Source organism: Alicyclobacillus fodiniaquatilis (assembly GCF_042678105.1).
GTDB classification, from domain to species: Bacteria; Bacillota; Bacilli; order Alicyclobacillales; family Alicyclobacillaceae; genus Alicyclobacillus; species Alicyclobacillus fodiniaquatilis.
In genome coordinates this window covers 1-57,671 of sequence record NZ_JBHUCX010000035.1, presented here as the reverse complement: position 1 = coordinate 57,671, position 57,671 = coordinate 1, and the positions used below count along the sequence as shown (strand labels likewise).

Sequence of the window (57,671 nt, the reverse complement as noted above, 5' to 3'; positions counted from 1 at the left end):
TAGGCATCGAGGCATTTTAAGATTGAATTTCTAAGACAGGGAGGACCAGGTATGGCTGTCGTACAAAAATCAGGCGCGACTGCTTCCGGTGGTGCCAGTGGCAACAGCGGTAAATGGAGAACAGGACTCCAGCGCTTCGGCGGATTCCTTGCAGGCATGGTGATGCCGAATATTCCTGCGTTTATCGCATGGGGACTTATTACAGCATTTTTTATTCCGACAGGTTGGACACCGAATGCACATTTCGGGCAATTGGTCACACCATTTGTGAACTTTCTCATTCCGGTGTTGATCGGTTTGACAGGGGGTAGATTGGTTCATGGCGACAGGGGCGCGGTTGTCGGTGCCATCGCCACGGCTGGTGTAGCGGTCGGTTCTTCAGAACCGATGTTCATTGGCGCGATGATCATGGGGCCGCTGGGCGGTTATTGCGTGAAAGCGTTTGACAGGATGATCAAGGACAGAATCCCAGCGGGTTTTGAGATGCTCGTCAACACGTTTTCTGCTGGTATTATTGGCGGCGGGCTGGCCTTGTTGAGCTTTTGGATCGTCGAACCCGTCATGAGTCACGTATCACTTGCGTTGGGGGATGCTGCAACTTGGATCACGTCGATTCACATGTTGCCGCTGATCGCGATTTTCATTGAACCAGGGAAAGTGTTGTTTTTAAATAACGCCATTAACCATGGCATTTTGGATCCGCTCGGGCTTCAGCAAGCAAAGCAGGCCGGGAAGTCCATCTTCTTCTTGCTGGAAACAGATCCGGGCCCGGGTCTTGGCGTGTTGATTGCGTATTGGCTGTTCGGCAAAGGAACGGTCAAACAATCAGCGCCTGGCGCCATCTTGATTGAGTTTTTCGGTGGAATTCACGAAATCTACTTCCCGTACATCCTGATGAAGCCCATTTTGATTTTGGCGGTCATTGGCGGTGGTATCGCAGCGGATAGCACCTTCATGTTGCTGCATGCGGGCTTGGTTGCAACGGCTTCGCCGGGCAGCATCATCGCGGAAATGATGATGGCCCCACGTGGCGGGTACTTGCCGATTTTGGCTGGTATCTTTGTCGGCGCTGCTGTCTCCTTGATTATTGCGTCGCTGTTTTTGCGTGGCTCTAAAGGAGATATGGGTGAAGACGCGTTGGCAATGGCGCAAAGCGTCGTCAAAGACATGAAGGCGCAGAGCAAAGGCCAGGCCGTTGCACATGAAGTGACAGGAGCGCCGGTGTTGGCAGACAACTCATTGGCGGCTGTCCCGGATAGGGTCATCTTCGCCTGTGAAGCAGGGATGGGTTCCAGTGCGATGGGTGCGTCTTTGCTGCGTAAGCGATTGAAAGATGCAGGGTATAATATTCCAGTGGACCACCTGCCAGTCAATCAATTGCCGTCAGACGCCAAAGTGGTGTTCACGCAACATAGTTTGTCCGACAGGGCGCGTCAGGTGGCTACGGAAGCGAAAATTTACATTGTCGATAACTTCCTTGATAAGAGTACGTACGAGGCGTTTGTAAATGATCTAAAACAGATCGATTAAGACCGCCATGCGTGATGCGTCCCACACCAGCAGAATCATGAAGATGTCAGTCAATCAAGGCATCGCGGATGGCGCGCGGCACCAAGGTGCCGATTTAATTTACAGGGTAGCTGGGGACAATCGATGACAAGAGCATTAACATCGCGACAGAAATATATTTTGCACATGCTGGCAGACCATCAGGGGATGAGCATGGAAGAAATCGTGCGCAGACTCGCAGTGAGTCGACGCACGATTCAGCGTGATATCCATGTGCTACAGACTTACTTGACGCAATTTGACGTGTTGTTGAACCCGATTGCAGGCAACATTCATCTCCAGGGCGAACACCACGACATAGCGCGCGCGCTTGCACAGGCTGGAAATGTGCCGGTTCGACTTGCTTTGACGCCAAAGGGCAGGATGTTCTACGTCGCTTTGGAATTGCTTTTGACGCAGGGGCCGCTGAAGTTGAATTACCTTGGCAAGCGGCTGCAGGTGACCAGTGCGAGCGTCAGCCGCGATTTGGATCAGATCTCTGATTGGCTCCGCTCTCGCGGCCTGAAGCTGATTCGACGGCAGGGCTATGGTGTGGAAGTCACAGGCGACGACACTGCGCGGCTGGAGTCCGTCGCGGAACTGGTGCACGAACAACTGTCAATGTACGAATTGATGTCCGTTTTGCGAGGGCAAGCGGTCGAACAAACCGAACTGCCTTTGCGTTCCTGGCTTGCTAACTGGTTTGGCGCCGAACGCGTGCAAAAGCTGCGCGATGTGCTCACGCATCAGTTGGCAGACTTCAATCCGCCTTTGGACGAAGCTGCATTTTATGGATTTATGCTACATGTCATCATGACTTGTTTGCGTATAGAGGAGCACGTTCACTTGGAGCCTGTCACCGCAGACGGAACCACGCCTACGGAGGTGGAGCTTTGCGCCCGCATTCTGCAGGAGATGCTTCCGGGCATCCAGCATGTAGAGGGTGAGGCGCAATATTTGGCCAAACATCTGCGTGGCGCAAAGGTGCAAATGACGGAAGAGAGTCGCATTTTGCCACTGAACATCACGACGATGGATTTGGCCTTTCAACTGACACAAAGATTGAGTGAAATGCTGCAGTTGCCGTTGAGCGAAGATCGGGATTTGCTGGTCAGCTTGGCTCAGCACCTGGAACCGGCGATTTATCGCATGAAGGCGGGGTTGACCATCCGCAATCCGCTTCTAGAAGAAGTCAAGCGGCGGTATGAACCGTACTTCGTTGCCATGCGCGCGGTCAGCCGTCAAGTGCTAGGCGCCTATGAACTGGTTGTGCCGGATACGGAAATTGCGTATCTCACGATGCACTTGGGCGCGGCGTTGGAACGCTGGAAATCGGGCAATGTCTGGCGCGTGAAAATTGTCTGCCCAAATGGCATCAGTTCAGCCGAACTGCTGGCTAGCCGCATGCGCAACCAATTTCCGCAAGTTGAGGTGGTCAGCGTCGACGCGGTGAACACGCTGGATGATAGCGACTGTGATTTTATCGTCGCAACGGTTCCGCTGACTGCACCGCATGTGCCGAGCATCACCGTCTCCCCGTTTTTAAATGATGAAGACGTCGCTGGTGTGCAGGCCATTTTACAGGCATTGGCGCAAACGCATGTCCCACTTGCCAAACAACCAGTTCATGCAATTGGCGATACCGTCGAGAGGGAGGCGGACGACGCTGCCACGCTGACGGGGCGAATGGCTGCTGTCAGCGTGGGTGCGGCAAGTCTGGCAGACTTGATTGAACAGGCGGCTCAACGTGCGGTGGAGGCAGGGGATGCCACTGATGTGGCGGAGGTTGTCGAAGCGGTGACCGCGCGTGAACGGCTGGGCAGCATCGTATTGCCTGGCAAACGATTTGCTGTGTTGCACGCCAGAGCTGCGAGTTGCACACGCGCGCATATCGCGGTGTATCGGCTACTGCGCCCCATCGACATGCAAGGTGTGGGCCAGGCCAGTGAACGCGTGGACACGGTCCTCCTACTTTTGGCGCGCCGGGATGAATCGGCCGCCGTCGTGGAACGGCTGGGAAAACTCAGTTCTGCGCTCATCACGCAGCCGGATTTGCTTGAAATATTGCGATCCGCTGCCATAGACGATGTCCGTCAGGCAGTGTTGGCTGCCATCAATCAAACACAGGAGTGAGACAACAGATGAATACCCTTCAAGAATCCAATGTCATTTTGAACGTAGCGCGCGAAGACAAGACGGCAGCGATCCGCCGCGTGGGGCAAAAACTGGTCGACAATGGCTATGTCGCAGCGCCGTACATTGAGGGCATGCTGGCGCGCGAGGAATCCATGACCACATACATTGGCAATGGTGTCGCGATTCCACACAGCATGCCAGAGTACGTGCAGCACATCCAACATTCAGGCATCGTCATCGCCCAATATCCAGAGGGTGTTGATTTTGGCGGTGGGAATGTCGCTTATCTCGTCATCGGGATCGCGGGCAAAGGGGAAGAGCATATGGAGGTCCTCTCGCAAATCGCCATTGTCTGTCAGGAAGAGGAAAACGTCGATAAACTGGTGCATGCCTCCACGGCGCAGCAAGTGATGGAGGTCATTTCACAAGGAGCAGAGCTATGAAAAAAGCGGTCCATTTCGGCGCTGGAAATATAGGCCGTGGCTTCATTGGCGTACTGTTGCACCAGGCAGGCTATGAGGTCGTGTTTGCCGATGTCGTGGATGCCCTGGTCGATGAAATGAACGCGGCAAAATCATACAGGGTACACACTTTGGATGAAGTGGTGCAAACGGAACAAGTGGACAACATTCGGGCTGTCCGCCTGGATTCGCCAAACTGCATACAGGAAATGGTGGACGCGGACCTCATTACCACGGCGGTCGGGGTGGGCAATCTGCCCAATGTCGGTCAAATCATCGCCGAAGCTTTAAAGCTTCGGCGCGATGGGCAGCCACATCGAGCGTTGAACATCATGGCCTGCGAAAACGCCATTCGCGCAACTTCCACTTTGAAACAGGAAATCCTGCGCCATGTGGATGCAGATTTGGCCGACTGGGTGGAGCAAGAAGTGGGATTTGCCGATGTCGCGGTGGATCGGATTGCGCCCAACCGGGCAGGGTATGCGACCGAACCGTTGGATGCGGTCGTGGAGCGCTTTTTTGAATGGGACATCGAAGAACCTGCGCTGAAAGGCGCGCTTGTTATACCAGGCGCTACGTTTGTCGCGCAACTGGATCCGTATTTGGCGCGCAAGCTGTATATGCTCAACGGCGCGCACGCTACCGCTGCTTACGCTGGATATCAAAAGGGCTGCGAGACGGTGCTGGCGGCCATGCAGGACAGCGAGATCGCCGCGCTGGTGGCAGAGGTGCAACACGAGGCGATGATGGGGCTGTTGCATCGCTATCCACAGTTTGAACAGCCCGCACTGGAGGCGTATGCCGAGCGGGTGCGCGAACGGTTTTTGAACCCGCATATTCACGACGATGTCGCCCGCGTCGGGCGGGATCCACTGCGCAAATTGTCGGCGCAGGATCGACTTGTCGGTCCGCTGTTGCTGGCGAAAGCGGCTGGCGCAGCGACGGAAGGACTGGCTTCGGCCATCGCTTTGGGACTGGCCTACGACAATGCTGCAGATGCAGCGGCGGTGCAATTGCAGCAGGACATTGCTGAGCAGGGCGTCACAGCCACCATCACGCGTGTGACAGGTTTGACAGGGGAAACCATTGTGCAGGAGATCGCGCAGATGTACGAAAAGTACGCGTCCGCCTAATTGGTTATCCGGCAGTTACAGATAAAGAACGATTCGAAGGATGGGATGGATACCATGGAGAGACAAGTGACATTGGGAAACGCGTCAGGTTTGCACGCTCGGCCAGCTTCTGTGTTTGTCGCGGAGGCAGGTAAATTTGCATCCGACGTCTTGATTGAAGTGGAAGGCAAGCGAATCAACGCCAAGAGCATTCTTGGCTTGTTGTCCTTGGGTGTGAGCAAAGGCCAGACGTTGACCATCATCACCGAGGGCGCAGACGCAGAAGAAGCGTTATCTGCGTTGTGCCAACTGGTTGAATCAGGACTGGGTGAATAAGCACCACGAATGGAATGGTTGGTTAGTAAAGTTATGAGACCAAGGTCGCCGGGGAACCGGTGGCCTTGGTTTGGTTTTGAGGGCATTTGTTTAATGTGAAGATTCTCATAATAAACACCCCTTTATCGTTCGTTCAACTGTGAATCACTTTCATGTAAAATAGTGGTCGACTTATTATATGATGTATATGTATGTTGATAGAAGTAGGTACTTATTCTACTGCATTGGAGGTAAGGGTGATGAAATGTCCTGAATGTGGCAGTGAACATTGCCAACGTTACGAAGTTATCAATGCATATGGTACATCCATGACTCATTCAACAGGTGTTGGTGTGGGGATAGGCTCTAGTGGGGTTGGTCTAGGTGTTGGACGTACAAGAGGCGTCAACACAACAAAAATGGGTGCTTTGACTGATCCACCCAGGCAACTAGGTTATAGACGTAGCATCTTCTTTTTGATAGTTTGGTGTTTTATTGGGTTTGGCATGTTAAATGACAAACTCCTTACTGGAGGATTTTTTTTTCTTGCTTGCGCCATAGTACCAGCATTGACTATCCTTCGGCGAATGAACTATAACACCAAGCGGTGGCCGGTACTATACGAAGAGTGGAAACAAAAATGGTTCTGTAATCAATGTGGTCATTCGTTCGTAGATGAAAAATAGGAGTTTGGGTTACCGAGACAGATGACTCTAGGACATGGCGACGTTGCTCCGAGGGTTTCATAATATCGTCGCCTAAGTCCCTTGTAATGGTAGACTTATTGTCTGTACCCCTTGACCAATCTACTACCCCCATCTTCTCTCCGAAAATCGCGACAGACGCTGACCGATGAACGGCAGCGCCCGCAACTGGTTTGGGCGCAAGACCCGCATGCGCAGCGCGACAAACAAGTAGAGGATGCCGCCTGTCAGACACGAGACCATCAGTTGCAGCACATTCCATATCCATGTCGATGTGTGGAAAATGCGCATGCCCACATCGCCAAGCACGTAATTGACGATGCATAGTTCGATCAACAATGGAAGCGTTGCGAGGAAAAATGGCATGGCCAATCGGAAAATCGAGAACTTCACGCCACTGTATTTGCGAACCGCGCGAATATTGAGCGTAGAGGACAGCATGTATCCGATGATGGTTGCGATGGCAGCGCCGATCACGTTTTTGAGCAGCACAATCAGCACGATATTGAGGATGGCCTTGAGGGCAATTCCGTAGAACATATTCTGAACCGGCTTGTAGAATTGACCAAGTCCTTGCAAGATGTAGGTCGACATCAATTCCAGGCTGGAAAAGATGCACATAAACGAAATGGTCGCAATGATGGCAGCGCCGGTGTAATCGTTTGAGAGAATATACTCAATCGGACGAGCGAGCGCAAAAAAGGTGGCCGCTGCTGGAAAAGTCACAAAGAACATCATGCGTATCGGCGCAATGATGTTTGCCTGAATGGCTGATGTGTCGCGCAGCGCTTTTGCCGACGATATGGCTGGCATCACGGAGAACCCCACGGCCATGGCAAATGCAAGCGGCAACTGGACGAGGTTTTGCGCCTGTCGCGACAACACGCCAAAGCCAGCTTCAGCCTGGCGAAAGGTCTGCCCAGCGAAGTGTGTGAGCAAGTTCACGACCGTGATCGAATCGATGTTGCTGGAAATGGGAACCACTAATGAACCCAGGCAAACGGGCAGTGCGACGGTGTAGAGCATCTGCCACATGTGGCGATTGCCAAGGTGGCTCTGCCGTTCAGACGGTAGGATATGCTGGCGGCGCACAGGGACAATGGCGGCCCATAAAACGAGCACGCCTGCGAATGCGCCGATAAACGCCCCAAAAGTGGCGGCGGCAGCGCCTTCAGCCACGCCTCTGCCGATTTTTATCATCAAGAAAGCGCCGCCCACTGCGACCAGGACGCGAAATAACTGTTCGATGGCCTGTGAAATGGCGGGCCCTTTCACCTGTTGGAAGCCTTGTAAATAACCGCGCAGGACGCTTTCCAGCGGCACGAATAAGATTGCTGGGGCAAGCGCGCGGATGGACAGCGTCATTTGGCTGATTTCGTGCCGATTGGCGTGTATGGCCACCAGAGCAGCGTAATAGGGTGCGCCAAACCACACGAGCAGCGCCCCAAACACGGCAAAGGAGACAACCAGTCGCATGGTGAAGCGGTATAGTTCCTCGATTTCTCCGTATTGTTTTACGGCGGCGCGTTCTGATATGAGTTTGCTCAGCGCAACGGGAAATCCACTAGTCGCCAAAACCAATAAAATCGTATAGAGGTTGTAAGCGGTGGAATAGAAACCTTGACCGGTGTTGCCGAGTAATTGATTCAGTGGCACGAGCGAAATGATGCCCAAAAATTTGGTGATGCCAATACAGACGACCATGATTGAAGTGCTGCGGACTAACCCTGTTTTACTCATAACCCATCCTTGTCATATTGACCTTCGGTGTTTACCGCGATCCATCATACTACAGTTTTGTATTGATGAATGATCACTTGGCGTGGTTTGTCAGCATCTCATCACATGTTTGATGGAAACAAGGCTTTCTGATGTGTAACTTGCCTCGTAAGCATGTTGCATTAGCAACAACTTCATGATAGATTTCGATATAACACCTTTTGGTGTTATATATTCTGTTAGGAGGTTTCAAGTGGGATCATTACCTGAAATTCGTAAAACAGTGGTTTTCAATGCGCCAATCGAGAAAGTGTGGGCCGCCGTAGCAACGGCAGAAGGAATTGCTGCTTGGTGGATGCCGAACAATTTTGAGCCCGTGTTGGGCCACGAATTTCTCCTTTATACCGGAAACTATGGGGATTCCCCTTGTAAGGTTACAGAACTGGATCCGCCCAATCGGCTTGGTTTTGACTGGGGCAAGGATTGGCATCTCGCGTTTGAATTGCGGACGTTGGGCGACAAAACGGAGTTTACCTTGATTCATTCAGGCTGGGATGCGGATACGGTCACCGAGTTTGGCCAGCCGCATACGGTGATTCGCGGTGTGATGGAGAAGGGCTGGGGTGAACTCAAGTCGCTGCGCGCATATGTTGAGGGCAATGACTGATCCCGCTCCAAAGCACGATGTGTTTCAAGCGATTGCAGACCATACTCGGCGTCGCATGCTCAAGATGCTTGCGGATGAAGAAATGTCGATTGCCGCCATTGTCGGGTGTTTTCCGATTACACGTACGGCTGTGAACAAACATCTGCAGGTTCTGGCGGATGCGGGCCTAGTGACGAGCCATAAAATTGGCCGCGAAACGCGGTACAAGCTCCAGCCAGAACCATTGATTGTGCTAAAACAGTGGCTTTCCTTCTACGAGCGGTACTGGGATGACAAACTGTTGGCGCTACAGAAGTATGTAGAAGGCGACGATGTGTGACGAGAGAAGCAGATGGACGATTTGCATGAATGCTTGTGTTTATAATCGGAACGTCGTTGGCCGTTCAGTCATCCCCAGTCGAGCAAGACGCCAAGCACCGATGCTTTCGCTGTTTGGATCAGATCCCAAGCCGCTTTTGCCTGGTTGACAGGAAACCGATGCGTGACCAAAGGGGATGTGAGCAGCCATCCTGCTTCGATGGCAGAGCGCGTCTCATCCATCCGCTTTTTTGTCCAGCCTGACGGCGTGTGCAGGGTGATCTCCTGCTCACGCAGAGACTGGATATCGACTGTGCCTCGGTCGCCAAGGAAGCCGGCAGACACGAGATGGCTGTCTCGCACCATGAATCGCCGCAACTGACCAAACGTGTTCATGTCGCCGACCGTGTCCACGACCACATGAACACCTTCACACGTTGACAACGCTTCGTCGAGCGATACGCGGCGCGTATTTACACGAGCAATGCCACTTGGCAAATGGGCCAGACGCGCATCGTGCCGCCCAAGCACCACGACATCTGCACTTCTGTGGCGCAGGGTTTGAGCGGCCCATTGGCCTACCAGTCCGTCTCCAATCACCACCGCTGTATCTCGCGGACGAATCCAAGGCCGTGCACCACAGTTGTAACCGACCTGCGTCAAGACCATACCTGCGTAATCTTCTGCTCGCGCGTTGTCTGGCAATTTCCACACTTGATGGGCTGGCGTCACGGCTGGAGATACGTGACCTCCATGATCAAAGAACATATTCGCTACGCCGCTGACGCTGGCGAAGACCCTGTCACCGATAGATAGCCCGCGAACGTCGGCGCCGACGGATCGAACCACGCCAACCTTTTGATAGCCTGCCACCTGCGGAAACGGCCAGGGGTCCCCCGGTTGATACATTTGCTCTCCGCTGATGCGTTCGCCCCGCAGGAAGGACGACTCTGTTCCGATGCTGATCCAAGAGCATTCAATGTCGATCACGACATCACTTGCAGTAGGTTCAGGTATCTCCACTTCCCGCACCTGCACTTTGCCTCGATCCTCAAACACGACCGCTGTCCCTTTCAAAGCGAGCGCTCCTTTCAACGTGATCGTCCTCGTCAAGGTCGCCTGCACACCTGCGCAGACATGCGGCGGCCAACCCTGGATTATTCCGCTTGGCCAAAATCGCGTCCGGGATAGAAAAGCACCTTGAGTGCGTCCTGCCCAGTCAACGTTTCGACGACTTCGTGATAGCGGGTAAATGGAATCCGGTGTGTGTACAGGCATTCTGTGTTTAACCCTTTGTTTGCCACCAGGTCGACAATCAATTGGCAGTCCCGCTGTGTGAACGGTCGATAATTGTAAGTTTCAAGGCGCTTTCCTTTGCCCCACCACTGTTCGCGATACACGACTTCCCCGTGCATGACGCCAAACACGACCACATGTTCATTGGTGTGATCCAGCACGTTTTGCACGGAAGCCGCAAAACCGACGCAGTCGTAGCCGAGATCGAAGGTCTGCGCTCCCAATTCACGCGCATCCATCACTTCGCCGATGCCGATATGTCGCGCATAGTCCAAGCGTTTTTCACTGACATCCACGCCAACGACACGGGAAGCGCCCCAGCGCGTCGCCACTTGCATGGCCAACAGTCCGGCTGGTCCGAGCCCGGCAATCAACATGGACTTGCCGCGCAAATCCGCAAACTGTTGCATGCCGATGATGACGCATTTCAACAATTCGAACGATGAGGCTTGCTCAAATGTGATGGCATCCGGCAGTTTCATCAAATCGGTCGGCAGAAAGCGAACGTATTCGGCGTACGCGCCATCTCCCGCCACGTGTTCCAAAGCAACGACACGCTCCCCAATTTTGAAATGACGCACCTCGGCGCCGACAGCCACAATAGAGCCAGCGGCTTCATGCCCTGGAAAGCCAGGCGCCAACGGATATTCCGGCGTTTTTTCCAATTGAAACATATCGTGTCCAGTGAACATATTGATATCCCAACGAGGACAAGTCGCGACAGTCTCCACTTTGACCAGAATTTCATTCTGGCCGATGGCCGGGATCTCCATATCAATGACTTGATACTTCCCGGATTCGACAATTTGCAGCGCTTTCAATGTCAAAGGCCTCCCACGGATGGTGAGTCATAATCATTTGAATATTATAATCTATTTTCATACGCCAATGGACATCGTATTTACATTCAGCTATGTGTATGAGAGATCGTATGGGGGTGCTATGTATGGAGTTTGATAAAACGATAGCGATGATACCGAACAAAGACCATCGGCCCGTGACTGTACCTGATGTCATCATGGAATCAGCACAATCACAGGCCAAGTACATGCTCATGCATTGTGTTGGCCGTCGGGTCATGTGGGGCTGGGGCAACTGTTCATACGTCCGGTTACCAAAAGAATCCCCCAGCCAACCCACCGAGCGTAAGCCCAGTCAATGCCCCGAAGCCAAAATAGGCGGCAGGTGAATACACCAAGCTCGCTTCGGCATCTTGAATGTCAGTTTGCAGCGAAAGTTCCACTGAATGTTCTCCGTTGTCGTTGAACCCGACCATTGCTGTATAGGGACGCAAGTAAATCCCGGACGTTGTCACTGATTGCAAAACACCTGGGTATTTCCTTCCGTTCACATGATGGGCAACGACCGATTTACCCACCATTCGGCATGCAACTGGGTACAAAGGGTGGACCATTTACTTTTCCCTCCCTTGCCTGGATAATTGCTTGATATCATGCTTAATACACGGGCGTCGTGGTGCAACAGGTTTGTGTAGCGCCATATGCTGGGACAAGCAAGAAGAACAAAACGAAGATAATTAGAAACACAACAGCCCAACGCGTGTAACCACCGAACACACCATACATTGCGGTCATCTCCTTCGTAAATTTAGACGTGACCCTATACCGTACTTCAAGTGGCCCTGGATGGTATCGGCGAATGTCATTGGTATGGATGGACGGTGAATTCGCCAACGCATGTGACGCACGCTCGGGAACAGCAGATGCGGAGTGAGATCACTTTTGAGCAACGCACTGAAGTGGTGCTGGAAAAAGGAAGGGTGCGCATGTATGGAAGATTTGATTTTCCTGATGTTCTGATTCGTAATTTGGAAGCTAGATTCGGCCCATTGACTGACGTGAAGTTCTTGCGCGGCGTCGCTGGAACAGGTGCGTTTAGACTCGAATTTGGGGGCGAAGCAGCCATTGTCAAGTCATCGTCCAGTCCGCGGGAGCGTGTTTTTTACGAGCGACACGCGAGTCATCTCCTCGCCAACGGTGTCGACATTCCGGATGTTTATTGGTCCGGTCAGGATGCGCTCAATTTGAACTGGATAGCGCTGGAGGAAATACCACATGCCTTTCCGCGAGACGAGTGGGTAAACAATGTTCACCAACTCAATACATTGCGCAACCTTCATTCCTGCAGTTGGGGAACTCGCTTATCTGAGGCTGAGGATATTTGGTATCGGCCAAAATGGGATGATGAGATGACACAGCGTGCGCACACTTGGTTTAACGGCGCTGAGCAGCAGGACAAGCTACATCATATGTTGGCGAATGCAAAAGACCAAGCGCAAATTCTCTTTGCGCCGCACTGCTGTTTATCTGGGGACCCAAACCCGACAAACTGGCGGGTCCGGGATGATGGTTCACTGGTGCTGTTGGATTGGGAACGATTTTGTCTTGGTCATCCAGCGATTGATTTGGCGATCACGATGCCCACCATGCGTCAAGATCTCTCTCAGGAAACTGAACTGGCGACGAACTACCGGCGATTATGGCAGGATGTATATCAAGATGACGTGCTTCCAACAGAAGGGGAACTTGCTTTTCAAATTCATTTGGCGAAGATATGGACGGTTGTCGAATTCCTGGCGAATGCCGCCCATGAACCAGAGCAGTATCCCAAAGAAACCATCGCGTACATCGTGAGGGAACTTCCGGATATCCTCCGCCAACTGCCATAGCCACCCACATGTCGCTGATTGCCACCAGCATGCTTCTGCAATTTCAATGAACACGCATTAGCGTGTATCGGTGTCTGTGACAAGCGCTAGTACAAAGCCGTCATATCCCTTGCTGCCCACGGTTTGAATCGCCGTGGCAGTGACGCGTGTGTCGTGATCGAGCAATTCAAGAAATTGACGTACGCCTTGCACGCTGGGATCAGCGCTTTTTGCGTCGATCACAGCGCCATCCCGGATGACGTTATCAGCGACAATCAAAGTGCCTGGCCGAGCGAGTTTTAGCGCCCATTCAAAATAGTGAGGATTGTTTGGTTTGTCTGCGTCGATGAAAATCAGATCAAATGGCCCTTGGTCTTCCTCTGCCAGTACCGGCAGTGTGTCCAATGCAGCGCCCACGCGGATATCCACTTCGGTGGACAGCCCTGCGCGCTGGATATTTTCGCGTGCGACGTCGGCGTGTTTGGCTTCGTATTCCAGCGTGATCAAACGTCCATCGGCGGGCAATGCGCGCGCCAGCCAAATGGTGCTGTAGCCGCCGAGTGTGCCGATTTCCAGCACGGTTCGTGCGGTGATGTCTGGTTACGGGGCAAACTTTGTCTCTTCCTTGGTCGTACGGGATGCTGTCCGACGCGGGGAGTTGGCCAGAGTGTTTGTCGAAGACGTTCAGCTACAAAATACCATCGCAATTTTTGTGCGCAAACATGAGCGTTTATCTACGGCAGCGTACAACTTTATTGAGGTGATGAAGGAAGCGGATCGCCAGGCAGACGGCCATGTGTGATGTATTCGACATCAGCCATAATGCATTTGGTATTTTTGCTTAAGGAAATATCCATACCTATAAATTGAGCGCTTTTAAGGCACTTGATACCCTTGTTCGGATTGTTTGTCATGAACTTGAGTCATGGTTTTTAGGCGATCTCACAGCTGAACAATGCGCGTTAACAGGATGAACATCATGAAGTTGCAATCAGAAGCAACGTATCGCGATTCTGACCAATTGGAAAATCCGGCACAAAAAAATGAAGGACTTAGTTGGCGAATATCAGAAACTTAGCGGAGCGCGCGCCATCGCTCATCACCTTGATATAAATAACAATAGATCCGGTAGCTTGAATGTGTTCTTGCCGGACTTGCAAAGTTAGTTCATCAAGAATTCGTTTAATGCTTGATGACATGGAAACTAATCATTTAATCCCTTTCCATCGAGAATTTGCTGCATGTATTTTTCAATTCTTGACACTCGAGTTTTGGCTTGCTTGGCTTGGGAGAAATAAAGAAGGTATGCTCTTTGCCGCCCCGGCGTCAATGCTTCAAAAGCCGTTTTTAAGGCAGGGATTTCATCAAATTTATTCTGAAATTCCGCAGGAATGATGAATTCTGTCGCCTTCTTGAAATTCACTTCCAAACCGGACTTTTCAACTTCGATGGCTTCATAAATATAAGATTTCAAGATGGCTTCCATTTCAACGATTTCTTGCACATTCGTGAAGCGAATCTGGCGCGCCGCTTGTACATTTTCCGTTTGTTGAATGAGAATCCCATGCGTATCCTGTAACAAGGCGCCTTTGTGAAACAGGAGCGCACAATATTCTTTAAATCCATGTATGATAACGATGTTTTTTTTCTCAAGTGTGTAACAAGGATGCATCCACTTGAATTCTTCGGTCAGTCCACAGTCAAGAACGATATTTCTCAACTGTTCATATTCTTTTCTCCATTTTTTGGATTTTCTTATAAATTCATCGACCTTGGGATTCATTTCGCCGTTTGTCATCAGGGAACACCTCTCTTCATTTCTTTTCGATCAGCTGCCAGTTAAGCAGACCTGGCTTGGCATAGTACATATCCTGTCCTCGTGTTGGCCAAGATATAACGGATATTCGCTGTAAATCGGTCATGAGGAGTGACAGATATGGACATCGAACGCGCTAAGGAGATTGTAAATTCACCAGACTATATCACGGTAACCTATAACGGGACACCCGTACATATTGACCAAATCTTTGAGTCGGCTCCGTATGCTGAAGTGCGCTACGAAAACGGTTCAATAACAAATGCACTTGTTCGGGAACTCAAAGAGGAACGGTGTTGTTCCGAGTGGTGAAAACCGCTGAGTGCAGCCCGGTTGATTACAAAGAAATATATAACATCGTGTTGTCCTTTGAACTGACTAGCGATCCGCCAGCTTCTCCATGCGCTCCAACAGGACTCTCCAGGTGAAATTGTAAACCAATTACCCTATCGCCGTATAGGAAACCTTGGTCCAGACAACCTGGGCTACTGCGCAATGCGCGTCGCACCCTGTGGGAGTTCAAACGTATCTCCGTGCCAATGAAAAACGCTCGACCTGTCGGGAAAACCACGGAATAGCTCTGTTTCCTGGGCCTCATCCGTCCAGTTAACAGGCCACCAGCCAATCTCCTTCGACGAGTTTGCCGCGACCTTGCTTCCCAACGCGTCAGCAATCAACTGTGCGCCAATCAATGACGCTGTTTCATTGCTCCAACCCGACAGCGCATAGCGTTTCACTCCACGACGCTAACCTTATCATTTAAGAAGATATTATGTAGCCTTGTTGCACGTCTCACGATTCTAATCTGCTAATGAGGTTATACGGGTTAACTTCCCATGCTTCATATGGGACGTTACTCTTATTCTTGATAGCATCAAGTGTTCTCGATCTTATATGGGGGCGAGTGATATATTCTCCGATATTTCCCGCGCTCAATGTCACAAACTTCGATTCCATTATCTCGTCTGGCTGGATTTTTATCGTACCGCTTACATAGGCTCCGACGAACACCACAGAGAGAATTGTCATGGATACGTTATAGTAGATACCCGTAATGCCAATCGGTCTAATGGTTATTCCTGTTTCTTCGAAAATTTCCCTACGAACAGCCTCATCCAAAGGTTCCCCTTCTTCGACTTGCCCTCCAGGAAGCTCCCATGTATCAGAGCGATTATGAGTTTTGACTAACAAAATGTCTCCTTTTGAATCCCGAACCAAGGCAGACACGGCAATAATATGTTTTGGAACTATGGCTGATCTCTCCTTCGTGCAACACTATTTCAAATGTAACCGAATCTATGACCGTCCGATATCTTTATTACGTAGCCTTCTTGAACTGACGCCACCAATCGTTTAAGAACGCTGTGCCCATTCTTCACGCAAAATGCCCATACGGATAGAATCATAAAATTCACCGTTATATAAGCGGACTTTTCGTATCCGTGCTTCCATTTGCATCCCTAATTTCTCGGCAACCCGAATCATTCGGGCATTTCCTGACCATGTGGTGAGTCCAACACGAACCAATGGCATAGACTCTAAGAGATAATCAATCCATAGGTTCAGAGCCTCTGTGCCATATCCACCGCTCCAGAATTCGGGATGGTAGATAATGATTCCAATCTCCAACCATAACGACGGTTTGTGCTCCCAGTAATAAGTCACTATACCGATCATTTCTGCATCCTTCTCAATTAGAAGCATTGACTGAACATCTGTACTGGACAGTCTTTTATGGATTTGTTCACTGAATGTCTCAAAGCCGATTGGTTCATGAGGATAGTACGGAGCATCCCATTTTTTCCATTCTGGATTTTCTTTCCCGTATATCAGTTCCCACAAGGGAAATAAGTCATTATCCTCGATCGACCGCAAAGACACTGCTTTTCCTTCTATCCTGAAAATAAAGTCGATACCCTGGTGACGCGCCATCCGCGATGCTCCGATTGACTGGCATTTTCATGATTCTGCTGGTGCGGGACGCATCACGCATGGCGGTCTATTCGCAAATAGATACCCCCTATGAGTCATTACGTTCTTTGCACTGCTGAGTATTTCTGCCCGAGAGCTGAAGAAGGCGCCAGTACGGAGTACGTATGGTTATGCAAGAGCTCGATTAAAGATTCCCCACATTAATACCACAAGGGTAATTGCGGAGTACCCTATAACATCAAACACTTTGTTTAGGACCACTCTTGTACAAACTTGATTACATCCTCAGCAAATTGGTCGGCTTGCTCGTAATGCGGTAGATGCCCCGTGTTCTTATACACGATTAAATCCCTATTCGGTACGTACCTTATAAACGCCAAAGTTTGTTCCTCACATATTACGGGGTCGTGCTCGCCTTTGACTAAAAGAGCTGGCATAGATAAATTCTTAAACCTCGGAATCATGGATTCATATATACGACCTTCCGCACGCAGCTTTGACAGATGTATGTAACTGCGACGTCCAAATTCCTCGAGTTCACTTTCTGTATATCGCTGTTCTGAGTAGTTGTTCCCGTCGCCTGGTGTATATATCTTCATCCTCAGTTCGCCTAATCCCTGAGACAATCGAAAAAATTCGTCCAATAGTAAATCTGTGTCTTGTTGTTGTGCAACTACTCTTAGACAATCATTTCCTAGTTCAGTATTCCCGATGGATTCGTATAATGTAGCGGCTTTCTTTAACATGTTTTTGAAGGACTTTTCAAGGTCGAATGATGGACCTTCAAAAATGGCACATGCAACACTGTCTGGATAAGTTGCGGCGTACAACACTCCAAGAAATCCACCAAATGAATGCCCTAAAATAGCCCACCGAGGAAGGCCAACTGTTTTCGTAACGCCTCACAGTCCTCAACCAAATCTTGCAAACTCAGGGGTTCATCTTCTTCTACAGCATCAGAACGCCACACCCCACGTTGATCTATAGCGATTAAACGTAACTTTTTGGAAAGTCGATGCGTTTGATGCAACATGAATTCATAACAACTTTCTCCAGGTCCACCATGTAAGTATAAAAGTGGTGGAGCATCGGCATGGCCGTGAATCTCCACATACAATCTCTTACCGCGAACGGATACTAAGTTCATAACACATCACTACCATTCAGATATAATATCACTGTTATACAAAATTTTACGGTAGTCAAACTATTGCACTTTCTTGCCCGCTAGCAGTGCATTGGCACAGCAGTCAGAATGATACGCAACGACATTAAATCCCTTCAGACAGATGATGAGTTCAGGGCGATTTGTAATGATGTCAGCACATCGTTCGCAGTAAACCTCATTGCCTTTTATGATATTGACCTTCTTCGTATATCGGCTTTACGAAGTCTTTGCGCTGGATTTCTTTTGTTCAATAAAGTTTCTAAGTCCGCTTGTCACTGTCATCGGATTCTTCTGGGAAAGAAGGTCGACCTTCATGTGATTACGGAGAATGGCGACTATATAAGAATGTCCGCTGATTGGATTGCGAAATTGAATCCATATCTGCCCACTAGGAAGATCCACGGGGTGATAGGACTTTGGAGTAGCTTTCCTTGTCGAATAGAAAGGGTTTTCATGAGCGTTGCGATACAGTGATTCCATCAGACAGATAGTCAAGCGAATTCACAACCTGGCAAAGTCCGCTCTCTTTGAAAAATTGAGTGAGCAGATGTAGATGACCAGCGCCGTATATCACCAACACCCTGTCAGATGGAGACTGCATGAGCCGTGTTACCTTGTCGTATACGATTAGATTCCGTTGGTACCACCAGCGCAGCCAATCGATTCCAATGTGCTCCTCGCCCATTCCCACGCGGGCGATCTTCTGTATGTACCATCGATGATTTTCCAGCGCGGCTGCTGGTTGATTCACATTGCGAAAGATGTCCAAGATGGTTTGTTGGGTCACGTCCTCTTCAGAGAATGGTTCATCTTCCAACAGGCCGGGCTGGTGCGACCGTGCCCACTCATAAACTTCACCCAATGCGCGGTTTCCGATGTGCTCCATCCAATCCACTGCATATACGGATTCGTGTCCCAGTTCTTTTGCGATGCGAAAGCCAATTTGATGGCCCTCGGAGGGACTAAGCTCCATTTTTCCATCGAGATACTGCTGGTATTCCGTGCTGAGTTGACATTGTATCTTACTTGGCGCTTCAAGCGCGACATGCGTTGGTTGAAATCTCTGCAGTCGAGACACGAGTTCCTGAATTTGCGCCTGACGCTTTTCCGTGCGCATATCATCAAACTCCGTATTGTGCATATCTAGACCAGGATTATTTAAATGAACACTTCCAAGAACCATTACTGAAGGTTTAGCATCCGACATTGTACGGTGCCTCCTCGTAAGAATTAGATTTGATCAACACTTGTGTAAATGTTTTGAAATTTACGGCTATCATATCATATTTATCACGCGGATGAACTGGCTTTGCACTAGGCGCACGCGTTACTGGAAGGTAACATGGAGATAGCACGCTGAAAAATCGTTGCATCAATCGGATTGAGTGAGGGATGAATGAATTTGAATACGAAACCGAATATAGTGGTGATCTATTGTGACGATCTCGGTTATGGAGATTTGAGTTGCTATGGTTCGCAAGCGATTCACACACCGAATCTCGACCGCTTGGCGAATCAGGGTGTTCGATTCACCAACTGGTATTCAAACTCGCCTGTTTGCTCTCCATCCCGCGCGTCCTTGTTGACGGGCCTTTACCCAGCTCGGGCGGGGGTAGAGGAGATTCTGGGTGGCAAAAGAGGAACGGTCGGCTTACCGCGTAATCGAACCACGCTGGCTGCGCGGCTGAAGAAATTGGGATATCAAACCGGGCTGTTCGGCAAGTGGCACCTGGGTGTGACAGAAGAAAATGGACCCAATCGCCACGGGTTTGATGAGTTCTTTGGTTTTCTCGCGGGGTGTGTGGACTATTATTCGCACATCTTTTATTGGGGGCAGGCTGGCGGCGTCAATCCAGTGCATGATTTGTGGCACAACAAAGCGGAAGTTTGGCAAAACGGACGTTATATGACAGAGCTGATTACAGAGCGCGCTGTCGATTTCATTCACGGCCATACTGACGATCCGTTCTTTCTCTATGTGCCTTACAATGCACCGCATTACCCCATGCATGCGCCGCAGAAGTATTTGGATAGATTTCCTGACTTGCCGAAGGAACAGCGGATCATGGCAGCGATGATATCCGCGATGGATGATGGTGTTGGCTGCATTACGAAAGCGCTTGATGAGATTGGGAAATTGGAGGATACCATCGTTTTCTTTTCGAGTGACAATGGTCCTTCAACGGAATCGAGAAACTTTTTAGATGGTACGGAAGATCTCTATTACGGTGGCAGTGCGGGTATTTTTAGAGGTCATAAAGGCAGTCTGTTTGACGGTGGCATTCGGGAACCAGCCATTTTGAGCTATCCACGCGCTGTTCCCGGCGGACAGGTTTGTGATCAAGTCGGCATGATGATGGATGTCGTTCCGACTATCCTGGAGCTCATCGGCGCGGCGGTGCCAGAATCGCCGGAGTTGGATGGGGTGTCACTGGCGACGATGGTGCAAAATCAAGGTGAATCCCCGCATCAAGATCTATATTGGGCATACAGTGGGCAGTTGGCGATGCGACGTGGTGACTGGAAGCTCGTGTTAAATGGGAAACTGGATTTCTCGCGCGCGGAAGTGGACGATGTTCATCTGTCTAATCTGTTGGTAGATCCAGGTGAACGGAACAATCTAGCAGCAGAACAACCCGATTTGGTCGCGGAGTTGACACAGGCTGTACAAAACTGGTATACGGCTTGTTCGGGTGAGCCCGCAAGGTGTGAAAAATGAGCGACAATCGCGCAGGCGACAGCGATGAAGCGCGCAAAAGTTCACACTTCCACTTACATGATGTCTATCTGATCCTTTAAACTACGGGAAACAGCATGTTTCTGGCACCCATAGAGAAAGGATGGCTGACGAAGTGGCGGACACAAATCCCAAAAAATCAAACATAAATGTGACTTTGGAAGACATTACGCTTGCAAGCCACGTCGTGAAAGATGTCATCCGCAAGACACCGCTGCAAAGAAATCCTGTGTTATCGGACAAATACAATTGTAACGTCTATCTCAAACGCGAGGATCTGCAAAATGTAAGATCCTTCAAGATCAGGGGCGCATACAACTTTCTGCATAACATTCCTCTGGCGGATCGAAAAAAGGGCGTGGTGTGCGCGAGTGCGGGGAATCACGCCCAGGGTGTCGCGTTCTCCTGTCGATATCTCGAAATCATGGGCACAATTTTCATGCCTGCTACGACGCCCCGCCAGAAGGTGACACAGGTGTCGCTGTTTGGCGGCGAGTTTGTGGACATCCGCCTGGTCGGGGATACGTTTGACGACTCTTACCACGCCGCGATGGAATATTGCCAACAAGCGGGCATGACGTTTGTCCACCCATTTGACGATCCGCTGATCATCGCGGGGCAGGGCACGATTGCCATGGAGATTCTCAACGACATGGACGCGCCTGTGGACTATGTGTTCTTGGCCATCGGCGGTGGGGGCTTGGCTTCGGGGGTTGGCACGTACATCAAAAGTGTTTCTCCGCAGACGAAGGTCATCGGCGTCGAACCTGAAGGCGCGCCTTCTATGAAACTGTCCCTCGCGCACAATGCAGTCGAACACCTCGATGAAATCGATAAATTTGTCGATGGTGCCGCTGTAAAACAGGTCGGTCAGTTGTCGTTTGAAATCTGCAAGCATGTCTTGGACGATGTGGTTGTTGTGCCGGAAGGCAAAGTCTGCACGACGATTCTGGAATTGTACAACGAGCATGCCATTGTCGCTGAACCGGCTGGCGCGTTGGCCATTGCGGCGCTGGACAGCTACAGAGCGCACATTCAAGGCAAAAACGTGGTCTTCATCGTGAGTGGAGGCAACAACGATATTGACCGCATGCAGGAAATCAAAGAACGCTCACTAATTTACGAGGGATTAAAGTACTACTTTATCGTGCACTTTCCGCAACGCTCTGGCGCCTTGAAGGAATTTATCGACAATGTATTGGGACCGGACGATGATATCACGCGTTTCGAGTACACCAAGAAAAACAATCGGGAAGATGGGCCGGCGCTGGTCGGAATCGAACTGAAGCGCAAAGAGGAGTATCAATTTCTCATTGAGCGGATGGAGCGCCACGGGATTCGGTATATTGACATCAACAAGGATCCGGCGTTGTTCCACCTTCTGATTTAAAGCGCAAAGATGAGCAGTCCGGCGGCTGCTCATCTTTGTCTTCACTGACTATTCTCCAGCTTATTGAAACAGCGCAAGCAATTCTGGCAGCGATTGAATCTTATGTGTCGCGCCAGCCAATTCCGAAGGATCTCCGAAACCGAAATCGCAAGCGACAAACGGGATATGTACTTTGCGCGCAGCTTCAGCGTCCGTATAGCGGTCGCCAATCATATACAAGTCGCCGTCTGGCTCGTAGCGCGCCTTCAGCGTCCGTAAAATATCTGCTTTCTCCTGGCCGCTGACCGACTCCAAACACAGGGGGCGGTCAAACAGATGCCCGATGCCCTGTGTGGTCATCACCACATCCAGGTATGCCTGATTGCAGTTGCTGCCGGTGGTCAGCACGTGACCGCGCGCATGCAGTTCAATGAGCACTTCTTTGGCGTGCGGCAACAAAATATCTTGCACAGCCATGTCTTTTTGGATCCGACCACTTGCCTGTTCAAATCCGTTCATCTGTTGCGCCGGGGTGTGCTTGGGCATCAATTGACGCCATATTTCCGTGTCAGGCAGGCCGAATGTTTTTAACACCTGTTCTTCGTTGGGCAAAGCCGCCTTATCGTAAGAAAAATCAGTTAAGACACGATGATAAGCATCCACAACGATGCTTGCTGTGTTGATCAATGTTCCGTCGAGATCGAATATCAGTATTGCCACCTATGGGCCTCCTGTCAGGACTTTCTGGGCCATGCGTCGTTTTTACGCAAAGATTCTTCCACCAAATTTCGAATCCATTCACTTTTGCTGATTTTCGATCCGCTTTGTAAATATTGTTGGAGCAGAAAGAGTTCAAGTGCCTTGTCCAAATCTTCATCGAAATACAGTGTGGTGATTTTTCGCTTGACTTTGCGCGGCCGCCCTGGGCTGTTCGCTGGCGAAACGGGTGCGGGTGCGTCATTGACAGCGCCATCGTCGGGGACGGGCGGGGCGGGCGCGGCTTGGATCAATTCCTGATGAACACTTCGCGAGCGAACAAGGCGTTGCTTGAGTTGGTCTTTTAAATCGCTCATAGGCGCGCGAGCACCTCCTCGACAAATTGCGCATATTCGATCAATGCGCGCCGCAGCTCTGGGTTGGCTAGAAACCCTTGCAAATTGAGTCTGCCAGTCGCTGCGCGCCGATGAATTTGTGTCTTGAACAACAGCGGGCCGTATTCTTCGTCATCTTGTACAGTTTCAATGAGCAATTTCGTATCGGCTCTTCGCTTTTCAATCATGGTGGCCAAAATGCCAGTCACGCGAAGCGATGGATTCAATTGGTTGCGGACATGAAAAACGGTCTCAAAGAAGCGTGGCAATGCGTCAAGACAGAACTTGCTGGGTTCGAACAGCGAAATGACATGTGTCGCTGCAGCCATGCCGTTGATGGACTGATCTCCAAGGCTTGGCGGCGAATCTATGATCACAAAATCATATGGACGCACGGACAGAATGCGCTGCACGACATTGCGCAAGACCAAACCGGGGTTTTGACCGGGGTGATCCCGCTCGAATTCGCGATACAGCCAGCGGGAGAGCGTGGCCATAAAATCTTCGCTCGGCATGAGGTCCATCCGCGGCCCGACCGAATGCACAAAATTTTCGAGTAGCATCTCTCCTGATGCATCCACTGCTTTCATGGCTTCCAGTGTGGTGCGTCCGGCAAATTCGTATATGTCATCTACGCCGCTCAACAAGTTTGTCAGGTTGCCCTGTGAGTCTGTATCGATGGCGAGCACGTGAAAACCGCGCTGTGCAAGTATGTGCGCCGTGGCTGCAGCACTGGTGCTTTTCGCCGCGCCACCTTTTTGAATGCCAAAGTATAGTATGGTTGTGTGTGGCCGCAATCATCACGCGCTCCTTCCAATTTGTATTCTAGCATAAGCGTTTCATCTATTCGTTTGCGATTTTTGCGCAGGTGCGTCTATGCGTGCATTGATGAGTGATTTATGGATATATAAATATATAAATGCGAAAATATTCTATATATAGATGCATATATTGATAAATAACATTTTCGTTTGTTTATAGAGTGAATTTTCTTTTGTTTATATTGACGATTTTCCACGGCAGTGAAACAATATGACAAAAGTTTAGAACAAACGAAGGGCAAGGGGCGGGCAGATGCGTGACTACCCTTTTTACGAATATAAATAGCTCAAAGTTCAATCGAGATATCTTGGAAAGTATCTATGATGGCTATTATGAAGTGGATGGGCAAGGGCATCTCGTGCTGTTTAATGCTTCGTTGTGCGAGATCCTGGGTTTGACAGAAGCGCAGCTTGTTGGGGATGGGTATCAGAAATACTTGAGCGACAAAGCGGAGCGTTCTTTAAGCAGAATGTTTCAGATGGTTTACAATACGGGACGCCCGATTAAGGCGCAGGATTTTTTGTACGAACGTCCAGATGGCAAACAACTGTGTCTGGAGGCTTCCGCTACACGCGTGATCAATGAAACTGGTTTTCCGATTGGAATACGAGGTATTATTCGCAATGTAACAGATAGGAATTGCGCATTGCAAGCGCAGCGTGAAAGTGAACAGCGGTTTCGTTCACTGTTCGAACAAAATACGGATGCCATTATTCAGTTTGATTTGGTCGGCAACATTGTGGACGCAAATGAACGTACAGCCGAATTTGTCGGCTATCCGCCTGCAGAACTGGCAGGGTGGCCGTTTGACGTGTTCGTATCGACGCATGACGCCATGAAAATACGGCGCTCCCTGGTCTATGCTAAAACGGGATTGTGCAAGGAATACGAAGTTCGTATCCGCCATCGCAAAGGGAAGCAAATTCATGCGCACGTGAAGACCATCCCCATTTTGGTGGATGACGAAGTGACGGGGATCTACGCAATCTGCCGCGATATCACCTCGCAACAACATACGTTAGAAACGATTCAACGGTTAAGTGTGCAAAACACCTCTATACTGCAATCTGTAGGCGATGGGATTTGCGGTGTCGATTTACAAGGCAAAACGACCTTTTTTAACGCCGCCGCAGAACGCATGACGGGGTATCGAGCTGAAGAGATCATCGGACAAAGTCTACATCTGTTTTTACATCACACACACGCGGATGGAACGAAGAGCGCATTTGTTGATTGTCCGATGCACAAAGCGATTCATCTCGGCCAGAAACGAGAAGTTCGAAACGATATTTTCTGGCGCAAAGACAAAACGAATTTCCCGGTAGATTATCATGTCACACCCATGCTAGAACGGGGGAAGGTCACGGGTGCCGTTTTGGTGTTTCGGGATGTCACGGAACAGCGGCAGGCGGAAGAGTGGCTCGTCCGCTCTGAAAAACTGTCGGTTGTCGGGCAATTGGCGGCAGGTGTGGCCCATGAGATCCGCAATCCCTTGACCGCATTAAAGGGATTTCTTCAATTGGCGAAGGTTCAGCCTGAAAAAGTGCGGGATTACGCAGATATTATGTATTCCGAACTTGAGCGGATCGAAAGCATCACCAACGAGATGCTCGCCTTCTCGAAGCCGCATGTCACACAGTTTAAGCCCTATAACATTCAGGTGCTGGTGGATGGGGTCATCTCGCTCTTGTCTTCGCAGTCCCTGATGCACAATGTTCGGTTTCATGTCGATTTCAATCATGGAGACGCACTCATCCTCTGTGAACCGGATAGACTGCGTCAAGTGCTTATCAATCTGTTCAAAAACGCGATGGACGCCATGCGCGGCGGTGGGGAAGTTTCCATCCGCACTTGGCTTGTGAAAGAACAACTGCACATCGCTGTTGTCGATCACGGCAAGGGAATGGACCCTGAGACGTTGAGACGGATTGGGGAGCCATTCTATACGACAAAATCGAACGGTACAGGACTTGGCGTGATGGTGTGCCAGCGCATCGTAGAATCCCACAACGGGTTCATGGCCTGGGAGAGTGAGATGGGGAAAGGGACAACGGTGACCATCACCTTACCCATCTGTGAATTTGCTGGCGAGATGTGAATGAAGTGTAAGAAAATTTTGAAATGCAAAAAGAGGCTGTTCCTCAAGGAGCAGTCCTCTTTTTGGACGTGCGAAATTATGAATCATACCAATAGATTCGGCCTTGGCAGCCGATGAGTGAAGCTTGTGCTTTTCTTTTCAATGCTCTTTTTTATTTATTTACCCTTTGCCCCTGATATGACCGGGTCTTTACGACTGGGACTATGCAATTGCCGCAGTTGCATAGTGGCACCCCGCTTTCGTAGGTTCCGGCAGTAGACCTGGATACAACGCAAAATAGCCACCCTAATAAATTAGGTGGCCGGTTGCACAATACACTCCTTCAAAATCTATGTGCCCACATTACCGATTTTGAGATCATCATGTCCACTCGTTCAGAAGATATTAACATTTAACTGGATTATATGAGGTATGATCCACATCGTCAAGATATATATTAAATATATTTTTCGGGCAGGGTATGGATTTGGTGGGGGTTATTACCGTTTATGAGCGCTGCATCAAGCGAGATGTGCTCACACGGCGTCATACTATATGAGGAATTTTTAGCAGCCGCGTTCTGAATTATCAATTTGTGTGGCCTCATTTTCTTCTAGTAGAATTAGTTGCATATCGTGTAACATTTTGCGTATTTTTGTCGTCTATACAAAGTATACGCGTGATTGCTTTTTGGGCACTTGTCGCTATGTGTAATTTACATAATGTTGGAGGATGAAAAATGAACAAACATCGCGGACAATGGACCGCTTTGGCGATGGCGACCACCGCTGCTTGTTTCATGGGCGTTGCGCCATCAGCAGAGGCAGCCACCGCACAGAGCTCGACCGGGCAAGACCTGATGAGTCTCGGTTCCGTTGCCACTGCAGTAACTGGTCTGCCAGATTCCACTTTCAGTCAACAGGAACAACAGTATCAACAGCCCCTCACAAGCTCGACAGGTTGGCGCGGGTTTAGCCACCAAAATGGCCGAAACATCACCATCCAATTTAAGCAAAATGTCGATGTAGAGCACGTTCAAATCACCATGGAGCAGAACACGGGCAGTGGTATTTATTTCCCTGACGATGTCCAGTTTGAAGCGGAGCAGAATGGCCAGTGGCATTCTCTAGCCACGCGGTATTCCAGCATTCCGCAAAGCGAGCAAAAAACCATGACGCAAACTTTCCAAATTACTTTACCCTCCGGTGTCGAAACAAGCGCCATTCGCATTTACTTCCCAGTAGCAGTTTGGGTGTTTGCCAGAGGTTTGGACGTGTCCGGCAGCACGACAGCGCAAGGGGAAAGTCCGAATAGCTATCCGAGTGTTTCATCCACCTCTTCAGATACTGGCGCAATGGCGCCTACCTCGCCGAACGCAGCGGGGATTCAAAATATGCTCCTGGTGGAGACCGGGGCGCACGGCAGTGAAGGCACGTGGTCTACGAGCGATTTTGAGCCGATGGTCGCTTATACGGATCAGACTGGTAAAATGACCGGATCGATGTTCGATACGATGCTGTTTTTGCCGTATGGCAATGTCGCTGACACGGAAACAGGCTGGAATAACTACTTGAATGATCTGTTTACCGCCAATCAACAGTTAAGCGCCTTAGATCAGGCGGTTGCCCTGGCCAATCAAGCATTAAATCGCCCGGGTTACAAAGAAAAAGTCGTCTTGAGCATACCGTATTCTCCGTTTGGCAGTCATGCATTTGGCACCGTGAATGGACAGAGTCTCAATTTTGGCGGCAGTGGCACAGATCCCAATGCCGTGAATGCGCGCAGCGCAGCGATGACATGGTATGTCAATACGATTTTGTCTCGTTGGAAAGCAAGTAATTTTCAAAACTTGCAATTGGTCGGCCTCTATTTTGACGAGGAGCAATATCGGGAAAATGCGCCTGGCGAGCAGGATCTAATGACCGCGGCAGAACAATTGGCGCATACGAATCAACTGCCACTTTTTTGGATTCCTTTTTACGGAGCGAACCGCAGTGACCAGTGGAATCAGCTTGGCTTTGATGCAGCGTGGATTCAACCAAATTACGTCGAGCAAGGAAACGCCGCCAACACCATTCGCATCAGCAATGCTATGGAGACAGCCAAAGAAAGCGGCATGGGCATTGAAGTGGAACTGAATGGATTGGATACGAGCAATCAGCAGTTGTACGATACCTTCCTGAATAAGCTCGGCGTCGAAGGATTTGGTCAGAATCAAGTGAGTCACGCATTTTATGACGGATCGAAACTACTTGTAACTGCAGCGAATTCGACGGATCCAAATCAGCGTGCAGTGTATGATGACACGGCCGCGTTCATTCAAGGGGGGACCACGGGTGAAACGAGCAGCAGCGCTTCGTAGCGCCGGGATAGGGATGGCCGCGTGCCTTAGTTTGTTACCCATGTTGGGGGCAATTCCACAGGCTTCTGCGGCGACTAAGCACAAAATGGTGAAAACGGCCATTGTTTTAAACGGGAAAACGGCCACACAGCCATATGGCTTTGTCAGCGGCAATACGATGTATATGCCAATTTGGTATGTGATGAACACACTTCAGCAATTGGGCATTACGAGTACATGGAAAAATCAGATCTGGAACATGAAGGTGCCAAGCAGTTTCTCGGTTGACACAAGTGATATTCAGGTGGGCAAAGGCGCCATTCAACTGGAGATCAACGGGAATCTGATGCACAAAGTGAACGGGATTGTGGCAACGGACCCGGCAACAGGCAAGGCGACGACGTTTGTTCCCATATGGTATACCCAGCAATTGCTCAAGCGGGTGGGGATCTCATCGCCCTGGGACGGAAAAACGTGGACATTAGAGCCACCGACGACCGTGAAACCGCAACCGCCGCTGCCTGCCAATGAAGTGGCAAAATGGCAAGTTGCAAAGGACATCTTAACAGCGTTTGGCTTGTCGCCTGACACGAGTGGGACAAGCGGTTATGACGATATTTCGGCCACAAGCACTGAGTGGGGCGTGGTGCATGAGGCCATTGAAAAGAGCATCTTGACACCTGATTCCACCACGCACTCGGGTGCGTATGAAGCGGCCGACGTACAGACCGTCGATACGATGTTATGGCATGCATACGGCATTCAGAACGCGGACTACCAACCTGGAGGCGCGCCGTTCGCTTGGGCAAATGCGGTTGGCTTAAATCCACAGGGCGTTCAGGCGACAGACTTGTTGACACCGCAGGAATTATCGCAGATGGTGTCGAACCTTGCAGACAACAAGCGCGGATATCATGCGCTAGGGGACAACCAGTATCAAATTAGCTACCCCATTGAAGACGAAGCAACTGCCACGTTTAACGGGGACAGCATCAATGGGCAACCTTTTTTCACCAGTAATCAGGAAGTTCAAGACGCCATTTTGCAAACCTACCAGTTCTATGATGCAATTCAAGTGACGGATGAGAACGGAATGCTCACTTTGACGATGCCAAGTCTGGGAGGGACAGAATGGTTCAGCTACAGTACGGCTTTGGGCGATATTCAGTACCAGTTGCCCGGTGACAGCACATGGCAGACCGCCGATGTGCTCGACAGTCGGGAGTTGGGGGCTGCCGCAAATACATCATTGCAAATCAAAGTGCCAGACGACAGCGGATTGACCATCTCCGTCAACGAGATGTTGCCGCAGATCGGAGGCACTGTCTCGCTTGGCGATTTAGAGGTGTCATCGAACGCAAATGGTCTTCAAGTGCAGAGAATTGATGTTGCTGAATAACCTGCCGCTGTGCTTCCACGCATCGAAAAACCGCGAACACGCTGGTGCAATTTGAACCGCTGCGGATGCCGCCCAAGCACTGATTTTTGAATGAACAGCATCTGCAAAACCGATCAGGGAAGAGAGAAGTGGAGGATCCGCATTGAAGACTCAACGCTTGCTTGCTGTAATGACGTTGCCGGCACTTCTCACCATTACAGTACCCGTCATTGCACATGCGCAGTCGTCGACAGAGACAACTGTGCAGTCCGGATCAGAGGGTGCAAGTGTCACGCAATTGCAAAATGACTTAAACGCGCTTGGCTATACGGTTGGCCAAGCGGATGGTGACTTTGGCCCGGAAACGCTCACTCAAACAGAGGCGTTTCAAAAGGCGCGCAAATTACAGGTGGATGGCGTGGTAGGCCCATCCACCTGGAGTGCGCTTGATACAGCGATGGCTGCGTTTGCGTCGCAGCCAATTACACTTGGCGCATCCAGCACGGCTGTGAAAGATCTCGAAACAAAACAGATTTACTACAATAACAAGTTGATCACTTCTCCATACGGGTTCACCTATCAGAACACAGATTACATGCCGATATGGTATGTCATGCACACGCTGGATCAAGAAGGGCTTTCGCACACTTGGTCAAACGGTGTCTGGAATATCACCGTGCCGAAAAGTGTAGCCGCGAACATCGATTATAGCAATATCAAGTATGGCAAAGGCAGCACGTGTATCGCCATCAACGGCACCGTGGTTGAGCGTGTTGATGGGGTGGTCCATGTAGATCCGGCTTCCAAGAGCCAAACCACATTTCTACCAATTTGGTATGTCGAACAAGCGCTCAACCGGATTGGTATCCAGTCAAATTGGCAGGGGACCGTCTGGAAGATGACAGCGCCTCCGTCAACGGGGTCGACCGGAAGCAGCGGTGATACGGGCAGCACGACGGGATCGACCGGGAGTAGCGGCGATACGGGCAGTACGACGGGATCGACTGGGAGCAGCGGCGATACGGGCAGTACGACGGGATCGACTGGAAGCAGCGGCGGTACGGGCAGTACGACGGGATCGACTGGGAGCAGCGGTGGTACGGGCAGTACGACGGGATCGACTGGCGGATCGTTTAATAATGTAGATCTGCGCTTCCCTGCACCAGCTGATGTGAACGCGCAGACGATAAACCAGTATCTGACCAATCACGACTCGCCGATGAATGGGCTTGGTGAGTCGTTTATGGAAGCTCAAAGCACATATGGCGTCGATGCAAACTATTTGGTCTCCCATGCGATTTTGGAGAGTTACTGGGGGCAGAGCCAAATCGCGCTGGCGAAAAACAACCTGTTTGGCTACGGCGCATATGATTCGAATCCGGGCAGTGACGCCGGACTATTTCCGAGCAATGATTACGCCATCCGCTTTCAGGCGTGGGAGGTGCGCAATAATTACCTCAACCCTGGCGGCAGCGAGTATGTCTCGCCGACATTGAACGGGATGAACGTTCACTATGCGACGGATCCACAGTGGGCAACCAGCATTGGTGGATTAATGAGCCAATTTGCGACTTCAGTTGGATCTAGTGTGAGTGACTACCAGCAGTACTCCGCGAATGACAATGCGCCGCAGCCTTCCAGCACGACGGAGCCAGTCTACTATCTCAATGGTGCCACTGCGGTCACGCAAGGCAGCACGTACTACAACAATGGTGTGCCTTATTATGCAAGTATGGGCGCGGGTGTGGATGATATGTTCTTTGGCCCCCTGCAAAACGGCAGTTCAGGTGAACCGGTGAGCGAAGTTCAGACGTATCTGAATAACCATATGAATGCTGGTCTGACAGTGGATGGCCAATACGGCCCTGCCACCACTGCCGCTGTAAAGCAGTTTCAAACCATGAACAATATCACGTCGACGGCAGGCGTATGGAGTTATGCGATGTGGCAGACGTATATCGAGCCAGAGAGTACGACACCGACCATTCCTGCTGGTCAGACCGTGAATGTGGATGAAATTGAACAGGGAATGGCGAATGGATATGTGGTTCCTTGGTTCCACATCCCGAATAAGGGATGGGTTGATTCCCAATATGTCAAGTTCAGCAATGTCTACCGCATCACCGTTGCGAATCCGGCCGGGACGTCCACATCTGTACCGGTCTACGGTTCGGCGAGTGGCGGTACAGCGCTGCTGACACTGCACAGTGGCGATTTCGTGGTGTCGAAGTCTCCTACACCAGTGAACGGTATGATTCAAATTCAATTTGCCGCACAAACCGCTGGCACGAGTGGCGGCAAAGCGCCGGGTACCTTGATGACTGGTTATATTTCAACGCAAAACGCCACGCTGACGGCGCAGCAATGAATGACCTTGAAGAGTGAGTTACTTTTAGGTTGCCGCAAAGCCATGAAGCTGACCTTGCGGCAACCTTGTATTTTACGTGCATGCGGTTCCAGCTTGCAGCCTGTTCTGCTATCCGTTGACGATATGCCCGCCATTGACATGCATGACTTGGCCTGAAACATAAGAGCTGTCATCGCTTGCAAGATAAACGTACGCTGGTGCCAACTCACACGGCTGCCCTGCGCGTTTCATCGGCGTATCGCTACCGAATTTAGCCACTTGATCCGCTGGTGCCGTCGAAGGGATAAACGGTGTCCAGATAGGCCCTGGTGCCACTGCGTTCACGCGTATGCCTTGGTCGCACAGTGACTTGGACAATGAGCGTGTCAGGGATACGATGGCCCCTTTGGTGGCAGAGTAATCAATCAGTGTTTCATTGCCTTCGTATGCAGTCACTGAGGTCGTATTGACGATACAGGCACCAGGCTTTAAATGGGGCAAAGCGGCTTGGATCATATAGAAATAACCGAACACATTTGTCGTAAACGTGTTTCGCAACTGTTCAGCAGTGATATCGGCAATGCTGTTTTGCGGGTGCTGCTCTGCAGCATTGTTCACCAGGATGTCAATTTTGCTAAATGTCGCCAGTGTGTCACTGATGGCTTTTTGGCACAATTGCTGGTTGCGAACATCGATGGGAAGTGTCAGGCAACGACGTCCGTACTGCGCCACATGGCGCGCCGTCTCATCGGCGTCTTCGTGTTCGTTGTAATAGACAATCGCGACATCGGCTCCCTCTTTTGCAAAAGCGATGGCCACGGCTCGCCCAATGCCACTGTCTCCACCAGTGATGATGGCGTATTTTCCGGTCAATTTCCCACTTCCGCGATATTTTAAATCATCGCAGATCGGGCGTGGATTCATGTCTTTTTCCATACCTGGTTGGACATTCTGGTGTTGTGGCGGAAACTGTGTCGGATATTGCGAAGCAGGCGCTGTTGACGTAGCAGTCGATGCTTGGTTCTGCGGCAAAACTTCCAACCTCCCTCATTTCTCACGCTTGGCAGTAGCTGTTACCGTCTTAGCATGCTTGTGGATGCGCATTCTATGCTTTAAAATCTGCTGTCCAACTGTGCCAATTTCTCTCTGACGGATCTGATATCCAATTGAGGAATGATCTGATTGTGCTAAAAAGCATATGTCGCAATTTTGTGGGACTCAGTTCAAAAACATGACATACATTTGGTGGTATACTCACTGGCAGTAGTATGTACATCGACGATGATGTCATCGGAAAAGGGTCGTCTGAAAGTGAGGGGTACGTATGAGCAACTCGGTCGCGACTATCGTTGCGATGGTCATCACGGTCGTGTTTGCGCTGAGCGTCATCGTGGTACGAATACGCGCGGGGCGCAAACCAACGAGTGCGCGCAAAATTCTGCTTCCGCCGGTCATGATGAGCACAGGCTTCTTGATGTATATCTTTCCGTTTACGCATGAATCACTGGAATATGGGATTATTGCGTTCCTTGTAGGATGTATACTGAGCTATCCGCTGATTTTGACTTCCAAATTCTACCGGAATGAGCAGGGTGTCTTTTTACAGCGATCAAAAGGGTTCATCTACATTCTTCTCGGCCTGCTCGTGGTGCGTATTGGTCTTCATAGCGTGGTGGAGCAGTATGTCGACGTATATCAAACCGGTTCGCTCTTTTTCGATCTCGCCTTTGGTATGTTGGTTCCTTGGCGTATGGCGATGTTCATGCGCTATCGGCGACTTGTACAAGAGAGAAAACCAGTGCAGCCTTCTGTATAAAAAGGCCACCTGACGCAATCAGATTTGATGGGTTTATCTGCCTGTTTGGCAGAACGCCATTTTGCGAATTTGCCACTCAAACAACAATAGGAGGATTTTCGTGCGCAGCCTCAAGTGGATTATTATTGCTCTCGTGATTATTGCAATTCCTGTCGTTCAGCTTGTTCGTCCAGTTTCTCATTTAACGGTTCAGGCCGATGTTGCGCCAGATCAAACGATCTCTGGGCATCAACCAGCTATCAACTGGCCCAGTGAGGGAGAAGCAGCGCTGGATGTCGTTGGTGTAGGTGAGTTGGGGCAATCAGGAACGCAAACATCCGTGCCGATTGCTAGTGTGACGAAGGTCATGACAGCATATCTGGTTTTGAAGAAGCACCCCCTGCAAGAAGGGCAGCAGGGCCCGAGCATCACGGTCACAAAAGCAGATTACCAAACGTATCTGGATGATAAGGCAAAAGGGGAGTCTTGCCTCAAAGTCCAAACAGGCGAAAAGCTCACTGAGCGACAAGCGCTTGAAGGGTTGCTTTTGCCATCCGGCAACAATGTGGCAACCATGTTAGCTAACTGGTGTGACGGCAGTGTCAGCAAGTTCGTTAAAGAGATGAATCAAACTGCGAAATCAATGGGGATGACCCATACTCAATATGTGGACGCCAGCGGTTATGATCCTGGCAGTTCGAGCACGGCGGTAGACCAAGCGAACTTGTTTGGGGTTGCGATGCAGAACGCCACTTTCAAAGAGGTGGTTGGAGAAGCACAGGCGACATTACCTGTAGCCGGGATCGTCTACAACGTCAATGCAGACCTTGGTCACGGTGGTATTATTGGCGGTAAGACAGGCAGTACATCAGAGGCCGGCGGTTGTTTGGTGTTTGCGACGCAAAAGCAGGTGAACAATCAGGATGTCATGATTGTTGGCGCCATTCTTGGACAAAAAAATGCCGAATCTATCTTGACAAAAGTGCTAAACGTAGGTGTGACCTTATCCACTGAGGCTCGTGCGGCAGTGCATTCTGTGACTGTCGTTCAGAATGCAGAGCCGCTCGCCCAGGTGACGGCGCCGTGGATGGACGAACAGACATTGCAGGCATCTGCACCCGTGCAGATGATCGGCTGGGACGGTATCCATGTCGAGACAAAAATGGCGACGGATCCAACGTTGAAAAATCACGTTGCGGCGGGGGCGGCAGTCGGGACAATGACGGTCACCGTTGGGAATCAAACGAAAAAGATCCCACTCAAGACCGTGACGGCCATTGAAGGGCCTAGTTATTTGTGGCGCTTGAAACGGATCTGAATCTGGCTTTGCAAAATTTAGGAGGTGCCAACACTGGTACGGCGCTTAATTTCGATTGTGGCTGCATCGGTCATTGCCTTAGTGGTGTTGATTGCCCTTGTTTTCTATCTCGCGGTTCGGTTTATGCCATTCCAGTCAGCCGAACTGGAAAAGGTGCATCAACCCACCATCGTATATGCGAATGATGGGTCAAAGTTGATGACACTGGGGTCGCAAAATACGGATTTAACCTATCAACAGATTCCGAAGACGTTGCAAAACGCCATCGTTGCTACGGAAGATCACACTTTCTGGACGAATTCTGGCATCGATGTCAAATCGATTGTCAGATCCATGACGGTTGATTTGTTCTCCAGGAGTTTGGCTCAGGGTGGCAGCACGATTCCCGAGCAGTTGGCGAAGATGGTTTACCTGACAGATAAAAAGACGTTTGTCCGCAAGTTTCAGCAGGTTATTCTCGGGATGCAGATTGAACGAAACTTTACGAAGCAAGAAATCTTGGCAGACTATTTAAATCGCGTACCGCTCGGGCAGAGTAGTGTCGGCGTGGAGCAGGGCGCCCTTCGCTATTTTGGCCTGAATTTGAAAACGGAAGGGAACAAGCTGACATTGCCGCAGGCAGCGTTGTTGGCAGGTCTGGGTCAGGCCCCTTCCGCTTACGATCCGATTGCGCACCCACAGGCGGCGCTTGAGCGCCGCAATCAGGTGTTGGAGAATATGGCGCATTGGGGTTACATCACCGAAACGCAAGCAAAAAAAGCAGAAAAAACGAAGTTGGGCGTCAAGTTTCACAACTTCCCGGGTGACGATGGCTGGAGCAGTCAACCACTGCTCACAAACTTTTTGCTAGATTACCTGAGTAAAAAGGGACTTACACCAGAAGAGGTCCAGCAAGGTGGGCTGAAGATTTACACGACCATCAGTCCGACTGTGCAAAGCGCGGTCAATCAAGTGTTCTGGAGTGGGAAGTACAACAGCGATTTCCCCGGACCTACATCTGGCACAGTTGTGCAGGGCGCAGGTTTGTTCATAGATCCAAAGACCGGGGGAATCCTCGGGGCTGCAGGCTCCAGACAACAAGGTTACACGGCGTTGGGACTGGATCGCATTTATCAGTCCAGCTCACCTGGGTCTTCCATCAAGCCGGTTATGGAGTACGCACCTGCGCTTCAATCTGGCAACTGGACATATACCTCTGTATTGGACAACGAACCGCAGGATTTTGGCGGCGGCTATGAGCCGCGCAACTGGGAGGTCGGGGGTCCGTCAAAGGTCACTTTGCAGTACGCGTTGGAAGAGTCGCAAAACATTGCGTCGGTTTGGCTGCTGCAGCAAATTGGCATCAAGACCGGGGCCGATTTTGCCAAAAATGACGGCATTCCACTTGTGAGTGCGGATTATCAACATTTGGGGATAGCCATTGGTGGTTTGACCAACGGTGTCACACCGATGGATATGGCTGGCGCGTATTCGGCGTTTGACAATAACGGGGTACGATCTACGCCGTATCTCATCAATAAAATCATCAACGCGAGCGGTCAGCAGATCTATGCTGATAAACCGTCGCAGACGCAAGTGATGACGGCGCAAACGGCCACGGACATGACGCGGTTGATGCAGGATGTCGTCGATTATGGCACAGGACAGTATGCGAAGTTGAACGGCTGGGGCGTTGCTGGCAAGACGGGTACTGTACAATATGATACGGGCTTGAATGGGGATCATCCCAACTGGATTCGCGACGGTTGGTTTGACGGATATACGCCGACCATTCTTGGCAGCATCCATATCAGTTATGACCAAACCGACGCAAGTCACCATATGACCATGACACCGGAAGATCCTTCCGGCAATGCCGCCAAGATATTTCAGGACGTCATTGCGTTGGCACTGGCCAATCAAACGCCACAGCAGTTTTCAGAAGGCCCCTATCCGTATGAGACGGGGACGGCCGACGGCGTCAACTATGTGAGCCAACAGACACAGACGACCCAGACACAGCAGGCGGGCATCAAGAACTTCACTGGTACGTATGATGCCAGTGACAACCAGGTCAAGCTGTCCTGGCAAGCGTATTTTCCCACGGCCGTGAATTACTCGGTCACACGCACGCAGATCAGCGCTGGTGGATCTGGAGAAGCGGTTCCAGTCGGTGAAGTCACAGGCACCACTTTGACAGATACAAACGTGCAGGTTGGTCAGACGTATCAATATACCGTTCAGGCGACGGATCCGAACTCTGGCCAGGCTGTCGGTTCGCCAGTTACGGTCACGGTCCAGACGGGGAATACGACCCCGCCGCCTGGCGCAGGTGTTGGCAACGGGACGACGCCTGGTGACGACAACGGCACAACGCCACCGTTTGACAACGGCACAGGTGACAATGGAACGACCCCGCCGTTTGACAATGGCGCGGGTGGAACAGGCGACGACAATGGCACAACGCCAGGAAACGACACTACGGGTGGTAACACGACTGGCGGGACGTCTGGTTCAGGTTCTCCGTCAGGGCCAGGGCAAACCCAAACCACGCCTGGTGATTCATCGTCCGGCACTGGTTCGGCCACGACACTGTTTGTACCGCCGGGGACTGATGCAAACAGACGCGGGCATCACCATTAGTCAAGCATGCTTTTTGAATCGGATGATTGCTTTGAGCGCCGCACAGAAATGTGCGGCGTTTTTGTTGTCAATGGCTAGAAACCGGATCCTTACGTTGACGTGAGGTTGTTCAGAGCGTAAACTTGTGCAGAGAAATCATCGGTATATTTAGCGAAGGAAAGGGATGCCACGTGTCCGCGATTGAACTTGATGTTACAAAGACAGCACTCGTCGTGATCGACATGCAAAAAGGGATTATGTCTTTGCCATGCGCGCCTTATACGTCTGGGGAAGTGCTGGAGAAGACGGTTGAATTGGCCAACGCGTTTCGTGCAAAGGGAGGGTTTGTCGTTCTCGTGAACGTCGACTTCCACGATGGACAAGACGCGCTCCATCCCATCACGGATGAGGCGCCTGCTGCCAGGGGAGAGCGTCCAGCGGACTGGAGTGCGATTGTGCCTGAGCTGGGCCCAAAGGCGACGGACTTGCTTGTCACTAAGCGCCAGTGGGGCGCGTTTTTTGGCACTGATTTGGATTTGCAACTGCGCCGCCGCGGCATAGATACGATTGTCTTGTGTGGAATCGCCACAGACATTGGTGTCGAAACGACTGCGAGGGAAGCTTATCAGCATGGGTACAACCAGGTGTTTGTCGAGGATGCGATGACGTCTTTGTCCGCGGAACAGCACGAACATCCATTGAAATACCTGATGCCGCGTATGGGGCGGATTCGCTCTGCGCGAGAAATTGTCAGCGGCTTGTCTGGGTGAAAACTGCTAAAACATCTCGGGTGACTTCGGGTGCCCGAGATGTTTTGTTTGCACGCGCTAGAGACAGTCGAGATTCATCAGACTGAAGATTCAAGGATTTCATATGCCCCCTAGATTTAGATGTCGATAAGAGGAGTTGAATCGCTGCAGATGGCCCAAATGGACATGACAGTTGAAATGGTGGTGCAAAGGCTGGGAGTGACACCACGTACACTTCACTATTATGAGGAACTGGGGCTCATTCCAGATGTGCGGCGGACGGCTGGAGGGCATCGACTGTATGATGAGGCCACAGTTCAACGCCTGGAGCGCATTTTGCGTCTCAAAGGCATGCTTGGATACAGATTGCAGGACATCAAGCAGTTGATATGTGTGGAAGAGTTGTTGGATAAACATCGCCGGAGTCTTCATTCGACACCGACACCAGAGGAGCGGCTGGCCATTCTGGATGACTCGCTGCATTTGTTGGAGGATGTCGTCAAAAAGATAGATTCGAAAATCGAAGGATTGATGCATTTGCGCGCCAACTATCAGGAGCGTTTGCAACGCGTGCGACAGTCGCTTGATGGGCAAAAATAGATGCGGCCGTTCACGACCATAGAGACAGGGAGCGGAGTCGATGGAACAGAAACTGCAAAGAAGCGCGGCATACAAGTGGATCGCCTTGTCAAATACCACATTGGGTATCTTGATGGCGGCCATCAACGGGACAATTCTCATTATTGCGCTGCCGGTCATTTTCGATGGGCTGCATGTGAATCCCTTGAAGTCAAATCAGACGAGTTTGCTGTTGTGGGTGATGCTTGGGTTTAATGTGGCGACGACCGTATTTTTAGTGACCTTTGGGCGATTGTCCGATATGTTTGGTCGTGTCCGACTGTACAATTTAGGGTTCCTCATCTTTACCATCGGATCGGTGCTGTGTGCCATCACATGGTCGAAAGGTTTGAATGGCGAAATTGAGTTGATTATCTTCCGGCTTGTGCAAGGCATCGGCGGCGCGTTTTTGTTCTCCAACAGCGCGGCAATTCTGACAGATGCGTTCCCGCAAAACCAACGCGGCCTAGCATTGGGGCTGAACCAAATTGCCGCGGTCGGCGGCAGTGTCGTCGGGCTGGTCGTGGGTGGATTGCTGGCTGCAACCGGCGAATGGCGCTTTGTATTTCTCGTCAACGTTCCGGTCGGACTGTTTGGGACCATCTGGGCGTATATCGCCTTGAAGGAAGTGGGAGATCGCCAGAAACACCAACATCTTGATGTCCTTGGCAACATCACGTTGGCATTGGGGATTTTGGGCATCATGATTGGACTGACTTATGGCATTATGCCCTACGGGTCACACAATATGGGCTGGTTGAATCCTTGGGTCATCTTCGCGATTGTCGGCGGCGTGGTGATGCTGGTCTTGTTTGTTTTCGTGGAGTCAAAGGTCAAAAATCCGCTATTTCATCTATCATTATTCAAAAGCCGGCCATTTAGCGCAGGCAATATCGCGTCCTTCATGTCTGCTTTAGCGCGCGGTGGCCTACAGTTCATGCTGATTATCTGGCTGCAAGGCATCTATTTGCCAATGCATGGCGTCTCGTATGAACACACGCCTTTGATTGCAGGGCTGTATACAATTCCGCAAATGGTTGGTTTTTTGCTGGCCGGACCTGTCAGCGGGTACTTGTCGGATCGATTCGGTGCAAAAATGTTTGCTACGGTGGGTCTCCTGATTTCCGCATTCGGTTTTGTGATGCTTGTTACACTGCCAACGGATTTTAACCATTGGCTGTTCTGGATCTATATTTTCATCATTGGTTTGGGCTTGGGTCTGTTTTCTTCTCCGAACAGCGCGGCGATCATGAATGCGGTCCCTGCCAAATATCGGGGCGTCGCCTCAGGTATGCGTGCGACGTTCATGAACGCTGGCCAGATGATGAGCATGGGTTTGTTCTTTTCCATCGTCATCGCGGGACTGTCCCAGACATTGCCGCAAGCGATGTACAGTGGGTTGAAACAGCACGACGTACCTGCCCAGGTAGCTCATTCCATCGCCAATTTACCACCGACAAGCTCCTTGTTTGCGGCATTGCTAGGATACAATCCGTTTCAAAGTTTGCTTGGGCCGGATGGGGCCAATATTTTGCATACGCTGCCATCAGACCAAGCGAATACCATTACAGGGAAGAAATTTTTCCCACATATCATTGAGGGGCCGTTTCATCACGGGTTGGCGTTGGCTTTCATCATTTCCGTCGTTCTCCTGTTAGCGGCAGCAGCAGCGTCGATCTTGCGTGGCAAACATTTCGTCTATCAGGATGAGGAGCAGAAAACAGAGGACTTGCGCAACTTGGAATTGCTTGGTTTGATTGCGGCATTTCAGGCGCGCAATGGTCTGCGTGAAGATGCGACAGCAGAAGAGCGCGCTCGCTTGAACAGGGCAGTCGCTCTATTGGAACAGGTCAGCCGCCGCCGCAAAAACGCATTACCTCAACAGTAAAGGAAGCGAGAAACTTGTCTACATCAAATCGGCTACAATCTGAAGAAGAGTTATCGCAGTTGTTGACCACACTGGTGCGCAAAGAGCTGGCGCTTCATCCCGGCGTGGCGGAGGAATCCAACTCGCTTGACGGCAAGCTGCTGGCGCTGATGCGCCAACTGGCCGAGCAGGTCAACCCCAGTTCTGCGGGGGTAAATAAGCGTAAAACCGACGGTGCAAAGCAGGATGCAGAACAATTGATGCAGTCTGTCTTACATGATCTCTCCCTGCCGTCTGATCTGTCAGCAAGCCACGTGGCAGCCACCGTTGATGGGGATTTGACGCAGGAGGACATGGAATTGGATGAGCTGATTCGCGCCGTGCTAAATGACATCCAGGGCGCGATGTAGCTGGGATGACGCATGGTCAGATGGGCCTGCCGCGCGATCTCGCCACTGACCATGCGATTTGAGAAAACCTAAAGAGTAACAATTTTTTGCCCAGCTTCGTCTCATATTCGACAAGGTTTGACAGTGACAGGCTCAGAGGCGTATTTCGGTCACTGAGGCGCGCATGTGTTCCTTGTTCATCGATGACGAGGGGAAGGCAAAACACATGAAAAAAAGAGTTTGGGTATCTGCAGGCACGTTATTCTGTTGTGCCGCAATGGTGGGGTGTGCAGGAGTTGCTGGGCTACCGTCCCCTAGGTCAATCACGAAACTGACGAGCGCCACTGCTAAGACACCCCCCAATCATTTGAAAAGTCAAAAAGCGAAACAAAATAATACAACCGCTGCGGCGATGAACAAAGCAAAAGCAAAGACAGCGGTTCAATCGAAGGCACAGCAAACTGGCAATCAAACTTCTTCGGCCAGGGACAAGTCGTCAGCATCGACCAAGTTGCCCGCCATCACGCACTGGGACACGACCGACTATCATCATATTGCCCAAAAAATGCTTGTGCCGGAGGTATATCATCTCCCAGCAGGCGAGGTTGGACTGAGCATTGATGACGGGCCATCACCATATACGCAGCAAATCATCAATGTGTTCAACCAGTATCACGCGCATGCCACGTTCTTTTTTGTCGGCACCAATGTCAAGCGATATCCACAGGTGGTTAAAAACGCGGCGGCCAGTGGGGACTTGGTGGAAGACCATTCCATGAGCCACCCAGATTTCTTCACCATTTCACCAGCGGAACAAATGGCTCAAATTGATGATGACGCACAGCTGATATCCGGGCTCACAGGGCAGCCTGTTCGGTTATTTCGCCCCCCTTACGAAAATTTTAACAACGTGACAGAGCAGATTTTAAAACGGGATGGCATGGCCCTGGCGCTGTGGAATCGAGATCCACGCGATTGGGCTGCAGAGAGCGCTGATGAGATTGTACATGCAGTCGTCGATGACAATCCGTCAGGCGGGGTATTTGATTTGCACGACAAAGCTCTTACACTAGCGGCTTTGCCAGAGATTCTGCAAGGATTGGAAGCCCAGCATTTAAAAATTGTCGTTTTGCCCACACCCAAAGTCACGTCGGGTGTAAATTCCGCGTCACGTTGAAATGGTTGGCGTTTTGCCTGCTGTCGGCATTCATCTCCTCACATTTTGTTCAGAGAAGCGCTAACGAAATAAATTTCGCTTTGCAGGCTTATTTTATATGGAATGTCGATGTAATTCTGCTTTAAAATAAGTATTTTAAAGGGCCAAATAAAGAGAGCGTTGTCCGACTTAAAAAGAGAAGAGATCAAACAGGGAGCGCAATGTTTAAACAGGCGCACATATTTTGGGGGGAATGCGGTTTGAAGCTCGTTTTGTTAAGTGGTGGATCAGGCAAGCGATTATGGCCAATGTCGAATGATATTCGTTCTAAGCAGTTTCTGCGTGTGCTGCCTAGTGCTCACTCGCCAAGGCCCCAGTCTATGCTGCAACGTGTGTGGCATCAGTTGAACATCTGCGGATTGCAGCAAGACACATACGTCTGCGCTTCAAAATCGCAGGCCGAAATGATTCAGAGTCAGATTGGCAATGTGCCATTGATTCAAGAACCCATGCGGCGGGACACCTTTCCAGCGATTGCGCTATCCACGTTGTACTTGCTGGATGTAGAAGGGATGTCCGCTGAGGAACCGATTGCAATCTGTCCTGTGGATCACTATGTCGACGATCACTACTTTTGCGAAATACAAAAACTCGGAGCACTATTAACTGACGCTGCAGCGGAGTTGGCTTTAATGGGTGTTGAACCGACATCACCTACGAGCAAATTCGGCTATATTGTGACTGGACAAAAAGCGTATCAGCAACATGCGGGTCTGCGGGTGGAGTCGTTTGTTGAAAAACCTGATGAACCGAAGGCAGTCAAGTTAATCGAGCGAGGCGCACTGTGGAACTGTGGTGTATTTTGTTTTCGCGCAGCCACGATTTTAGATGTCTTGGCTGAACGTGGTTGGCCGATGACATATGCAGAATGCCTCAAGACGTTTGCGACCTTGCCCAAACGTAGCTTTGACTATGAAGTGGTAGAGCGGGCAAAATCCATCGTCGTCCATCCTTATCGAGGCGAATGGAATGATCTCGGCACATGGGCGGCGCTTTCGAGCCACATGTCATCGCCCATTGTCGGCCAAGGGATTGAGCATGCATGTGAAGGTACGCAGATCATCAACGAACTAGGGATTCCCGTTGTGGGCATGGGCTTGAAAGATACGATTATCGTTGCGACGCCAGATGGCATTTTGGCAGCCGATAAAGATGTCAGTGCGTGTTTGAAGGATGTCGTCGGTGATTTGCAAAACCGACCGATGTACGAGGAAAAGATCTGGGGGACATATCGCGTCCTGGATTATCAAAAGCTGGCCGATGGCACAGAGGTTTTGACCAAAAACATCGAACTGTACCCGAATATGAACATCAGCTATCACAAACATATGAAGCGCAGTGAAGTCTGGACCATCATCGAAGGGGATGGAGAGGTCATCCTCGATTCTGGGCGCGCGTTGATTGGGCCTGGCGATGTGGTGCGAGTCTATGCGGATCAGTGGCATGCGATTCGCACAGAGACGGGTTTAAAATTTATCGAGGTCCAACGAGGCAGTGAATTGACGGAAGAGGACATCGTACGAAAATACTTGACATGGGCAGAATTGGAGACGGCTTTGAGCATTGGCGCAGGGCGTGTATAAACCCCGGTCATTCAGAAAGGGCGTCAACGCGTCGCGTATAGTTTTTTCAGATGAGACAAACGTTAATCACAGACCGCCCTGGGTGTGAACTACAAGTCTGATGCGGTAGGTGAGAACCGTGAATGTCCATGAAATGATTATGTACATACTTGTCGGTATTTTTGTGATTTTGTTGTTTGGGTACGGCATTGTGCTGGGGGACAGATGGTTGCGTAGAAAAGCGGATCGACATGACGATTGAAGAGACAAATGATGATTTCATGGTATGAGAAAGTGGAGATGCGCGCTCGGTTTGAGCGGCGCCTCCACTTTTGTCGTCAAGAAGAGCTAGAAGCATCGGCTTGGGGCAAATGGGATGTGCATGCAGGACAGCGCGTGGCCTGTGGGTCAATTTCCGATAGACAATAGGGACAGTGCGGCTTCGCTGGCGCTGCTTCTTCTTGCTTCTTGCGGTTGGACAAACGGTTGAGCTGTTTGACCACGATGAACATGACGATGGCAATGATGATAAAATTGATGACTGTGTTGAGGAATTGGCCAATGTTGATGGTTGGCGCTCCGGCTGCTTGAGCAGCTTGAAATGAGTTGTAGTGTTTGCCGCTTAAATTGATATACAAATTCGAGAAGTCAACGCGCCCGATGACCAGCCCGATGGGCGGCATGATGATATCGTTGACAATAGAAGTAGCGACTTTGCTGAAAGCCGAGCCGATGACAAACCCGATGGTCAAATCGACTAGGTTTCCCCGTAGCGCAAATTCTTTAAATTCTTTCCACATGTGTTTTAACCTCCATCCAAAGGCGTGATCGAGCATTGCGGTCAAACAAATGGAATCATATCATGTTTATCTGTTCAGAAAATTACGCAATCGGTGATATAGTGTCTCCACATCGTGAAACGCGAATTGGAGATCCACCAATTCGCCGCTTTCTATGTAGGCCAGCGCGGGAATGCTTTGTACCCGCCAACGCTGAAGTAGAGGACCAGCAAAATTCGCATCACAGGTGTAAATGATCACGTCGTTCATTGTGGCGTCGACCACTTCCAGCATCTTGCGAGCCACTTTACAAGTGCCGCACATCGGCGTGTAAAAGTAAATGACTTGACGGTTTTGCCACCGGGCCAACGGTTTGATGTCATCCATCCGAATTTCCTGCAGCACGTCGCTTCTCCTCCTCATGGTTTTGTACGTGTGCCATTGCTTACATTGCCTAGGCAAGCCTAATTCTCTGTATCTAGACGAATATCCGGGGCTCACATTCACCTATATGCATTGTATGGGAGTGTGCCATGGTCGCACAAATTGAGGAGGAGGGATTTCCATGTACGGCGTATTTGGCGGTTACACTCGTTGGGCGGTTGTGTTCTTGATCATCTTCGTTTTATTCTTCCTGCTTGTACCTGGTTATACCAGCACAACCACCTGTACGACCACGACCACACCTGTTCTTTAACTCACCTAAAAACTCACCTAAAAAAAATCAGAAAAGAATGGTTTCATGCCGTGAAGCCGTTCTTTTTTTCATTGAGCTTGTCCAGTAAACGTCTGCCACGGGCGCGCGCCTCCTCCTGCGCCAACTTTGGCACGCGCCTTGTGGTTGAACTCATGAACATTCTTCGCTCCATTATCGATTCGGTCAATAGGGCAGTGGTCGATTGACAGGCATGCCCGGTTGCGCGCCAATCTGGGGATGTTGGATGGCCCAGGGCGAGTATAAGGATGGATGAGTTGGTGCGCCTCCATAGCCTCCATACATTTGTGGAGGATAGCCGTTGCCAGGCATGGCACCATAAGGCATGCCGAAACCAGGCGCGCCATAGCCAGGATACCCGTAACGTCTTGCTCTTGCTCCTCTGTTGGCTGCGAGCCCTCCGAATAAAAGGAACATGGGTAGAAAACACGGTGTAGCGTCGACTTGTGTCCGGCGTTTCATAGATTTGCCCCCTTTCGTACAGCGTATGGCCACGCACGGAAATTGACCGGGCGGTTTACAATGAATGTTCGCACGCTATGCGTGATAAAATGGGGGTGGGGAGTTTGCTGCTTTGACATATCATGAAAGTAGGGTCACAGCGGTGATCATCTCCATGGAAGGAAGTTGAGCGATATGCAGATACGACCGACTTCACGCAAGGTGATTATCGTGGAAGGGAAGACTGACAAAGCGCGGATTTTGCGTGTACTTCGTGAGGAGGTACAGGTGGTCTGCACGAAAGGCACGCTTAGTTACGAACAAGTGGAAAATGAAATTGTTCCGTTGCAAAAAGATGAGGTATACATCCTTGTCGATGCCGACGCGCCGGGAAATCACCTTCGCAAACAACTCAGACATGAACTGCCGAATGCCATTGATTTATACACGCGCAAATCTTATCGCGAAGTAGCCAGAACACCCTTGGAATATTTGGCTAAGATTTTCTCGGATGCTTACTTCGAAGTCGATGAGACGCTGCTGCACTCTTTTGCAAAGAACGCTCATTCATTTTGACATCTCGTTTTAGGTACCTTGGCTTTCGCGAGCACAGGGGTTGGCTGTGAGATGCCAAAACAAATGAACCGCACGCCTCACGGTGTGTGGTTCATTTGCGTAAATCACCTACTCAGTTCTGGGCGGTGATGATGTCTGGGCCGTTTTCGGTGATCACGAGCGTATGCTCGTACTGCGTGCTCAGTTGCCCATCAGCTGTGCGCGCCGTCCAGCCGTCGTCATCCAAAGTGCACTCGTATGTGCCGACGTTGACCATCGGTTCGATGGTGAAAGCCATGCCCTTCTTGATGCGGGCGCCGCGGTGGGGCGGGCCAAAATGGAGCACTTCGGGGCTCTCGTGCATTTGCCGACCGATGCCGTGGCCGATATAGTCGCGGACGACGGAGAGCCCTTCCGCTTCGACGTACGTCTGAATCGCGTGGCCGATGTCGGAGATCTGGTTGCCGATGACTGAAACTTCGATCCCCTTGTACAGCGCTGCCTCGGTGACTTCAAGCAGCTTTTTCGCCACAGGGCTCACTTCACCAACGGCATAACTCCACGCAGAATCCGCATGAAGGCCTTTGTGGAGCGCGACCATGTCCACGGTGATGATATCCCCTTCTTGTAACACTTGGTCGCTTGGAAACCCGTGGCACACGACATCGTTCAGAGAGGTGCAGGAGGCATACGGATAACCTTTGTACCCCTTTTGCGCCGGCTCCATGTTGTATTTGCGCATAAACGATTCGACAAACGCGTCAATCTCCATGGTGGTGATGCCTGGTCGAATAAACGTGCGCAGACCTTCGTGGCAACCTGCAACCACTTTGCCTGCTTCCTTCATCAAATGAATTTCATGCTTGCTTTTCAGTACGATCACGATGGTGATGCCTCCAAACGTCTTCAATCTACGTTGTGTAGGTTCTTGGATAGATTGTGGTTACAAGCCTGTCGGCGCGCTGACAACGTGCGTGGACAAGAAAATTACACCGATGACAACGCCAACGACAAACAGGCATGCGGTCTTCTTTATGCTGAGATGTTCGCCGCCAGGGCGATAACGTACGAGCAACGTGAACAAAACACCTATGACAATGACGAGAACGAGTTCGAGTAATGTATGCAAATGCGCGCCGCCTCTCCGGTAGTGGTCGACTTTGATTGTGCCACAAATGCCCCCTACTTTGCACGTAAATCGCCGATTGGATTTTCGATTGTCCCCAAGTAGACCGCCATGCGTGATGCGTCCCGCACCAGCAGCATCATGAAAATGTCAATCAATCGAGGCATCCCTTCATCATGCAGTTTGTCCCAGGATGGGCTAAAATGATGCCAACGAGATGAAGGGGGCGCTTGTGATGATTTTGGGCATCGGCAGCGACATTGCTGAAACGACGCGGATTCGTCAGGCCATCGAGCGGCATGGACAGCCTTTTTTGCGCCGGGTGCTCGGTGCGGCGGAACAGAAACAGTGTGCGCAGTACGGCCCTGTGCGCTTGGCGGAATTCGTCGCAGGTCGATTTGCGGCGAAGGAGGCGTTGGCCAAGGCTGTCGGATGTGGTTTGGCGAAATTGTCCATGGCCAGCGTTTCGCTGATGGTCACTGATGACGGATTGCACGTGATGTGGGAAGCTCGCTCTGCGTTGCAGCGGTTGGGGGCGCGTGATCGACTCCACGTCAGTATCAGTCATACGGAACAAATTGCATTTGCAACCGCGATTTGGGAACGGTTGTAAAGTCCGTGATGGCTGTGCGCAAAGCGAGCACAGCGACAAAAAGCAACGATAGGCGCAGTTACTGCGCACAGGCTTGTCAAGTTTGTACATATTGTATGGACGGGCCGAATATCCATATATCAATCCTCGAGGAGGGTACTGTGTGTATCTGGTCACGAGTGAACAAATGCGGTGTTTCGATCACCACACCATCGAAACATGCAAAGTTCCTGCAATTGTGTTGATGGACCACGCTGGGAAAAGTGTGGCGGAAGCTGTAGCTGAATATGGCGTGTCATCCATTGTGATCGCCTGTGGCAAAGGCAACAATGGTGGCGATGGTTGGCTGGCGGCTCGGTGGTTGCGCCACATGGGTTACGCCGTGCGTGTGGTGTCCGCAGTCGACCCGGACACCGAGTTGTCCAATGATGCGCACCGAGCTTTTGAGATGGCCGTGGCAGTCGGCGTTCCGTGGCAGTGCTACACAGAAGGGTGTCTGGCCGAAATGAAGCCAGCCGTGTATGTGGATGCGCTGCTTGGCACAGGGTGTACAAGGGCCTTGGCGGGAAAATGGGCGAGTATGGTTCGTGAAATGAACGAAACCAAAGCGCCCATTGTCGCTGTGGATATCCCCACAGGCGTCAATGCATCGACAGGTGAAGTGTACGATGTGGCTGTACAGGCGACTGAAACGATCGCCATGGCGTTTGAAAAGCTGGGGACCGCTGTGACACCTGGAGCAAACCATGCCGGTCAGGTGCGCGTCGTCGATATCGGGATCACAGCGCCGTTGCCGGAGGGAATGGCTGTATACGTTGATCCTCGTTCGCACGGGCAAGGATGGGGCGAACGCGGCGTGTTGAGCCACAAAGGAACCTACGGCCGATGTGGTATCGTCGTCGGCCAGATGCAAGGTGCCGCGATGCTCGCTGCGGCAGGTGCCGCGCGGGCAGGGGCAGGACTCGTCGTTCTCTCTTGTGATGAACTTGTTTCCCCTGCTGTTGCGCCAGACTATGTCGTGCGCAAGGAGGCAGACCCGCTCGTTGCCTTGGCTGATTGTCAGTCTGTCGTCATCGGACCTGGGCTGGGCAAAGGGCAGGCCCTGGTCCGTAAAGCGTTGACCGCATCTAAGGCTGACACGATGCGGTCTTGGCGGGGCGTCATTGACGCGGACGGGCTGGCAGACTTGATTGAGGAAGGTCAACTGTTGCAGATTGGCGATGAATGGGTGTTGACGCCGCATCCAAAGGAATGTGCGCTTCTGCTCGGTTGGACCACTGCACAAGTGCAGGCAAAACGAATCTCGGCGGCCACCCAACTTGCTGCCCAAACAGGCGCCATCGTCCTTTTGAAAGGCTATCGAACGGTCATTGCGAGGCCAGACGGACAAATACGAATCAATCCGACAGGAAATGCATCCCTGGCTGTCGGTGGCAGTGGGGATTTGTTGGCTGGCATCATTGGCAGTTTGATTGCGCAAGGGTTGAATGGATTCGCCGCGGCTTCGTTGGGCGCGTGGCTGCATGGTCGGGCAGGGGAACTTGCGGGAGCGGCGCTAACGCCAGTGAGCACGACAGCTTCCGACATCGAAAAATATATTTCCCGAGCAATCATGACGTTCTTCGACATTGTGCAAGCGGAACTTTGATGTTTCATGATGGTGTGTGTCGGAGAAAGGCGAGGTGGCTATGCGAAAGGTTACTACAGTCGTACTGGCACTCGGACTGATGAGTGGCGTTGTCGCTGGCTGTGGCATCCCGACAGGTCAGTCGGTCAATCAGAAAATCCAGACACACGCACAACAACTGGATGAAAAGAACTATCAGAGTGAAGCCATGATGACGGTTCAAATGGACGATAACAATCAGACATATTATGTGAAGGTGTCCTATGAATCGCCAGAGGTCTACAAAATTGAATTGGGAAATCAGGATAAACAGATTCATCAAATCATCGTACACAACCAAAACGGCATGTTTATCGTCAGCCCATCACTTGGCAAAGTCTTTCGTTTCAATGGCAATTGGGCGCAGAACCAAGGGCAGATTTATCTCTATGATCAGTTGCTGAAACAGATCAGCAGCAAGGACGTGAAGATGACGAGATCGGGCGGGACTTATCAGTTCACTGTGCCAGTCACACCTGCGAGTGATACCATCAGCAGTCAGCAGGTGGTTCTGAACAAGGACTTGAATCCGACGTCCGTATCGCTTTTGGATAAGGATGGGAAGGCAGCGGTTTCTCTCAAATATACGTCCTTTAAGACGGGTGTGCAGTTCCAGGCAAACGCGTTTAACCCGCAGTCCATGGTGACAGATAAGGAGACAGCAAAAACGACCATGACGGGGGACGAACAAAGTTTCGGTTCAATTGAGGCCAAGGCCATGTATGGAGCGAAGTTGACCAGTTCCAAGCAAATGAGCGAGACCAGTGCACTCCTTCGGTACACTGGAGCGCATAACTACTTGTTGCAGGAATGGCGACCGACACAAGGCGCTTCAGCGACGCCTGACGGTCAATTGGTGAATATGTACGGCGTGCCAGCCATGTATTCAGGCAATGACCAAGTGGGCAGTTTAACTTGGATCGACAATGGCGTTGAGTTCTCATTGACGAGCAATGATTTAAACTTAGATCAGCTCGAAAATGTCGCACTGTCGACACTCGGTCAAATCGGAAAATAAAATCGAAGCACAAAACCCGGCCAGCAGACATTTGCTGTGGCCGGGTTTTTTCTATGTACAGATATCGGCGTTCCTTGATACACTTTGACTGACGAGGTGAGCAACATGTATCGAGGGACGTTCAGCATCATTGATTTACGGGCATTATCCCATAATTTACAGGTGCTCAAACGGCGTTTGGCGCCGGACACAAGACTTCTGATTGCCGTCAAGGCGAATGCTTATGGCCATGGCCTTGAACCTGTGATGAACGTGGTTATGCAAGGGCCAGTCGCGCAAGTGGCAGTGGCCACACTGGAAGAGGCACTGGCCATTCGGAAAGCAGGATACGATATACCCATCTTGTTGTTTGGCGCGCTGGGACCTCTTGAATTGACAATTGCCGCAAGGCATCAGGTCGAGGTGAGCTACATCCCGACTTGGGACGACTATTCAATTTTGCCGCAGTTTTATCCTCCCTTGAAAGTGCATATTCCGCTAGACACAGGTATGAACCGCATCGGATTTAAATCGATAGAATCGACCAAAGCATTTCTGGATTGGGTTCGATCACGCTCGGATGTCATTTGGAGCGGCGTGTATACGCACTTGGCCTGTGCAGACGCGTCGTCAGATGAGCATGCCCAAGCGCAAATCAGGCAATTTCGCGCTTGGTTGCGTGAACTAGAACAAGATGGATATCAGGTTCCGTTGGCGCATGCCGCCAACAGCGCGGGGGCGTGGCGAGATCCGGCGTGGCATTTTGATATGGTCCGGGTGGGCATTTCCGCATATGGTTACTCGCCAGATGATGATGTGCTTGCAATGCCAGAATTGCGTCCGGTAATGCATGTATACAGTTCCATTTCTCGCATAGAAACGGTCAATTCAGGTGAAACCATCTCATATGGCGCAACTTATCGGGCAGACAGGAGAATGCGGGTAGCGACTGTGCAAATGGGCTATGCGGATGGCTATCCGCGCGTGTTGTCGAATCAGGGGACGATGTTGGTGCGCGGTCAAAAGGCGCTGGTTGTCGGTCGTGTCTGCATGGATCAATTGATGTTGGACGTGTCGCACATCGAAGATGTCCAGGTAGGAGATTTCGTCACGGTCTTTGGCGCCGATACGCCTGCTGCGCTGACGCCACAGGCGTGGGGACAAACTGCTGCGGAACAGCGTGAACGATGGCTGGTAGACATATTTTCACAACAGCAGATAGGGACGCAACAACTGCTTCCGCTCAATCATTTGGCTACACTCGCTGGGACCATTTCATATGAATTGCTCTGTCAAATCAGCGCGCGCGTGCCAAAATTATATGTGCAATAAACTGTTCTCAAAGCGTAGTTGGGTACCTTATTGGGTACCTTAAAACAAGAGAATCGACATTTTTTGCGGCGCATTTTGTCGAAGTTTTTGACCTGCCCCCCGAAGGAGGTTATAATAGCCGTTATGATAAGTGTCACCAGTGCAGTGGAGGTGCCGCGCGTGTCCGGGAAAAAACGCATGGTAGTCTACGTTCCGGAGCAATTGCTAGAACAGGTGGATGGCTTCGCACAAACCGACTGCGCAAATCGCAGTCAAATTGTACGAGAAGCATTGCGTATGTATGTATCAAGCCATCGCAAAAACGATATTCGTGAACAGATGCAGCAAGGGTATCAGGAAATGGCACGCTTAAATTTGCGTATTGCTTCCGAATCATTTCCCCTGGAACAAGAAGCAGGAGGCACGGTTGAACGCTTAGTAAGCGGGGTGTAATTGATTGAATGTCAAACGAGGGGACATCTTCTTTGCCGATTTGTCACCCGTTGTCGGTTCAGAACAAGGCGGGTTTCGCCCTGTTTTGATTATTCAAAACGACATCGGAAATCGATTTAGCCCCACAGTGATTGTTGCTGCTATTACTGCCCAAATCCAAAAGGCCAAGTTGCCGACGCACGTTGAAATCCCCGCGCAGAAATATGGTTTGGAGCGGGATTCGGTCGTTCTTTTGGAGCAGTTGCGCACACTCGACAAGCAACGTTTGACAGACAAAATTACGCATCTGGACGAACCGATGATGAAAATGGTCAACGACGGTTTGCTGATTAGCTTAGGTCTGGTTGAGTTTTGATTCGTTCAAAAGATTTCGCTTGATAGACCGCCATACGTGATGTGTGTCACGCCAGCAGCAGCATGAAAATGTGGATGGATTGCAGCATCGCGGATGGCGCAGTAACAGTACCGCTCATTTTTGGGATTGGGGGGACGGATGACAAGTCCGTCTTTTTTTATTGGGAAAATTGAAGTGTCCTTTGATTTTACATAGCATGTCGAGGAGTGAAGAGCAGTGTCACAAGTGAGAGAAGCGTCGCAAATTCGGGATTTTTCGCTGGCCGAAGCCGGTGAGTTAAAAATTGATTGGGTGCGCGAGCATATGCCACTTTTGCGGCAACTTGAAGTGCGATTCCGTGAGGAACAACCGTTTGCTGGCAAGCGGATATCCGTCTGTCTCCATTTGGAGGCAAAGACTGCCTACTTGGCGTTGGTCGTGCAGGCGGGGGGCGCACATGTGGCGTTGGCGGGCAGCAATCCTCTTTCGACACAAGATGATGTCGCTGCGGCACTGGTCAAGCGAGGTGTGACGACACATGCTTGGTATGACGCGACGCCGGAGGAGTATAGAGCGCATTTGCGCGCTGTGTTGGATCATCATCCGCAGGGCGTGATCGACGATGGAGCCGATTTGGCGACTATTTTGCATCAGGAGCGGCCTGATCAGGCAAAGGAAATCATCGGCGGTTGTGAGGAGACGACGACGGGCATCATTCGCTTGCGCGCAATGAGTGACGAGGGGATACTGCAGTATCCGATGATTGGTGTGAACGACGCTGATTGTAAGCATTTGTTCGACAATCGCTATGGTACGGGGCAGTCGGTTTGGGATGGTGTCATGCGCACGACCAATTTGGTGATTGCCGGGAAAACTGTAGTCGTAGTCGGATATGGCTGGTGTGGCAAAGGGGTTGCGATGCGTGCCAAGGGGCTCGGCGCCAAAGTGATTGTCTGCGAGGTTGATGCGGTTCGCGCGGTGGAAGCTGTGATGGACGGGTTTGCGGTGATGCCGATTGTCGAAGCGGCGCCGCATGGAGATTATTTTATCACGGTCACTGGCGTCAAAGAGGTCATTCACAAAGCGGCGTTGGCGCGCATGAAAGATGGGGCGATACTTGGCAATGCAGGCCACTTTGACGTGGAGATCAGCAAGCCGGATCTCGACGCTCTGTCTGCGTCGAAGCGACGGGTGCGTCCGAACATTGATGAATACAGACTGCCTGACGGCAGGCGCTTATATCTGATTGCCGAGGGGCGGTTGGTCAATTTGGCAGCCGGGGACGGCCATCCTGCTGAAGTGATGGACATGACGTTCGCGCTTCAGGCGTTGGGTTTGCGCGAAGTCATGACGAACACCTATGCGCCTGGCTTGCATATGATCCCTCGAGCACTCGACTTGGAAGTCGCGCAGATGCGCTTGGCCAGTTGGCAGGTTGAAATCGATACTTTGACAGAAGCGCAAAGCGCGTACCTCCACAGTTGGCAGTGACTTGATTGGAGGGACGGCGATGGTCCGACCGCTAATTGGTTTGACCGGGATGCGACATGTGCGGGCGACAAACTTGCCAGGTATGCCACTGCCAGGGGTTGCGCTGTCTGACGATTATACTGAGGGTGTCGAACGGGCAGGAGGACTGCCAGTCGTCATCCCCTTTTTGTCTGACGATACACTCGCCCAAATCGCGACTCGGCTGGACGGATTGTTGCTAAGCGGCGGTGAGGATGTGGATCCGACCACGTTTGGCGAAGAGCCGATGTATGGACTGGGAAACGTCGTCGCGGAACGAGACAGATTGGAAATCGCCTTGATTCACTTGATGCGCGCCCAAGGTAAGCCTGTGCTGGGCATCTGTCGCGGTATTCAGATGCTCAACGTCGCGCTCGGCGGCACATTGTATCAGGATTTGCCAAGGCAGTGGAAGGGCAAGATTCAACACGCCCAGAAAGCGGCTCGCAATCATGTCAGCCATCGTGTAAAGATTGAACCAGGTAGTCGTCTCGCTGCTTGTTTCGATGGGGAAAAAACCTTGAAAGTGAACAGCTTTCATCATCAGGCCATCCGCAAACTCGCTGAACCGCTGCGTGCAGTGGCATGGGATGCGGAAAATCTGGTCGAGGCGGTGGAGGCCACCTCTGGGCCGTTTATGCTTGGCGTGCAGTGGCATCCAGAGAATTTGTGGCGGACAGATACCAAGACGCTGGGGTTGTTTCGAGCGTTGGTGGAGGCTGTACAAGGAAAGTGACAAGGTGAACGCAAAAGTGAGAAAGCGTTCGCCCAATTGCGAAAGGGCTGCGAATCAGTCACTGTGACTGGCTTGCAGCCCTTTGTTCATTTTCCTGTGATGGTGTCAGGACAGCCAGTGCCAGTCTGTTCCACCATCTGTTGTCTTTAGGATGCCATCGCCAAGCAGCATGTAGCCGTCGTGATCGTCGACAAACGACATGGACACAGCCGTATCCGAAAGAGGCGTGATGAGCGGCATAAATAAACCGCCGTCCTTTTGTGTATCTTTGCGCCATGACTTTCCAGCATTCGTGGTGATGAAAACGGCAGCGGATGCGTCTGAATCCCAGGGATGCTTTTGGGCGAACAGAATCCCCGTGTTTGGGGTCGGATGTGCGATCCCCTCGACCAGCCACCCCTGCGGCAATTTCCATTGGGTCGTAAACTTGCCGGATTGACTGTTGAAACTGAGCAGACTTGTCGTAAACTGCTCGCTTCCTGCTTTCGGTTGGCTGCTGACCGCCAACCAACCATCGTTCTTGTCTGCGAAAGCGAGCGATTGGTTCAGCGCGTTCGGGGTATTGACACTGCTCGACAATCGCCAAGACAAGCCATTCTTGGACTGCAGCAAATCCACTTTTGCGCCCTCTGTCACACCTAAGACATAGCCTGATGAGGTCGCGTACAGATAAGTGGGTTGTACCTCGCCTCGGCTGATGTCTGTTTGCATGCTGCTAGGGAATGTCGTATTCTTTTCAACCGCCCACGTTTTTCCGCCATCATGCGTGACTTCAATGCCCCAGGTTGCTTCGCCATTCTGTTTGTTCTGACCTTGGACGACGATCTCGCCATCGAGCGCATCTTGAAATGAGACGGCGAGTGGTTTTGCGTTTTGGCCAAGATTGGCCACTTTACTCCACGACTGACCGCCATCGCTGGTCTTTAAAATGACATCTTGGTTGGCGACCGTGCCAATGCCATAACCGACCGTCTGATTGACAAAATCAATCGCTGTCGATGGCAATGTCTCCGGATAGATTTGCCGCCAGACGTGTCCACCATCGGTCGACTTTAAGACAGCTGCGCCGCCGCTGTTCAGCGAAGCAGTCGCGTACAGGGTGTTGCCGAAGCGTTGACTGATGGAGGCGTCTCGCCATTCGTTCTGCCTGCTGGCTGGGGTCACTTGGCCGGTAGCTAGGTTCACCACATCCATGCCACCGGCGAATGGGGCAGCTCCTGGATTTTGCGGCACCATTGCGTAACCCGTGTTCGTGACCACGGGTTCACCTTGACCAACGCGTCCTGTAAATTGATTCGGCGTGGTCTTTGACCAGGTTGTGCCGCCGTCGTTGGTCAAATACATCGTCGTATTCCAGTCATCCAAGTCTTTGACGAGGAAGATCCCTTGATTTGCATTGCCGAAAGCCACTTCCGCTTGCCAAACGTGGATCGGCGCTGTTTGGATTGACGTAGTAAACTGTTGGCCGCCATCCGTGGTTTTGAGCAGTCGGACGACAGATTCGGGATCTTGCGGTTCGTTTGTCGTGTTGGCCGCTTGCGGCGTGCTTGTGACGATCCAGCCGGTGTTCGCGTCCACAAAGTGAATGTCTGTTGCACGACCAGTTATGGATAACGTACGCCATGTATTTCCGCCATCGTTCGACGCTAATACGTGCCCACCAATCAGCGCAAAGCCTGTTTGGGCGAACAACGATAGCTTGACATTGTCGGTGGTTGTGTCAGTGGGATCCGTTTCTGTCTTTGTCCACACAGTTTGCCACGACTTCCCTCGGTCAGTCGTCTTCTCTATCGACCACGTATTCGTTTCTGTGGTCGCATTTGCTTTGGGTGTTTTTCCAGATTTCAGAATGACAAATCCCTCGTTGGCATTGATGAACGAGACATCGGCAATGTCGCTGTCAAACTGACCGATTTTCTGCCAGGTCGATCCGCCGTCCTGCGTTGCAAACACTTGTTGGTTTGCGCCAAGGAACCCGTTTTGCGCGTCGATGAAGTCCGGCGTCGTCGCAGTCATGTCCTCTGTCGTCACCGGTTTTTGGCCAGTGACGGCAAGTGTGCCTATTCCTTTCGACGGATCGGCCGTAGGGGCGCTTGCGGTCTTTTGTCCATTGGCATGTATGGCAGTTTTGTCAGTTGTCTTTGCATATACGACAGCGCCGCAAACGCCCAGTGTAATGACTGTCAACAGGGCAGACGTCACAAATTTTGTTCGTTGTAAAGGCATTGGATGGTACGCCTCCTAGTATATTGATGTCACGTACTCCAAAGAGTTTTGAGATAAAATTCTCGTAGTGGTCGGGGTACTACGAATTCCTCCTTGGGACCATTGGTTCTCGATA

The 57,671-nt window shown here is 51.0% G+C and carries 59 protein-coding genes; 37 read left to right on the top strand and 22 right to left on the bottom strand.

Features of this window, described 5'->3' with window-relative positions; all coding sequences use genetic code 11:
• The first annotated feature begins 51 nt into the window (after positions 1 to 51).
• From ACFSB2_RS13535 to ACFSB2_RS13510, 6 genes are all read left to right on the top strand, one after another.
• Positions 52 to 1,530, top strand: a complete 1,479-nt coding sequence (locus ACFSB2_RS13535; protein WP_377943601.1) for a PTS mannitol transporter subunit IIBC — start codon at positions 52 to 54, stop codon at positions 1,528 to 1,530.
• A gap of 123 nt (positions 1,531 to 1,653) precedes the next feature.
• The gene (locus ACFSB2_RS13530) at positions 1,654 to 3,681 is read left to right on the top strand and encodes a BglG family transcription antiterminator (RefSeq protein ID WP_377943600.1); all 2,028 of its coding nucleotides are present in this window, start codon (positions 1,654 to 1,656) and stop codon (positions 3,679 to 3,681) included.
• Between the two features lie 8 nt (positions 3,682 to 3,689).
• Positions 3,690 to 4,127 (top strand): PTS mannitol transporter subunit IIA, encoded by a 438-nt coding sequence (locus tag ACFSB2_RS13525; protein ID WP_377943599.1) that lies wholly within the window; start codon positions 3,690 to 3,692, stop codon positions 4,125 to 4,127.
• Positions 4,124 to 5,278 carry a mannitol-1-phosphate 5-dehydrogenase gene (locus ACFSB2_RS13520; protein WP_377943598.1) on the top strand — a complete coding sequence of 385 codons (1,155 nt, stop codon included), beginning with the start codon at positions 4,124 to 4,126 and terminating at the stop codon, positions 5,276 to 5,278. The genes ACFSB2_RS13525 and ACFSB2_RS13520 overlap by 4 nt, the downstream gene beginning before the upstream one ends.
• Positions 5,279 to 5,332: 54 nt before the next feature.
• Positions 5,333 to 5,593 (top strand): HPr family phosphocarrier protein, encoded by a 261-nt coding sequence (locus ACFSB2_RS13515; RefSeq protein WP_377943597.1) that lies wholly within the window; start codon positions 5,333 to 5,335, stop codon positions 5,591 to 5,593.
• A gap of 239 nt (positions 5,594 to 5,832) precedes the next feature.
• Positions 5,833 to 6,258, top strand: coding sequence for a hypothetical protein (locus ACFSB2_RS13510; RefSeq protein ID WP_377943596.1), 426 nt, complete (start codon positions 5,833 to 5,835; stop codon positions 6,256 to 6,258).
• Positions 6,259 to 6,381: 123 nt separating this feature from the next.
• Here the strand turns inward: ACFSB2_RS13510 and ACFSB2_RS13505 are convergent, their stop codons facing one another.
• Positions 6,382 to 8,016 (bottom strand): putative polysaccharide biosynthesis protein, encoded by a 1,635-nt coding sequence (locus ACFSB2_RS13505; protein ID WP_377943595.1) that lies wholly within the window; start codon positions 8,014 to 8,016, stop codon positions 6,382 to 6,384.
• Between the two features lie 232 nt (positions 8,017 to 8,248).
• Between ACFSB2_RS13505 and ACFSB2_RS13500 the strand changes: the two genes are divergently transcribed.
• Together ACFSB2_RS13500 and ACFSB2_RS13495 are read left to right on the top strand one after the other, a co-directional pair.
• Positions 8,249 to 8,662 carry an SRPBCC family protein gene (locus tag ACFSB2_RS13500; RefSeq protein ID WP_377943594.1) on the top strand — a complete coding sequence of 138 codons (414 nt, stop codon included), beginning with the start codon at positions 8,249 to 8,251 and terminating at the stop codon, positions 8,660 to 8,662.
• A complete protein-coding gene (locus ACFSB2_RS13495) occupies positions 8,655 to 8,981 on the top strand; it encodes an ArsR/SmtB family transcription factor (RefSeq protein WP_377943593.1) in 327 nt (108 codons plus the stop codon). The genes ACFSB2_RS13500 and ACFSB2_RS13495 overlap by 8 nt, the downstream gene beginning before the upstream one ends.
• Positions 8,982 to 9,049: 68 nt before the next feature.
• On the opposite strand, the gene ACFSB2_RS13490 is transcribed toward ACFSB2_RS13495, so the two are convergent.
• The 3 genes from ACFSB2_RS13490 to ACFSB2_RS13480 form a co-directional block, all read right to left on the bottom strand.
• The gene (locus ACFSB2_RS13490) at positions 9,050 to 10,036 is read right to left on the bottom strand and encodes an alcohol dehydrogenase catalytic domain-containing protein (RefSeq protein WP_377943592.1); all 987 of its coding nucleotides are present in this window, start codon (positions 10,034 to 10,036) and stop codon (positions 9,050 to 9,052) included.
• A gap of 80 nt (positions 10,037 to 10,116) precedes the next feature.
• Positions 10,117 to 11,076, bottom strand: coding sequence for a zinc-dependent alcohol dehydrogenase (locus ACFSB2_RS13485; protein ID WP_377943591.1), 960 nt, complete (start codon positions 11,074 to 11,076; stop codon positions 10,117 to 10,119).
• Positions 11,077 to 11,366: 290 nt separating this feature from the next.
• Positions 11,367 to 11,669 carry a hypothetical protein gene (locus tag ACFSB2_RS13480; RefSeq protein WP_377943590.1) on the bottom strand — a complete coding sequence of 101 codons (303 nt, stop codon included), beginning with the start codon at positions 11,667 to 11,669 and terminating at the stop codon, positions 11,367 to 11,369.
• A 267-nt stretch (positions 11,670 to 11,936) separates the two neighbouring features.
• Here ACFSB2_RS13480 and ACFSB2_RS13475 point away from each other — a divergent pair, with 267 nt between their 5' ends.
• Positions 11,937 to 12,944, top strand: a complete 1,008-nt coding sequence (locus ACFSB2_RS13475; protein ID WP_377943589.1) for a phosphotransferase family protein — start codon at positions 11,937 to 11,939, stop codon at positions 12,942 to 12,944.
• 57 nt (positions 12,945 to 13,001) lie between these two features.
• Here the strand turns inward: ACFSB2_RS13475 and ACFSB2_RS13470 are convergent, their stop codons facing one another.
• The gene (locus ACFSB2_RS13470; RefSeq protein ID WP_377943834.1) at positions 13,002 to 13,517 is read right to left on the bottom strand and encodes an O-methyltransferase; all 516 of its coding nucleotides are present in this window, start codon (positions 13,515 to 13,517) and stop codon (positions 13,002 to 13,004) included.
• On the opposite strand from ACFSB2_RS13470, the gene ACFSB2_RS13465 reads away from it, so the two are divergent.
• Positions 13,486 to 13,725: a LysR substrate-binding domain-containing protein gene (locus ACFSB2_RS13465; RefSeq protein ID WP_377943588.1), complete on the top strand. Its 240-nt coding sequence runs from the start codon at positions 13,486 to 13,488 to the stop codon at positions 13,723 to 13,725. The two genes, ACFSB2_RS13470 and ACFSB2_RS13465, sit on opposite strands and share 32 nt — an antisense overlap.
• A 402-nt stretch (positions 13,726 to 14,127) precedes the next feature.
• Here ACFSB2_RS13465 and ACFSB2_RS13460 read toward each other — a convergent pair whose 3' ends face one another.
• Complete coding sequence (locus ACFSB2_RS13460; protein ID WP_377943587.1) at positions 14,128 to 14,721, bottom strand: YdeI/OmpD-associated family protein; 594 nt, start codon at positions 14,719 to 14,721, stop codon at positions 14,128 to 14,130.
• 138 nt (positions 14,722 to 14,859) lie between these two features.
• Here ACFSB2_RS13460 and ACFSB2_RS13455 point away from each other — a divergent pair, with 138 nt between their 5' ends.
• On the top strand, positions 14,860 to 15,051 hold the full coding sequence (locus ACFSB2_RS13455) for an H-type small acid-soluble spore protein (RefSeq protein WP_377943586.1): 192 nt from the start codon (positions 14,860 to 14,862) through the stop codon (positions 15,049 to 15,051).
• Positions 15,052 to 15,224: 173 nt separating this feature from the next.
• Here the strand turns inward: ACFSB2_RS13455 and ACFSB2_RS13450 are convergent, their stop codons facing one another.
• From ACFSB2_RS13450 to ACFSB2_RS13425, 6 genes are all read right to left on the bottom strand, one after another.
• A complete protein-coding gene (locus ACFSB2_RS13450; RefSeq protein ID WP_377943585.1) occupies positions 15,225 to 15,476 on the bottom strand; it encodes a type 1 glutamine amidotransferase in 252 nt (83 codons plus the stop codon).
• Positions 15,477 to 15,531: 55 nt separating this feature from the next.
• On the bottom strand, positions 15,532 to 15,990 hold the full coding sequence (locus ACFSB2_RS13445) for an NUDIX hydrolase (protein ID WP_377943833.1): 459 nt from the start codon (positions 15,988 to 15,990) through the stop codon (positions 15,532 to 15,534).
• A 102-nt stretch (positions 15,991 to 16,092) separates the two neighbouring features.
• Entirely contained in the window at positions 16,093 to 16,671 is a 579-nt protein-coding gene (locus ACFSB2_RS13440) for a GNAT family N-acetyltransferase (RefSeq protein ID WP_377943584.1), read from the bottom strand.
• Positions 16,672 to 16,922: 251 nt separating this feature from the next.
• The gene (locus tag ACFSB2_RS13435; protein WP_377943583.1) at positions 16,923 to 17,504 is read right to left on the bottom strand and encodes an alpha/beta hydrolase; all 582 of its coding nucleotides are present in this window, start codon (positions 17,502 to 17,504) and stop codon (positions 16,923 to 16,925) included.
• Positions 17,505 to 17,530: 26 nt separating this feature from the next.
• Complete coding sequence (locus tag ACFSB2_RS13430) at positions 17,531 to 17,782, bottom strand: alpha/beta fold hydrolase (protein ID WP_377943582.1); 252 nt, start codon at positions 17,780 to 17,782, stop codon at positions 17,531 to 17,533.
• 508 nt (positions 17,783 to 18,290) lie between these two features.
• Positions 18,291 to 19,046 carry a DUF5694 domain-containing protein gene (locus tag ACFSB2_RS13425; RefSeq protein ID WP_377943581.1) on the bottom strand — a complete coding sequence of 252 codons (756 nt, stop codon included), beginning with the start codon at positions 19,044 to 19,046 and terminating at the stop codon, positions 18,291 to 18,293.
• Positions 19,047 to 19,235: 189 nt separating this feature from the next.
• On the opposite strand from ACFSB2_RS13425, the gene ACFSB2_RS13420 reads away from it, so the two are divergent.
• Both ACFSB2_RS13420 and ilvA read left to right on the top strand, forming a co-directional pair.
• Positions 19,236 to 20,558 (top strand): sulfatase-like hydrolase/transferase, encoded by a 1,323-nt coding sequence (locus ACFSB2_RS13420; protein ID WP_377943580.1) that lies wholly within the window; start codon positions 19,236 to 19,238, stop codon positions 20,556 to 20,558.
• Positions 20,559 to 20,691: 133 nt separating this feature from the next.
• Positions 20,692 to 21,966 carry a threonine ammonia-lyase IlvA gene (gene ilvA / locus ACFSB2_RS13415; protein ID WP_377943579.1) on the top strand — a complete coding sequence of 425 codons (1,275 nt, stop codon included), beginning with the start codon at positions 20,692 to 20,694 and terminating at the stop codon, positions 21,964 to 21,966.
• A 60-nt stretch (positions 21,967 to 22,026) separates the two neighbouring features.
• Here the strand turns inward: ilvA and ACFSB2_RS13410 are convergent, their stop codons facing one another.
• From ACFSB2_RS13410 to ACFSB2_RS13400, 3 genes are read right to left on the bottom strand one after another with little or no spacing between them, the layout of a single operon-like run.
• Positions 22,027 to 22,665, bottom strand: coding sequence for an HAD family hydrolase (locus ACFSB2_RS13410; RefSeq protein WP_377943578.1), 639 nt, complete (start codon positions 22,663 to 22,665; stop codon positions 22,027 to 22,029).
• A 14-nt stretch (positions 22,666 to 22,679) separates the two neighbouring features.
• Complete coding sequence (locus ACFSB2_RS13405; protein WP_377943577.1) at positions 22,680 to 23,018, bottom strand: hypothetical protein; 339 nt, start codon at positions 23,016 to 23,018, stop codon at positions 22,680 to 22,682.
• Entirely contained in the window at positions 23,015 to 23,833 is an 819-nt protein-coding gene (locus tag ACFSB2_RS13400; RefSeq protein ID WP_377943576.1) for a ParA family protein, read from the bottom strand. Before ACFSB2_RS13400 ends, ACFSB2_RS13405 begins: the two co-directional genes overlap by 4 nt.
• Positions 23,834 to 24,114: 281 nt before the next feature.
• On the opposite strand from ACFSB2_RS13400, the gene ACFSB2_RS13395 reads away from it, so the two are divergent.
• The 4 genes from ACFSB2_RS13395 (at position 24,115) to ACFSB2_RS13380 (ending at position 32,022) form a co-directional block, all read left to right on the top strand.
• The gene (locus tag ACFSB2_RS13395) at positions 24,115 to 25,956 is read left to right on the top strand and encodes a PAS domain S-box protein (protein WP_377943575.1); all 1,842 of its coding nucleotides are present in this window, start codon (positions 24,115 to 24,117) and stop codon (positions 25,954 to 25,956) included.
• A gap of 718 nt (positions 25,957 to 26,674) precedes the next feature.
• The gene (locus tag ACFSB2_RS13390) at positions 26,675 to 28,297 is read left to right on the top strand and encodes a DUF4855 domain-containing protein (protein WP_377943574.1); all 1,623 of its coding nucleotides are present in this window, start codon (positions 26,675 to 26,677) and stop codon (positions 28,295 to 28,297) included.
• The gene (locus ACFSB2_RS13385) at positions 28,272 to 29,675 is read left to right on the top strand and encodes a hypothetical protein (protein ID WP_377943573.1); all 1,404 of its coding nucleotides are present in this window, start codon (positions 28,272 to 28,274) and stop codon (positions 29,673 to 29,675) included. The genes ACFSB2_RS13390 and ACFSB2_RS13385 overlap by 26 nt, the downstream gene beginning before the upstream one ends.
• A gap of 142 nt (positions 29,676 to 29,817) precedes the next feature.
• A complete protein-coding gene (locus tag ACFSB2_RS13380; RefSeq protein WP_377943572.1) occupies positions 29,818 to 32,022 on the top strand; it encodes a peptidoglycan-binding protein in 2,205 nt (734 codons plus the stop codon).
• 108 nt (positions 32,023 to 32,130) lie between these two features.
• On the opposite strand, the gene ACFSB2_RS13375 is transcribed toward ACFSB2_RS13380, so the two are convergent.
• Entirely contained in the window at positions 32,131 to 33,033 is a 903-nt protein-coding gene (locus ACFSB2_RS13375; RefSeq protein WP_377943571.1) for an SDR family oxidoreductase, read from the bottom strand.
• A gap of 292 nt (positions 33,034 to 33,325) precedes the next feature.
• Between ACFSB2_RS13375 and ACFSB2_RS13370 the strand changes: the two genes are divergently transcribed.
• From ACFSB2_RS13370 to ACFSB2_RS13325, 10 genes are all read left to right on the top strand, one after another.
• Positions 33,326 to 33,817 carry a CcdC family protein gene (locus ACFSB2_RS13370; protein ID WP_377943570.1) on the top strand — a complete coding sequence of 164 codons (492 nt, stop codon included), beginning with the start codon at positions 33,326 to 33,328 and terminating at the stop codon, positions 33,815 to 33,817.
• Positions 33,818 to 33,917: 100 nt separating this feature from the next.
• Positions 33,918 to 35,114, top strand: coding sequence for a D-alanyl-D-alanine carboxypeptidase family protein (locus ACFSB2_RS13365; RefSeq protein WP_377943569.1), 1,197 nt, complete (start codon positions 33,918 to 33,920; stop codon positions 35,112 to 35,114).
• A 24-nt stretch (positions 35,115 to 35,138) separates the two neighbouring features.
• Entirely contained in the window at positions 35,139 to 37,736 is a 2,598-nt protein-coding gene (locus ACFSB2_RS13360; RefSeq protein WP_377943568.1) for a transglycosylase domain-containing protein, read from the top strand.
• Positions 37,737 to 37,906: 170 nt separating this feature from the next.
• Positions 37,907 to 38,485, top strand: a complete 579-nt coding sequence (locus ACFSB2_RS13355; protein ID WP_377943567.1) for a hydrolase — start codon at positions 37,907 to 37,909, stop codon at positions 38,483 to 38,485.
• Positions 38,486 to 38,635: 150 nt separating this feature from the next.
• Complete coding sequence (locus ACFSB2_RS13350; RefSeq protein WP_377943566.1) at positions 38,636 to 39,064, top strand: helix-turn-helix domain-containing protein; 429 nt, start codon at positions 38,636 to 38,638, stop codon at positions 39,062 to 39,064.
• Positions 39,065 to 39,104: 40 nt separating this feature from the next.
• Entirely contained in the window at positions 39,105 to 40,970 is a 1,866-nt protein-coding gene (locus ACFSB2_RS13345) for an MFS transporter (RefSeq protein ID WP_377943565.1), read from the top strand.
• A gap of 14 nt (positions 40,971 to 40,984) precedes the next feature.
• The gene (locus tag ACFSB2_RS13340) at positions 40,985 to 41,359 is read left to right on the top strand and encodes a hypothetical protein (RefSeq protein WP_377943564.1); all 375 of its coding nucleotides are present in this window, start codon (positions 40,985 to 40,987) and stop codon (positions 41,357 to 41,359) included.
• 205 nt (positions 41,360 to 41,564) lie between these two features.
• Positions 41,565 to 42,515: a polysaccharide deacetylase family protein gene (locus tag ACFSB2_RS13335; protein ID WP_377943563.1), complete on the top strand. Its 951-nt coding sequence runs from the start codon at positions 41,565 to 41,567 to the stop codon at positions 42,513 to 42,515.
• Positions 42,516 to 42,754: 239 nt separating this feature from the next.
• Positions 42,755 to 44,137, top strand: coding sequence for a sugar phosphate nucleotidyltransferase (locus tag ACFSB2_RS13330; RefSeq protein ID WP_377943562.1), 1,383 nt, complete (start codon positions 42,755 to 42,757; stop codon positions 44,135 to 44,137).
• Between the two features lie 118 nt (positions 44,138 to 44,255).
• Positions 44,256 to 44,378, top strand: coding sequence for a hypothetical protein (locus tag ACFSB2_RS13325; protein ID WP_377943561.1), 123 nt, complete (start codon positions 44,256 to 44,258; stop codon positions 44,376 to 44,378).
• Positions 44,379 to 44,454: 76 nt separating this feature from the next.
• Here the strand turns inward: ACFSB2_RS13325 and mscL are convergent, their stop codons facing one another.
• Together mscL and ACFSB2_RS13315 are read right to left on the bottom strand one after the other, a co-directional pair.
• The gene (mscL, locus tag ACFSB2_RS13320; RefSeq protein ID WP_377943560.1) at positions 44,455 to 44,916 is read right to left on the bottom strand and encodes a large conductance mechanosensitive channel protein MscL; all 462 of its coding nucleotides are present in this window, start codon (positions 44,914 to 44,916) and stop codon (positions 44,455 to 44,457) included.
• 66 nt (positions 44,917 to 44,982) lie between these two features.
• Complete coding sequence (locus tag ACFSB2_RS13315; RefSeq protein ID WP_377943559.1) at positions 44,983 to 45,300, bottom strand: thioredoxin family protein; 318 nt, start codon at positions 45,298 to 45,300, stop codon at positions 44,983 to 44,985.
• A gap of 160 nt (positions 45,301 to 45,460) precedes the next feature.
• Between ACFSB2_RS13315 and ACFSB2_RS13310 the strand changes: the two genes are divergently transcribed.
• Positions 45,461 to 45,592: a hypothetical protein gene (locus ACFSB2_RS13310; protein WP_377943558.1), complete on the top strand. Its 132-nt coding sequence runs from the start codon at positions 45,461 to 45,463 to the stop codon at positions 45,590 to 45,592.
• 183 nt (positions 45,593 to 45,775) lie between these two features.
• Here ACFSB2_RS13310 and ACFSB2_RS13305 read toward each other — a convergent pair whose 3' ends face one another.
• Complete coding sequence (locus ACFSB2_RS13305) at positions 45,776 to 46,072, bottom strand: hypothetical protein (RefSeq protein WP_377943557.1); 297 nt, start codon at positions 46,070 to 46,072, stop codon at positions 45,776 to 45,778.
• Positions 46,073 to 46,246: 174 nt separating this feature from the next.
• On the opposite strand from ACFSB2_RS13305, the gene ACFSB2_RS13300 reads away from it, so the two are divergent.
• Entirely contained in the window at positions 46,247 to 46,627 is a 381-nt protein-coding gene (locus ACFSB2_RS13300) for a toprim domain-containing protein (RefSeq protein ID WP_377943555.1), read from the top strand.
• Positions 46,628 to 46,739: 112 nt separating this feature from the next.
• On the opposite strand, the gene map is transcribed toward ACFSB2_RS13300, so the two are convergent.
• Positions 46,740 to 47,489 carry a type I methionyl aminopeptidase gene (gene map / locus ACFSB2_RS13295; protein WP_377943554.1) on the bottom strand — a complete coding sequence of 250 codons (750 nt, stop codon included), beginning with the start codon at positions 47,487 to 47,489 and terminating at the stop codon, positions 46,740 to 46,742.
• Between the two features lie 60 nt (positions 47,490 to 47,549).
• Positions 47,550 to 47,735 (bottom strand): hypothetical protein, encoded by a 186-nt coding sequence (locus tag ACFSB2_RS13290; protein ID WP_377943553.1) that lies wholly within the window; start codon positions 47,733 to 47,735, stop codon positions 47,550 to 47,552.
• Positions 47,736 to 47,967: 232 nt separating this feature from the next.
• On the opposite strand from ACFSB2_RS13290, the gene acpS reads away from it, so the two are divergent.
• The 8 genes from acpS (at position 47,968) to ACFSB2_RS13250 (ending at position 55,330) form a co-directional block, all read left to right on the top strand.
• Positions 47,968 to 48,345, top strand: coding sequence for a holo-ACP synthase (gene acpS / locus ACFSB2_RS13285; RefSeq protein WP_377943552.1), 378 nt, complete (start codon positions 47,968 to 47,970; stop codon positions 48,343 to 48,345).
• 142 nt (positions 48,346 to 48,487) lie between these two features.
• Positions 48,488 to 49,972, top strand: a complete 1,485-nt coding sequence (locus ACFSB2_RS13280; RefSeq protein WP_377943551.1) for an NAD(P)H-hydrate dehydratase — start codon at positions 48,488 to 48,490, stop codon at positions 49,970 to 49,972.
• 40 nt (positions 49,973 to 50,012) lie between these two features.
• Positions 50,013 to 51,008: a LolA family protein gene (locus tag ACFSB2_RS13275; RefSeq protein ID WP_377943550.1), complete on the top strand. Its 996-nt coding sequence runs from the start codon at positions 50,013 to 50,015 to the stop codon at positions 51,006 to 51,008.
• A 105-nt stretch (positions 51,009 to 51,113) separates the two neighbouring features.
• On the top strand, positions 51,114 to 52,319 hold the full coding sequence (gene alr / locus ACFSB2_RS13270; protein ID WP_377943549.1) for an alanine racemase: 1,206 nt from the start codon (positions 51,114 to 51,116) through the stop codon (positions 52,317 to 52,319).
• A 123-nt stretch (positions 52,320 to 52,442) separates the two neighbouring features.
• Positions 52,443 to 52,751: a CopG family ribbon-helix-helix protein gene (locus tag ACFSB2_RS13265; protein WP_377943548.1), complete on the top strand. Its 309-nt coding sequence runs from the start codon at positions 52,443 to 52,445 to the stop codon at positions 52,749 to 52,751.
• A gap of 4 nt (positions 52,752 to 52,755) precedes the next feature.
• A complete protein-coding gene (locus tag ACFSB2_RS13260) occupies positions 52,756 to 53,106 on the top strand; it encodes a type II toxin-antitoxin system PemK/MazF family toxin (protein WP_377943547.1) in 351 nt (116 codons plus the stop codon).
• 216 nt (positions 53,107 to 53,322) lie between these two features.
• Positions 53,323 to 54,576, top strand: coding sequence for an adenosylhomocysteinase (locus ACFSB2_RS13255; protein WP_377943546.1), 1,254 nt, complete (start codon positions 53,323 to 53,325; stop codon positions 54,574 to 54,576).
• 19 nt (positions 54,577 to 54,595) lie between these two features.
• Positions 54,596 to 55,330, top strand: coding sequence for a gamma-glutamyl-gamma-aminobutyrate hydrolase family protein (locus ACFSB2_RS13250; RefSeq protein ID WP_377943545.1), 735 nt, complete (start codon positions 54,596 to 54,598; stop codon positions 55,328 to 55,330).
• Between the two features lie 105 nt (positions 55,331 to 55,435).
• Here the strand turns inward: ACFSB2_RS13250 and ACFSB2_RS13245 are convergent, their stop codons facing one another.
• Complete coding sequence (locus ACFSB2_RS13245) at positions 55,436 to 57,556, bottom strand: beta propeller repeat protein (RefSeq protein ID WP_377943544.1); 2,121 nt, start codon at positions 57,554 to 57,556, stop codon at positions 55,436 to 55,438.
• Positions 57,557 to 57,671 lie beyond the last annotated feature (115 nt).

What these genes read in the sequence shown, in the direction of transcription:
- ACFSB2_RS13535 (WP_377943601.1), top strand. Translation starts at nt 52, where the DNA reads ATGGCTGTCGTACAAAAATCAGGCGCGACTGCTTCCGGTGGTGCCAGT.
- ACFSB2_RS13530 (WP_377943600.1), top strand. Translation starts at nt 1,654, where the DNA reads ATGACAAGAGCATTAACATCGCGACAGAAATATATTTTGCACATGCTG.
- ACFSB2_RS13525 (WP_377943599.1), top strand. Translation starts at nt 3,690, where the DNA reads ATGAATACCCTTCAAGAATCCAATGTCATTTTGAACGTAGCGCGCGAA.
- ACFSB2_RS13520 (WP_377943598.1), top strand. Translation starts at nt 4,124, where the DNA reads ATGAAAAAAGCGGTCCATTTCGGCGCTGGAAATATAGGCCGTGGCTTC.
- ACFSB2_RS13515 (WP_377943597.1), top strand. Translation starts at nt 5,333, where the DNA reads ATGGAGAGACAAGTGACATTGGGAAACGCGTCAGGTTTGCACGCTCGG.
- ACFSB2_RS13510 (WP_377943596.1), top strand. Translation starts at nt 5,833, where the DNA reads ATGAAATGTCCTGAATGTGGCAGTGAACATTGCCAACGTTACGAAGTT.
- ACFSB2_RS13505 (WP_377943595.1), bottom strand. Translation starts at nt 8,016, where the DNA reads ATGAGTAAAACAGGGTTAGTCCGCAGCACTTCAATCATGGTCGTCTGT.
- ACFSB2_RS13495 (WP_377943593.1), top strand. Translation starts at nt 8,655, where the DNA reads ATGACTGATCCCGCTCCAAAGCACGATGTGTTTCAAGCGATTGCAGAC.
- ACFSB2_RS13480 (WP_377943590.1), bottom strand. Translation starts at nt 11,669, where the DNA reads ATGGTCCACCCTTTGTACCCAGTTGCATGCCGAATGGTGGGTAAATCG.
- ACFSB2_RS13460 (WP_377943587.1), bottom strand. Translation starts at nt 14,721, where the DNA reads ATGACAAACGGCGAAATGAATCCCAAGGTCGATGAATTTATAAGAAAA.
- ACFSB2_RS13455 (WP_377943586.1), top strand. Translation starts at nt 14,860, where the DNA reads ATGGACATCGAACGCGCTAAGGAGATTGTAAATTCACCAGACTATATC.
- ACFSB2_RS13440 (WP_377943584.1), bottom strand. Translation starts at nt 16,671, where the DNA reads ATGGCGCGTCACCAGGGTATCGACTTTATTTTCAGGATAGAAGGAAAA.
- ACFSB2_RS13425 (WP_377943581.1), bottom strand. Translation starts at nt 19,046, where the DNA reads ATGTCGGATGCTAAACCTTCAGTAATGGTTCTTGGAAGTGTTCATTTA.
- ACFSB2_RS13420 (WP_377943580.1), top strand. Translation starts at nt 19,236, where the DNA reads ATGAATTTGAATACGAAACCGAATATAGTGGTGATCTATTGTGACGAT.
- ACFSB2_RS13405 (WP_377943577.1), bottom strand. Translation starts at nt 23,018, where the DNA reads ATGAGCGATTTAAAAGACCAACTCAAGCAACGCCTTGTTCGCTCGCGA.
- ACFSB2_RS13390 (WP_377943574.1), top strand. Translation starts at nt 26,675, where the DNA reads ATGAACAAACATCGCGGACAATGGACCGCTTTGGCGATGGCGACCACC.
- ACFSB2_RS13370 (WP_377943570.1), top strand. Translation starts at nt 33,326, where the DNA reads ATGAGCAACTCGGTCGCGACTATCGTTGCGATGGTCATCACGGTCGTG.
- ACFSB2_RS13350 (WP_377943566.1), top strand. Translation starts at nt 38,636, where the DNA reads ATGGCCCAAATGGACATGACAGTTGAAATGGTGGTGCAAAGGCTGGGA.
- ACFSB2_RS13345 (WP_377943565.1), top strand. Translation starts at nt 39,105, where the DNA reads ATGGAACAGAAACTGCAAAGAAGCGCGGCATACAAGTGGATCGCCTTG.
- ACFSB2_RS13335 (WP_377943563.1), top strand. Translation starts at nt 41,565, where the DNA reads ATGAAAAAAAGAGTTTGGGTATCTGCAGGCACGTTATTCTGTTGTGCC.
- mscL (WP_377943560.1), bottom strand. Translation starts at nt 44,916, where the DNA reads ATGTGGAAAGAATTTAAAGAATTTGCGCTACGGGGAAACCTAGTCGAT.
- ACFSB2_RS13310 (WP_377943558.1), top strand. Translation starts at nt 45,461, where the DNA reads ATGTACGGCGTATTTGGCGGTTACACTCGTTGGGCGGTTGTGTTCTTG.
- ACFSB2_RS13305 (WP_377943557.1), bottom strand. Translation starts at nt 46,072, where the DNA reads ATGAAACGCCGGACACAAGTCGACGCTACACCGTGTTTTCTACCCATG.
- ACFSB2_RS13300 (WP_377943555.1), top strand. Translation starts at nt 46,247, where the DNA reads ATGCAGATACGACCGACTTCACGCAAGGTGATTATCGTGGAAGGGAAG.
- acpS (WP_377943552.1), top strand. Translation starts at nt 47,968, where the DNA reads ATGATTTTGGGCATCGGCAGCGACATTGCTGAAACGACGCGGATTCGT.
- ACFSB2_RS13275 (WP_377943550.1), top strand. Translation starts at nt 50,013, where the DNA reads ATGCGAAAGGTTACTACAGTCGTACTGGCACTCGGACTGATGAGTGGC.
- alr (WP_377943549.1), top strand. Translation starts at nt 51,114, where the DNA reads ATGTATCGAGGGACGTTCAGCATCATTGATTTACGGGCATTATCCCAT.
- ACFSB2_RS13265 (WP_377943548.1), top strand. Translation starts at nt 52,443, where the DNA reads ATGATAAGTGTCACCAGTGCAGTGGAGGTGCCGCGCGTGTCCGGGAAA.
- ACFSB2_RS13250 (WP_377943545.1), top strand. Translation starts at nt 54,596, where the DNA reads ATGGTCCGACCGCTAATTGGTTTGACCGGGATGCGACATGTGCGGGCG.
- ACFSB2_RS13245 (WP_377943544.1), bottom strand. Translation starts at nt 57,556, where the DNA reads ATGCCTTTACAACGAACAAAATTTGTGACGTCTGCCCTGTTGACAGTC.